The organism is Falsochrobactrum shanghaiense, assembly GCF_003149535.1.
Taxonomy (GTDB): domain Bacteria; phylum Pseudomonadota; class Alphaproteobacteria; order Rhizobiales; family Rhizobiaceae; genus Brucella; species Brucella shanghaiense.
In genome coordinates, this window is the sequence record NZ_QGDB01000002.1 from 1 (window position 1) to 57127 (window position 57127).

Below are 57127 nucleotides of genomic sequence, written 5' to 3' on the forward strand. Positions count from 1 at the left end.
CCAGCCGCCTGCTGAACTGGAAAGAGGCAGGGCATTATTCCGAAAGCTGCTGATGGAAGCGGGAAGGCGGTTATCGCCTTCCCTGACAAAGTGCTTTCGGCATGGAAGATTGATTTTAAAGATTATATTGCTCGCGCGCGATGTCGCCCAGTCCGGCTTTATCCAGATTTGACAGCGGAGCCAGGAACGTGACCTGAATAACCCCCGGATCACGCCCGATTTCGATTGCGCCATTGATCGTCGCGCGGTTGCGAACCTCGGGCACACTCATATCAAGCAGTTTCGCCGCTCTTTCGAGACCATTGACAATTGCAGCATTCATACCGGCGGCTGTACCAATCACCGAAATCGGCGCGACTTCCTCGACGGTTTCAAGGCCCCATTGCTGCGCCAGCTTGGCCGCGCGTTTCTTTTCCCCGGTGCTGAACGGTTTTGCCAAAGGCGGCAAGTCTTCCAACAGCGGAAACAGCACAGGGCCATCATTGTTATAGTTTTTCAGGACTTCAACCTGTAGTGTGACACTCCCTGCCACATCCATTGTATGTCCCGCGATTTCACCATCGCCCTGAGACGCATGCATGTCGCCCATATAGACGCCTGCGCCCTTCACCTTGACAGGACATACCAGAACGGCTCCCGGCCTGACGGCATCGATGTCCATATGACCGTCGGTCTTATGCTGTTGCAATTCTTCTTCGGTTAAAGCGTAAGGATGGGGTGCGCCTACCAGAAATGCACCAAAGTCGCCCGCATTATGGGAATCGGGCATGGCTTTCGATGGTGTCGTACCAAGTTGCCCAAGAAATGGTCGCATTCGCACCATGGCACCAACCAGATCGGCTGGCGCGTAATTCAGAATTGAATGTTGCACTGATTGATCGGGCAATGATGCATAATGATCGGCGTTCTCGGCGAGACGTTCCGCAGCGGCCTTGTTCAGTGTCAGGCCGATTTCTTGCGCATCATCGAAAACCACCGTGTATCCATGGGCGATCGCAAAGGGTTTGACCGGATTCCCGCATTTGTTGCACCGCACGGAATCCTGGCCCACGCCTTCGATGTGGGTTTCGGGCCATGTCTCATCGCAGACGGGACAACGCGCCGCCACAAAAGGATCGCCAAGGCAATATTGGTTGGAAACACTGTCATGACCAGAAGCCGTGGCCATTGACGTAACGGAAATATCCCGGATACGGACGACAACCCCATCACCAATTTCGGCACCTTCGATATAGACAGGCCGGGTGACTTCATGGCCGCCGCGCAGCTGCGGCGTAATCATTGGCCCCCAGCAGCCCGGTGCCGTGTTTGCAATGATCGTCCCTCCGCTTTGAAGCGGGCCAAGCATCGGCTCGTTCGGGTCGAGTACGCTGTTTGTGAAACCATCAACGACTACGCTGCGTTTAGCTACATTAACAAGTGTGTCGGCCATGTCGCTCTCCTGCTGATTGAAGCTTTCGGGGGATCATAGCTATTATGACCGGTCCCGCAAACAGACAAACCAGTGCGTGGCGAGTGATTACCGGTTTTGAAGGCGGGGGTTGAGAAAAGACTTCGAATGAGAGCGCATCCCGAAAAGTGTGAAACTATTTTCGGGACGCGCTCTAATCCGGCTTGATCTCGCCATCAAGAACGGCACGGGTAACGCGCCATCCGCTGCGGTGATGGGCACGCAGGACCTCACGAAGCAGCGGCCCCTGACGCTGCTTTAGTGCGTCCAGTATCTGTTCATGTTCAAGAACCGCACGCGCCCAGCGCTCCTTAACCTGATTTCCAGTGTAACGGTAGCGGCGGACGCGGGCGCTCTCGGCCTTGTAGATGCGTGAGAGATTCGGATTGCATGCACAATCGATGATTTTCTCGTGAATGGTCTGGTTGATATGGAAATAGTGCATCAAGGCCCCATCCTTGTAGGCCTGCACCATTTCCATATGCAGTTTTTCAATCTCCGCGATCATTGCATCGCTTGCCCTGATACAGGCCTGTTCGGCACCGACGCTTTCCAGACCGATCAGAACTTCAATTGCGGATTCAACGTCTTCGGGCGAGATATGGTTGACCGTCGCTCCGCGATTAGGCTCGATCATGACCAGTCCTTCGCCTTCGAGAATCTTGAAAGCCTCACGCAAAGGCGTTCTGGAAACACCAAGCTGCTCGGCGAGAATCCGCTCGTTGACCCGGCTCCCTTCAGGAATTTCTCCCGTAACAATCATATCGCGTATGTGATTGGCGATATAGATTGAACGCTGGCCCCGCGGCCATTCCGATAGCGACATTGAATTCACTGCTCCTATCTTCAGGCCGATAATTGCATGCAAAAGATTATTATAATGCAACATTATAAGCAAGCTTCTTGACAATATTGGCATATTGCATGCAATCATTCGTGATCAGTGTGACACGCACAGGCGACGCAACCGGAAATCTGTCTGTATGCTGTCTTTTCATCCCAGCGAGAGTTGAGGCGCAATCCAATGAACTATCATCTCTATTTTAATAATGCGCATAAGCCGGTTGAGACCTGCGTTATCGGCACGGGTGGATTTGGCAGAAGTTTTCTGGCGCAAGGATTGCGCGTCCCCTTGATGAAATCACGCGTTGCTGTCGATCTCGATGTCGAACGTGTCGTTGCAGCCATGCGCGACGTCGGCATTCCTGCTGATCAAATCCGCATCTGCACTACGGCGGCAGAGGCTCGGCAGGCTTGGGATGAGGGGCTGTATATTGCAGCGACCGATTATGCCATCCTGACAGACCTGCCCATTGATGTTCTGGTCGAGGCGACCGGTCAGCCGGAGGCTGGCGCCCGCCACGCCCGGCTCGCATTGGAAGCAGGCCATCATATCGCGCTGGTTTCCAAGGAAGTCGACAGCGTGGTCGGGCCGGGTCTGGCCGCGTTTGCGGCCCAGAATGGCAAGACCGTTACGCCGGTCGATGGTGATCAGCCCAGCCTCCTGATCGATCTCATCACCTGGGCTGAAGTTCTCGGCTTTGAGATCATCGCGGCGGGCAAATCCAGCGAATATGATTTCATCTGGGATGCGGATAAAGGCACCTTGTATAGCAATGGAATAACCATAACTGCGCCTGAATTTGGCGATTATGACCGCCTCGGCGACAGGGATTGCCTTGAAACTATCAAAGGCCGTTCGCAGGCTGCATCTGCGCTGCCGCAGCGTGCGGTGCCTGATCTATGCGAGTTATCGGTCGTGGCCAACGCCACCGGAATGATGCCAGATGTAGCACAACTCCATGCCCCCATTGCCCGCATTACGGAAGTTCCAACCATTCTCTGCGAAAAGAAGGATGGCGGCATTTTATCCGGCAAAGGCAGGCTTGATGTCTTCCATTGCCTGCGCAATCCGGGCGAAGTCAGCTTTGCCGGTGGCGTTTTTGTCATCATTCGCTGCGAAGACGCGGTGACGTGGAAGCTGCTTGAAGAAAAAGGCCATATACTTAGCCGTAATGGCAAAGTTGCGATGGTCTACCTTCCGCGCCATCTTCTGGGGCTGGAGGCGGCAACCAGTATTTTATCGGCGGGAATTCACAATGTGAGCACTGGCGGAATGACACCCGCACATCATGTCGATCTCGTCGCCCATGCGGATCGTGATTTTGCAGCGGGTGAAATCCTGACGATGGGCGGCCATCACCATAGTATAGAGGGCGTCTCTGCTCGAATTATTGCCGGAAGCGCTTTAAGCGAAGATAGTCCCGCACCGTTTTATATTGCTTCTAACCAGAAGCTGAAGCGGCCACTAAAAGCCGGGAACCTCATACTTATGGGCGACCTCGAACATGTCACAAATGCGGAACTGAAAAGCCTGCGCGAAAAGCAGGACCGTCATTTTTATACAAATTAAGTGGTCCGAAGCATCAATCAAAACATGCGTCCTGTTGAGAGGGGTTTGCAGCGTAACACCATTCCTGATTTCGCAAGTGTTGCTTTTGCTGCTCTTGTTGCTATCCCCCCAAATTGTAATAGTGCCCGCAAAGTGGCTTGATTGACGCAAGAGGAAGAGGAAACACCATGCTGCTCGGTTCTATTGCCGACGATTTGACCGGCGCGACGGATCTGGCTCTTATTCTCTCTCGTGAGGGGATGAAAGTGATCCAGGTGGTTGGCGTGCCACAGGATAAGGCTGACTTCGGTGATGCCGATGCGGTCGTGGTGGCGCTGAAATCACGCACCATCGCACCGCAGGCGGCTATCGAGCAGACGCTGGCCGCCGCAGAAGTTCTGCGCGCGGCTGGCGCCGGGCAGATATATTTTAAATATTGCTCGACTTTCGATTCGACGTCGGAAGGCAATATCGGCCCGGTGACGCAGGCCCTGATGGCATATCTGGAGGCGGAGCATACGGTTGCATGCCCCGCTTTCCCCGAAAACAAGCGCACCGTCTATAAAGGGCATCTGTTCGTCGGCGACCAACTTCTCTCTGAAAGCCCGATGAAGGACCATCCGCTGACGCCAATGCGCGATGCCAATCTCGTGCGTGTTTTGCAACAGCAGACCAGCAGACCGGTTCGTCTGGTCAATCTGGAAACGGTTCATCAGGGGCCAGCCAGACTTCGCGACGACCTTTTCGCGCAACCGGGCATCGCTATCGTTGATGCCATCACCGATCAGGATTTGCGCATAATCGGTGAAGCCATGGCCGAACTGAAACTGATTACCGGCGGTTCGGCCCTGGCGCAGGGCTTGCCGGATAATTATCGCCGTCAGGGGAAAATGCCCGCAAAGGCGTCCAAAACCGAATTTGCCGCTCCGAAGGGCAAAGGTGTGATGCTGGCCGGGTCATGCTCGGCTGCCACGCGACGGCAAATCGCGCATGCGCAAAATGCCGGTGTTCCAAGCTTCAGGCTGGATGCGTTGCAAATAGCAAATGGCGAACTCACGGCAGAAAAAGTTCTGGCATTCATTGCGGGACAGGACGGCTCCACCTATCCGGCGCTGATCTATTCATCGACCGATCCCGATCAGGTGAAGATCGCACAAGAAAAGCTTGGCCGCTTTGAAGCCGGTGAAATGATCGAGAATTTCCTGTCTTCACTTGCCGTATCGCTGGCGGGACAGGGCTATCAGCGTTTCATCGTTGCGGGCGGCGAAACCTCTGGCGCTGTTGTCAATGCGCTGAATGCGCAGGCCGTGCAGATCGGCCCTGAAATCGATCCCGGCGTGCCATGGGTCTTCACACTGGACGAAAACAATCCCGTCTGCCTTGCACTGAAATCCGGCAATTTCGGCAGCGACGACTTCTTTACCAAAGCCTGGGAGATGGTGCGATGAGCGCTATCCTGTCGGAAGAAACGCGCATGCGCGACACGATCGCATCGGTCGGAAAATCATTCTTCGATCGCGGGCTGACGGCGGGATCGACTGGCAATATCAGCGTGCGTCTTTCAGACGGGCGCATGCTCATGACACCGACAAATGCCTCGCTCGGCTCACTTGATCCGGCGCGGCTTTCGCGCTTTTCTGCCGAAGGCGTGCATGAGGACGGCGACAAGCCGACCAAGGAAGCGTTTCTTCATACATGCATGTATTGCATGCGCTCATCCGCCAATGCGGTGGTGCATCTGCATTCGACCTATTCGGTGGCGGTCAGCATTCTGGCTGACACCAATCCCGAAGATGCGCTGCCGCCACTCACCGCCTATTATATCATGAGGGTCGGCAATCTGCCTCTCGTTCCCTATTACAAGCCCGGCGATGAAGCACTGGCCCTGGCGGTGCGAGAAAAAGCCACCCATTCCCATGCAGTTTTGCTCGCCAACCACGGGCCTGTGGTTGCAGGAAAAACGCTTCTGGATGCGCAATATGCGAGCGAAGAACTCGAAGAAACAGCGAAGCTGCATCTGTTGCTGCGCGGACAGGCAATCCGCCCGCTGACGCCACAACAGGTCGCCGGTTTGAAAGACTAGAAAGAGCGTTGATCCAGTCCCTTCCATGCACTGGAAAAGGGGCGATCATCCCATCGCAACCAAAGAGGCTTGAATATCGGGGTCAGCCGCGCCAGGTGAGAAAACGCTTTTCGATCTGCGCGATGACGAAATTGACAACCAGCCCCATCACCGACAGGATAGTGACGCCTGCAAACAGTTTTTCGAGATCGTAAAGCGATCCGGCTTCGAGGATATAGGAACCGACGCCGAACTGGGCACCCAGCATTTCAGCTGCCACCAGCAAAATGATGGCGATGGAGATCGACACGCGCAATCCTGACAGGATTGCAGGAAAGGCACCGGGCAGGATGATCTTTCGCACGATCGACCACCATCCGAGGCCGAAACTCTGGCCCATGCGCACGAGCGAACGGTCGACATTATCCACCGCGCCATAAGTGGCGACGACCGTGGGCGTGAAGGTGCCGAAAGCTATGAGCATATATTTCGACATTTCATCGATGCCGAACCATATCACGAAGAGCGGCAAAAGTGCGATCTTCGGGATGGGGAAGAGAGCCGCGACCAGCGGCACCAGACCCGCCCGCACATAGCTGAACAACCCGATCAGGACACCGAGACTGACGCCGACCGCGATGCCAAGGCTGGCACCGACGACAAGCCGCCGCAGCGATGGCAGCAGATGTTGCCACAGAAGGCCGGTTTGCCAGAGCCGGACGAATGTTTCGAGCACAGCAGACGGGCGCGGCAATGTCAGATTGGATATGAAACCGCTGCGGGTTCCGATTTCCGCCAACGCCAGCAATGCGACGAACAGGATCAAGGCAATATGGCGAACGGGTTGCGGCGCGAAGCCGCCGCCACGGAAAGGGACAGTGCGGACATCCCGGCCCGACTGCTTTGTCTCTGCGATCTCAACCATTGATCAACTCCTGATCCGCTGCCTGCGCTTCCGCCCGCATCAACTCCCAGAGCTGCTTTTGCTTTTCTTCAAGGAGGGGATCGCCAAGATGACGCTCGGAAAGGGGAATATCGATGTCAACGACTTCCCTGATCCGCCCCGGCCTGCGCGACAGCACGACCACCCGATGGCCGAGTCGCACGGCCTCGTTGAGGTTATGCGTGACATAGACCGATGTGAATGGCTGGCGCGTCCATAATGCAATCAGGTCGTCCATGAGTAATTCCCGTGTCTGGCTATCGAGCGCTGACAAGGGCTCATCCATCAGCATGACGGCGGGGCGCACCGACAAGGCGCGCGCGATCGCCACGCGCTGGCGCATCCCGCCCGAAAGCTGCTTCGGCAAAGCCTGCCGGAAATCCGAGAGCCGGGTACGCTCCAGAACATTGGAGACGATCCTGTCCATTTCCGCCCGGCCAAGGCCGTGATCTTCCAGCACCAGCTTGATATTTCCTTCGACAGTGCGCCAGGGCAGGAGCGCAAAATGCTGGAAAACATAGGTGAGGGGATTGAGTGAGTCCTTGGGCGGCGAACCGATTTGCAGCACCTCGCCCGATGATGGCCGTTCAAGACCACCAAGAAAACGCAGGAGAGTGGATTTTCCGCAACCCGAAGGCCCGATCAGGCACACAATCTGTCCTTGCGGAATGGTGAGCGAAATATCCTTGAGAACTTCGACTGGACCATAAAAATGGCTGATGTTTTTTAGTTGCAGATCCATTTCAACTCCGGTCGGAAAGACCGCTCTCCGACAGTGGCACTCCGGTCTGGAATGCCTGTCTTCGGGCTTTGCGCCCGACGAAACGCGCCGGGCACCGAATATTCAGTCTCAGATTGTTTTGACGTAGGATGTGTCGAACAATTTTTCCTGCGTGACAGCTTCCTTGACCATGCCTTCGGACCGGAACCAGTCCAATTGTTCCACACAGCTATCGAGCGAAAGGGCCAGTCCCTTGTTGATGCGCATCGCGCCATCGATCAGGTTCTGCTTGGCAGTCTCGAAAGGACTGTCGCTTTCGACGTATTTGTGCACGATCTTTGCGATGTCGTCGCGCGCCGTATCATCTGCCGTGTTATCGACGAAGGCCGCGTTATAGTCATCGATAGCCTTGGAATAGGCTTTCACGAAGGCTTCCGTCATGGCGCGCTCTTCGCTTGCATTTCTGGTGGAGGTGAATGCCGTCGTGACCTGATAATCCGGCGCATAATCAGAGACGAGGCCAATCTGCTTTGCAGCCCCTTCGCGAATGAGCTTTCTCGCAATATTGGGCTGGATCGCCCAGGCGTCGATCTGTCCGGTCGACAAGGCGCCCACGACGGCACCGAGCTTCTGCAATGGACGGAGCTGGATTTCGGAAAGCGGAATATTGTTGGCTTTGGCGATCTTGTACGCCATGAAATGGAATGAGGATCCCGCGGTGGTAATGCCGAAGCTATGTCCGGCCAGTCTGGACGGTTCCGTGAGCCCGCCTTCATAGGCCTTGTTGGAGGCCAGAATAATGTTGCCCGTGATGCCTTTTTCTTCGGCAAGCGCACCGCCGATCACCTTGATCGCACCCTTGTCGGCCAGGCTGATCAGACCGCCGCTCATTGCCGTCACACCAAAATCGGCATCGCCGGATGCAATGGCGACTGCCATAGGCTGTGCAGCTTCGAAAAATTTCAATTCTATATCGAGACCGGCATCTTTGAAATAACCGCGCTCATGCGCGATATAGCTTGGCGCATGGCTCGCCAGATGGAGAACGGCCAGATTTCGTGTGGCAGCGCGTGCGGGGAAGCCGAAAGCCGTGCTGATGCCCAACGCACCAAGTCCCATCAATGTCTGACGGCGTGTCAGGGTGAAATCCATTCTGGCTCTCCTTCGATGCGGGTGTCGGTCGATCGCCGGAAATTTACGGCTAAACCCGGCAAACAATATTTCATTTCGTCTCTGCCATGGAAAACATGGAAGACTGCTTTTGCATAAAGCCCCGTAGCGGGATTATCAATAAGTTTAACGGCCTAGTTCCGGGCCGGGCTATCCAGCATGACAAAGAGGCGTGGGTTGCGGGAAATAAATTCTCCGGCAGCATGCGGACCGCATGCTGATCAGTCAGTTCATGTATTCGGGTACTTGCAGCTTTCAAACTTGTATACTAGAATACCTTTATCGCCAGAGGAGTGCTGGCAGAGAACGGTGAGGAGCGATTTACAATGAAAAAGCTTTTGCATGCGGTCGTGGCTATGACCGCTGTGGGCATGTTATCCATTACAGGGGCAGCGCTGGCACAGGAAGTGCCCGCGCCGGGCGTAAGCGCACGTATCGACGCGATCAAGAAAGCGGGCGAATTGCGCGTGGGCGTTCTGGCCAATCCGCCATGGCTGGTCGAAGACACGACCGGTTCGGGCGAACGCTGGCGGGGTCCGGCATGGTCGCTGGCGCAAACCTATGCCGATGATCTCGGCGTAAAGCTGGTGCCGATTCTCGTTTCGCATGAAACCAAGGTTCCGGTTCTCGCAGCCAATCAGGTCGATATGACCATTTCGCCGCTTTCCATGACCAAGCAGCGGCAGGAAGTCGTCGATTTCGTTACCTATTCGCGCACTTCCTTGTGCGTTTTCGGCAAGGCTTCCAATCCCAAGGTTTCCGAGGCCAAGTCGGTTGACGATTTTAATAAGCCGGAAGTCACGATCGCTTATTTCACGGGCGGCGGCGAGGAAAACTGGGTCAAGGAACGCTTTCCAAACGCCACGCTGCGCGGTGTGACAAGTGCGGGTACTGCCGCGCCGATGGAAGAAATCATGGCGGGCCGGGCCGATGTGGCGCCGATCAACCGCATTCCGTTCATCGCCCTGAGCAAGAACGTAAAGGGGCTGGAAGCGCTGCCGCGTGAAAATAATTGTCAGGACAGCACCGAAGCCGTGAATGAAATCGGGCTCGCCATCGACAAGAACCAGCCTGAATATCTCGAATGGCTGAAGGCGGTGGCGGAGCCGAAACTTCCTGAACTTCTCAAGCTCGAAGAAGCTGAAGTCGCCAAAATGTAATTGGCGTCGCTATTCCATACGCGGCTTTGCAGTCGCGTATGGGGCTATCCTGTTTCGTGCCTGAACTTTCGGGATCATTGATAATGGAATTCAATTTCAGCGTAATATTAGACAGTTGGCAGTTTCTGCTTGAAGGATTGGTGGTTACCATCCTGCTTGCAGCAGGTGTAAGCATATTAAGCTTCCTTTTTGGGCTTCTGCTTGCTTTTGCCCGTCTCTATGGGCCAGCCTGGCTCAAGAAGATTACCGTGTTCTATATCGATTCCATGCGCGCCATTCCGGTGCTTGTGGTTCTGGTATGGGTCTATTTCGCCCTGCCGATTGCGACGGGAATAAATCTGCCGCCATTCTGGTCGGCCCTGTTCTCGCTGTCGCTGCATCTTGGTGCCTATGTCGCTGAAGTCGTGCGCGCCGGCATCCAGTCGGTTCGCCCCGGTCAGGTGCGCGCGGGGCTGGCGCTGGGCATGTCGCAAAGTCAGGTCATGCGCAAAATCGTGCTGCCGCAGGCTTTCGTGCGAATGCTGCCCTCTTTTGGCTCCCTGTTGTCGCTGGCCGTCAAGGATACAGCCATCGCCAGTGTGATTGCCGTGCCTGAACTCATGCGCCGTGCGGAAGCGATCGCGGGCCAGAAATATGCGCCCGTGGAAGCCTATACTGTCGTCATGATCCTGTTTTTCCTTATCATCTTCCCGCTTACCCGAGGCGTCGACATGCTCTACCGCCGCATTTCTTTCCTGGGGCGCTCATGACATTCGATTGGTTCATTATCTGGAAAAGCCTGCCTGCATTGGGTTATGGCGCGATCATCACCATCGTGCTGACCGTATTGACGATGCTGATCGCAACGCCGCTGGGCATCCTGATTGCGATGATGCGCGAATCGCGTTTCAAATTCGTTGCATCGATTGCGACTTGCTATGTCGAACTGATGCGCAATCTGCCCATCATTCTCGTCGTGTACTGGGCCTTTTATGTGATGCCGATTATGACCGGCATTTCATTTTCGCCCTTTATGACGGGGCTTATAGCGCTGGTCGCCAACAATGCCGCCTATAATTCCGAGACGTTTCGTTCCGGCATACGCTCCATCCGCAAGGGGCAGACCGAGGCCGGACTGGCGCTTGGCATGAGCGAATGGACGGCATTTCGCAAGATCGTGCTGCCGCAGGCATCGCGCCGCGTGCTGCCGGTGCTGGCCACCACATGGGTCACGCTTTTCAAGGATACCTCGCTTGTATCCGTGATTGCTGTCGGCGATCTGGCTCACACGGCCATGCAGATACGCTCGCAGACTTTCCGCGTGATCGAACTTCTGACCGCAATGGCCGCGATTTACTGGCTGCTGGGTTACCCGCAGGCCAAAATCGTCGACTGGATTCATCGCAAATACGGGGTTACCGAATGACATCTCCCAAGACCGCAACCGCAAAAACCGGCGATGTCGTCATTGAATATCGCGATGTGCGCAAATCCTACGGCGATTTCGTCGCCCTCAATGGGGTCAGCCTGAAAGTGCACAAGGGGCAGGTCGTCTGCCTTATCGGGCCTTCGGGTTCAGGAAAATCGACCCTGCTGCGCTGCACCAACGGTCTTGAAGCCATGAGTGGCGGCGAGATCCTGATCGACGGCGAGCCCCTGACACAAGACCCCAGACAGGCGCGGGCCATGCGCCAGCGCATGGGCATGGTGTTTCAGAATTTTGAACTTTTCCCGCACAAGAATGCGCTCGGCAATATCATGATGGGGCCAACGACTGTTCTCGGATTGTCGGAAAAGCAGGCGCGCGAGCGCGCCGTCGCCTTGCTGGCCAAGGTCGGGCTGTCCGATAAGGCGGATAATTACCCGTCCAATCTTTCCGGCGGTCAGCAGCAGCGCGTCGCCATCGCCAGAGCGCTTGCGATGGAGCCGGAAGTCATGCTCTTTGATGAGCCGACCTCGGCGCTCGATCCCGAAACCATCGGTGAAGTGCTCAACGTCATGAAAAGACTGGCGGATGACGGAATGACCATGATTGTCGTGACCCATGAAATGACCTTTGCGCGCCGCGTGGCCGATCATGTCGTGGTTTTTGCCAATGGCCAGATCATCGAGCAGGGGCCGCCGGAGCAGATTTTCGACAATCCGCATACGACCCGCACGAGGGATTTCCTCAGTCACCTTGGCTGGGATGGTTGAGGCATGAGTGAGGTTCCGGCCGGCCCGATCCAGCTTCAGGAAAAATCAGCGCATGGCGGCGGGGTTCCGCCGGCGGTCGGAACCATTCTCGAAGCCATTCGCAACGACATCATCAGCTTGCGGCTGATGCCGGGAAAGCGCGTCTCGGAAAATGAGCTGGCACGGCATTTCGGCACCAGCCGGACGCCGGTGCGCGAGGCGCTGCTGCGGCTTGTCGATCAGGGTCTGGTCGAAGTCTGGCCGCAGCGCGGCACCTTCATCATGCCGATTTCGCTTTCTGCCGTGCGGCGGGCGCGTTTTGTGCGCAATGCCGTTGAAATCGCGGTATTCCGGCGCGCAGCGGAAGAGGGGCTTGACGAGGACGTGCTGGCCGAACTCGATGCGATCATCGCCGCGCAGGAAAACTCAAAGGATTCGCCCGAAGACTTCACGATGGCCGACGATGCCTTCCATCGCACCATCGCCAACAGCATCCGTATGGGTGATATATGGGGCCTGCTCGAACGCGAAAAAGCCCAGTTCGACCGGCTGCGCTTTCTAAGCCTGCCCAATGTCACGCCGGTTGAACTGCTTATCGAGCAGCATAAGGCCATGCTCGCGGCCATACGCCAGCGCGATCCCGCTGCCGCCGAAGCTGCCGTGCGCGTGCATCTATCGGAAGTGCTCAAAGTCACCGACCGTCTGGTGCAACGCTATCCCGATCTCATTCTCAACGATGTCTGATAGCTGATCAGGCGGCACCAGTTCCGGCAATCCGGCATTGGCTGCGATATGCGCGCGTAAAAGCCCCCGGTCCGAGATGCAGAATGCCTGCATCTCGGACCGGGGGCTTTGTGCAGATAGTCTCATCAGGCATCTCTTGCGAAAGAAGGATGTTCGAGTGCCGTCATGATGCCGCGCAGTTCCGCCAGACCCTTGAGGCGACCGATGGACGGATAGCCGGGCTGGCCCTTGCGGCCCAGATCATCGAGAATATCCTGACCGTGATCGGGACGGATCGGCAATTGCCAGTCCTTGCGGCCTGCGGCCTTGCGGCGGCGCTCTTCCGCCAGAATGGCTGCGATCATGGCGACCATATCGGTCCCGCCTTCCAGATGGCCCGCTTCATAAAAGGAGCCGTAATTACCGGGTTCCTCGATCACGACATTGCGCAGATGCAGGAAATGGACACGATCCCCCAGACGCTGCATCATGCCGGGCAGGTCATTGTCACGCCGCGTCCCGAGCGAGCCGGTGCAGAGCGTGATACCGCTTGCCGGAATGTTCACGGCCTCGATCATCTGCCGGTAATCGCTTTCCGTCGACATGATGCGGGGCAGGCCAAGCAGCGGGAACGGCGGATCGTCGGGGTGGCAGCAGATGCGCACGCCCAGTTCTTCGGCCAGCGGAGCGACTTCCGAAAGAAAATCGAACAGATGGCTGCGCAGTTTTTCCGCGCTGATATTGTCATATTGCGCCAGATGCTGGCGCACATCGGCAAGGCTGAAAGTCTCGGCAGTGCCGGGCAGGCCAAAGACCACATTTGCCGCCAGTTGCTCACGCCGCTCCTCGCTCATGCTGTCAAAACGCTCCCGCGCAGCCTCGACCACATCGTCGGGGAAGCTTTGGGCCGCATCGGCGCGCTGGAGGATATAAATGTCGAAAGCCGCGAAATCGATCAGGTCGAAGCGCATGCATGTCGCACCGCTATCCAGTCGCCAGGCCAGATCGGTGCGTGTCCAGTCCAGCACCGGCATGAAATTATAGCAAACGACCTCTATCCCGGCGCGCGACAGATTGGTCAGGCTGGTTTTCCAGTGGTTGATATGGGTTTTCCAATCGCCGGTCTGCCGCTTGATGTCTTCGGAAACAGGCAGGCTTTCCACAACTTCCCATTTGAGATGCGACGGCGCGCCATCTTTCATACGCCCGATCTGCGCCTGCCGCAGCGCGATCTCCTCAGGCGTCCATACAGTGCCGGTGGCCACATGATGCAGGGCCGAAACAACGCCCTCTACGCCCGCCTGCCGCATATCGTCAATCGAAGTCAGGTCCTGTGGTCCGAACCACCGCCATGTCTGCCGCATTCCATTCCTCCATGAATCTGATCCTGTCTTTAGCATATGGTAGACTAGTATGGAAGTTAATTGCGCAAATGAATGCGATCCGTGGCAATCACGCCGCAGCAAAGGTGCGGATGCTCTTTTTCGGCACCAACTTCCGGCAGGATGATCTTGTATGAGCGGTGTCTGGTTTCTTGTGCGCCGCCGCACTCGGGCGTATCGAACTGGTTTACGTGTTGCGTAAGGAACCGTCGTCTTTGCGTCGCTGATGATTGCCTTCGATATTGTGCCTTCCAGAAATCGATTCCGATTCTCGGGTCGTTATTGTAGGGTGTAGCAGGCATAAGGTGGGATTCCAGGGGAGGAGCTATGAAATCGGCTCGGAATTCTCACATATAAGAGGGGAGGAGAATTGGGATTATGGTCGATGTCCTGATGGTGGAGGATGAGCCGGCGATCCTTGAATCGCTGCATTTTATTCTGACAAGAGACGGCTGGTCCGTCGATGCGGTGCGCGATGGCGAAGCTGCGATTCAGGCGGTTTGGCGGTTGAAGCCAAGAATGGTGCTGCTCGACATCATGCTGCCGAAGATGGGCGGTCTCGATGTTCTCAAGACTATTCGATCTCAATCGGCGACTGCTAAAATTCCGGTCGTCGTCCTGACGGCACGAGGCCAGCAATATGACCGCCAGCTTGCGATTGAATTGAAAGCGGATGGTTTCATCACCAAACCCTATGCGAACAGCGACGTGATTGCCGAGGTTCGCCGGATGCTTGTCGTCAATCATGCATAAGCGGCGCTTTGGTTCGGATGATCGCGGCAAGCGCGAGGATTTCGCAGCCCTGATCCCTGTTTTCGGAGCCATCCTCCTGATGCCGCTGCTGGCCAATCTGTTCCTGACGCGGACCCGGCTGTTCGGCCTGCCATTGGATATGCTTTATCTCTTTGCCGTCTGGGGTCTGTTGATCTGCGGAGCCATTGGCCTGTCTTACTGGCTCCCGAATATAGGCGCCTCCGGTGAGGAGGATGAGCATGGCAAGAACAGACTTCCCCAATCCGGAAACGAATGATGCTGTCGCCAGATTTTGTCATCCTTACGGCTGTTGGTTATGTGGGGCTTCTGTTCCTGATTGCTTATGCTTCGGATTCACTGGCCAGCCGGGGCAAGGAAGGTTTCCTTCGTTCTCCCGCCATTTATACGCTCTCGATTTCCGTTTATTGCACCAGCTGGACATTCTACGGTGCCGTGGGCACCGCTGCTCGGAACGGCCTGGAATTTACCGCCATTTATATCGGGCCGACCCTGGTTTTTGTCGGCTGGTGGTTTCTCCTGCGCAAGCTCATTCTTATCAGCCATTCCCAGCGCATAACGTCGATTGCCGACTTTCTTTCTTCGCGGTTTGGAAAGTCGAGCAAGCTTGCCGTGCTCGTCACCGTTATCGCGGTGATCAGCGTCACGCCCTATATCGCGCTGCAATTGAAGGCCATTACCTCGTCCATTCAGGCGGTTTCGGTCGCCAAGGGCGGCGCCGATCACCTCGCGGCTCTGGACGAACTTACGCTTGCATTGGGCGCTGCCGTGGGCATGGCCCTGTTCACGATCCTCTTTGGCACCCGCAACGTCGATGCGCGCGAACAGCATCCCGGCGTTGTGGCCGCAATTGCCTTTGAAGCCGTGGTAAAGCTGCTGGCGCTTCTCGCGGTCGGCCTGTTTGTCGTCTATGGCCTTGGCGGCGACATGGGACAAATATATGAGAATGCCGCTGCGGCAGGACTGGACATTTACGAAAAATCCCCCTTGGGAAGCCGCTGGGTCGCGCTGGTCGTTCTGTCGGGTGCGGCAGTCATCTGCCTGCCGCGCCAGTTCCAGATCGCAATTGTCGAAAATTCCAACGAAAACTATCTGCGCACCGCGGGCTGGGCATTTCCTGCCTATCTCCTGCTCATGAGTCTCTTTACCGCCCCCATCGCGTTTTATGGGCTTGCGACCATGCCCGCAGGTTCAAACCCGGATATGTTTGTGCTGACGCTGCCCATGTCGGCAGGCTACGACAGTCTTGCGCTTTTCGCTTTTATCGGCGGCTTTTCCAGTGCCACTTCCATGATTATCGTGGCCTCGATCGCCCTGTCGATCATGGTCTCCAATCACATCATCCTGCCTCTGGCTTTGCGGGGTTCAAGAGGATCGGAAGAAGGAAGCGACCGGGATATTGCCCGGCTGCTGCTGCGAAGCAGACGCCTTTCCATTGCCGGGCTTTTATTCCTCGGCTTTCTCTATTTCTGGTTTACCAAGGATTCCGATGCCCTTGCCCCCATCGGCTTGATCTCCTTTGCCGGTGTGGCGCAGTTTTTGCCCGGAATTCTCGCCGCACTTTACTGGCGCACGGCAAATGTAAAGGGAGCCTTCGCCGGCACACTGGTCGGTTTTTGTATCTGGGGATGGACGATGTTTCTCCCAAGCTTTGAAGCATCGAGCTCTCTGGTGGCGTCGCTGATGCGAGACGGCCCCTGGGGTATTGCTATGCTGCGGCCAGAGGCTCTTTTCGGCATGAGCGATATTGATCCTCTGGTCCATGCCGTGTTCTGGAGCCTTCTCCTGAATTCCTCCGTTCTTGCCATTGTGTCGGTATTTACGTCGCAAAATGCGCTTGAACGCATTCAGTCCACCCTGTTTGTCGATGTCTTGCGCCGCAATTCCTCGTTCCAGCCCCATACGATCAGGGGGTCGGCCACCACCAGCGAGCTTTTCTTCGTCGCGGAGCGGGTTCTTGGCTGGAAACAGGCCGATGATCTGTTTGCGGCAGCGGGCGTGGCGCGCGGCGGCTCAGCCGCCAACCGGGACGTGCCGCCCGAATTCATCGCGGAACTGGAAAAGGAACTGGCGGGTTCGATCGGATCGGCGTCTGCCCATATTTTGCTGACCAGTGTTGTGGCAGGCGATACGATTTCGCTGGAGGAAGCGATGCGCATTGCCGATGAAACCCAGCAGGCGATCGAATATTCGCATGAAATGGAGCTGAAGTCGCAGGAACTTCGCACCACGGCGCAGCAGCTTCAGATTGCCAATGCCAAGCTGCAGGAACTGCATCGCCAGAAAGATGATTTTCTTTCGCATGTGAGCCATGAAATCCGCACGCCGATGACCTCGATCCGATCCTTCTCCGAAATATTGATGGCGGAAAAAGATCTGCCCATGGAGCAGACGGAACGCTTTGTCTCGACCATTCATAATGAAAGCGTCCGCTTGACAAAACTGATCGAGGAAATACTGGACCTGAGCGCGCTCGAACAAGGCGAGCGGCCATGGGTCAATGTTCCGGTCGATGGCGAGGAAGTGCTCCAGCAGGCCATTGCAGTTTGCGAGGCGCTGGCGCGCAAGCGCTGCGTCATCATCGAACCGGGGCCACGCGTGCCGAATGCTCCGCTGCTCGCCAATGCCGGGCGTCTCAGTCAGGTGTTCATCAATATTATCGCTAATGCGATTTCGCACAACGAATCCGAAAATCCACGGGTGCATGTCACCTCACGTATTGAAGGCGCGCATTATGTGGTCGATATTTCCGATAATGGCCGGGGTATTCCGGATTTATACCGGAATACGATTTTCGATAAATTCGTGCGGGCGGGCACAGGCGGACCGGAAGGGGGCTATGTCGGTCTCGGACTTGGCCTGAATATCAGCCATACCATCGTGGAAAAGCTGGACGGTACGCTTAAACTGGCCAAAGGCCATCTGCCCGGCGCCTGCTTTCGCGTGACCCTCCCGCTCGATCAGGAATCCAGAGCCCTGGAGGATGAGGCTTCCTGACGATGGCTGCAATCCTGTCGGGGACATAACAGGCAGGATGGCCCGACCGGGACGGCCTCATGCGACAGATCAAGTCCCTGCCCATAGACAGTGCGGTCCGCATGGACGAGATCAAGTGCGAGCATGATGGAGTAAACGAGCGGCTGCTCGTGATAGGTCGATGCTCTTTTTGATACGGTCTTGGCGATCAGAAGAAACCGTCCTCCGCCGGGGAAAACCGCGACCTGACGCACGATCCCCTCGGAGCCGAAAGCCTGATAGATCGGCCATAAAGTGCAGCCATATCCGGAGACGGGAAGCGTGAGGCCGCTTATCGGCAGCCGTTTCGTCAGCCGTCCGGTGCGATCCGCCCGCAGGAAGCCGAATGGAAGTCCTTCCGCACCCTTGCGGCGCAAGGTGACGAGCCGGTGCGCGATCTGTTCGAAACTGGAATTATAAAGCTGCGCCAGCAGATCGATGTCATAGCGCCACATATTCGCATCGTTGAGAAATGGCTCATAGGGCATCATCATCGCGCCTGCGACGTAGGAAGCCAAAGCGCCATGGGCAAGCTGGCGCGCTTCATCCGATGTCAGCGCCAGCGCATCGATTGACCGCTCCAGCACATTGGGAGCAGCCTTTAGTGCGTAAAGTCTCGCCATCTGGAACAGCCGCGTTGCAGCGGTGGCCGATGTCCTGATGCGAAACTCTCCCGTGGCGGGATCATATTTGTGCTGTTCCGGCATCGAGGCGCTCTGGGGCACTCTTAGACAGTGCACCGCAAACCGCTCCTGCAAGGCTTTGATCAGCGCAGGTTCATCCCATCTGCCCGCACTTGTGGTCTCATTCCTGAGCCTGTCTGCCAGATCTTCAAGCTGCGGAAAATGGTCTTGTTGCGCTATGATTGCTTCGTCGAGTTCCGCCATGGGCGAGACGGCTTTTTGCTGCGCCACCGTCCGCTCGAAATAGGCGACGAGATTTCGCACAGTCTGGGTCAGGTCAGCGCTTTCGTTGTTGATAGTGCCGATGAAACGCTTTTGTTCATCGTCCGTCAGATCGGGAATGCTTGTGAGAATTTCCGCGCCTGATTTGATGGCTGCGATCCGATTGAGCACAAGATGCAGCATTTCCGATAGCAAAGGATCGGACCGCAGCCGATGGACATAGGCCTCGATGCTGGACATCGCATCCATATAGGAGCGGTAGAGGCGCGTAAGAGCAATTCCGGCTTCGGGAAAACGTGCAACAAGTTCGCGGATCGCATTCTGATCCATAGCGATTCCCTTCATCAAGGGATCGGCCAGCAATTCCTCGATCACCTGTATCGATCGGGCCTCATATGCGCCGGAGAGTTCCGCAAGGTTTAATTGCAGCCGTTCTCCGATACGTAAAAGCAGCTTGCCGCCTATGGCGCGCTTGTTGTTTTCGATGAGGTTCAGATAGGTGGGAGAAATACCGACTTCTTTGGCCAGACCAGCCTGAGACAGCCCGGTTTCCAGCCTTCGTCGTCTGATCCTTATGCCGATCGGCGCTCGCATGCTGGCATCCTCCCCGTACAAGTGTTTACAAAATTATCTCTTCCTGAGTTTGTAAATTTACAAAAAAACTCAATACAAGCAATCTCCTGTTGAATTCATTTCATTTAGCCCGTCTCCTGAGTAACGCTATCTTGGGAGGAGATACCATGACGAAGTTTCGTATGAACAGGCGCGGCATTTTAAAGAGTGCTGGCGCCGGGCTTGTGACATTGGCCACGCCGCATATTTTTACCAAAGGCGCCTGGGCACAGAATTTCTGTAATGATCCCGCCAAAGGCAAGATCGTCTTTGGCTTCAATGTTCCGCAAACGGGTTCATATGCGGAGGAAGGCCTCGATCAGCTGAAGGCCTATGAACTTGCAGTCAAACATATCAACGGCGAGGGGGATGGCGGCATCCTGAAAACCCTCAAGCCTCTGGCCCTCAAGGGCAATGGTGTCCTGGGCAAGAAGGTGGAATATGTCACCGGCGACACCCAGACCAATACCGACGCCGCCCGCGATGGCGCCCGCCGCATGATCGAGCGCGACGGCGCCATCATGGTAACAGGCTCCGTTACGTCGGGTGAAGCGATTGCCCAGCAGTCGCTTTGTCAGGAAATGGGCGTGATCTATATGTCGGGCCTTACCCACTCCAATGATACGACGGGCAAGGACAAGCGCCGTTACGGCTTCCGCCATTTCTTCAACGCCTATCAATCGGGTGTGGCCATCGCGCCGTTCCTCGCCGAAGAATATGGCAAGGATCGTCGCGCCTATCACCTGACCGCCGACTATACCTGGGGCTGGACGCAGGAAGAATCCATCAAGGCGGCGACCGAAGCGCTCGGCTGGGAGACCGTTGCCGCTGTTCGCACGCCGCTTGGCCTTGGCGACTACTCGCAATATCTGACCCCGATCATGAATTCGGGCGCTGATGTTCTCATTCTCAACCATTATGGCCACGACATGGTCAATTCGCTGCCTCAGGCGGTTCAGTTCGGACTGCGTGACCGGCAGGCAAACGGCAAGAACTTTGAGATCGTCGTGCCGATGTTCTCCGAACTCATGGCGGTTGGTGCAGGCGATGCGGTGAAAGGCATCATCGGAACATCGAACTGGCATTGGGCGCTGGATGATGAAGGCACCAAGGCCTTCACCAAATCCTATGGCGAAGCCTATGGCTCGCCGCCATCGCAGTCGGCTCATACGGGTTATGTTCAGGCCATTCTCTATGCCGATGCAGTCGAGCGTGCCGGCACTTTCTATCCGCCGGAAGTCATCAAGGCTCTGGAAGGCTTCGAGTTCGATGGCGCAGGAAACGGGCCGACAATGTACCGCGACTCGGACCACCAGTGTTTCAAGGAAGTGCTGGTCGTGCGCGGCAACGAAAACCCGACCAGCAAATTCGACGTGCTGAATGTGATCGGCAAAACGACGCGTGATGCCGTCACCTATGATCCGACCATCTTTGGCGGCGAACTGGGGCCGTATGAGCCCAACGCCTGCTGATTTTTCAAAAACCGCCCGGCGTTTGAAACGGCGCCGGGCGCACCCAACCGGGTAGCGGCTGGGTCCGGAAACGATCATAATCCACGGGGACACGGATGAACGCGTTCTTTGCACAATTACTTAACGGGCTGGACAAGGGCGGTGCTTATGCGCTGATTGCCCTTGGTCTGACGCTCGTTTTCGGCACGCTCGGCGTTGTCAACTTCGCCCATGGCGCCTTGTTCATGCTCGGCTGCTTCTGCGCGGTTGCCTTCCGCTATCTCATAACCATGGAAACCGTCACCGTCGATCCGAGCCAGCTTTCCCCATGGGGCACGCCGCTTGAGGTCCGCACCCCGCTAGTGCAAAGCTGGTTTGGTGATTTTGGCGCTGTGCTGGTGGATTATTCCGTACCGGTTTCGATCCTGCTGGCTGTTCCGGTCATGCTTTTCATCGGCATTGCGCTGGAGCGCGGGCTGATCAAGCATTTTTACAAACGATCCCATGCCGAACAGATATTGGTCACGTTCGGCATTGCGATTGTGTTGCAGGAAATCGTCAAGAGTTTTTTCGGCCCCAATCCCATTCCGCAGCCGATTCCATCCGATCTTCGCAGTGCTGCCGATCTGGGCGTCCTGATCGGCATGGACCCCCATATGCTCACATATCCATGGTGGCGTCTGGTCTATCTTGCCTTCTCCCTTCTCACCATCGGAGCCGTGTTTGCGTTCCTGCAATTCACAACCTTCGGCATGGTGGTCCGTGCGGGCATGGCCGACCGGGAGACGGTGGGGTTGATGGGGATCGACATCGACCGGCGCTTTACCATCGTATTCGGCATTGCCGCCGTGGTGGCCGGGGTTGCGGGCGTCATGTACACGCCGTTGCTCGCACCCAATTACCAGCTTGGGATGGACTTTCTCGTCCTGAGTTTCGTCGTGGTGGTGGTGGGCGGCATGGGTTCTCTTGCCGGTGCCGTCACCGCGGGCTTCCTGCTGGGGATTCTTCAGTCATTCGCATCCATGACCGAGGTCAAGTCCCTGATCCCCGGCATTGACCAAGTCATCATCTATCTCGTTGCCGTTGTCATCCTGCTCGTGCGTCCGCGTGGGCTGATGGGGCGGCGTGGCATTATGGAGACCTGAGCGGCCATGTTATCACTTTCTCGCAAGGATCTCGTTTCACTGGTGATTTTCGGCGCAATCGTGCTGTGCATGCCGCTCTGGCTTTCGCCTTTTGGCGCGGCCTATCCGGGCCTCATGCAGAAATTCGCGATTTACGCGATCTTCGCCATTGGCTTCAACATCCTGTTCGGCCTGACCGGCTATCTGAGCTTTGGTCACGCAGCCTTTCTTGGGGTCGGCTCCTATACGGCGGTCTGGTCATTCAAGCTCATGACCATGGATATTGTGCCTGCAATCATTTGCGCAGTCATCATGGCAGGGCTATTCGCGCTTGTTATCGGCTATTTCAGTCTGCGCCGTTCCGGCATCTATTTCTCCATCCTCACGCTCGCTTTCGCGCAGATGAGCTACAGTCTCGCCTATTCTGTGCTGACCCCGATTACCAATGGAGAAACAGGTCTGCTTCTGGCGCGCACCGATCCACGCTATATTGATGCGCTTTTCGGAGCACGACAGGGTCTTTCCGGGCTCCCGCAGCCAACATTGCTGGGTACCAGCGTCAACGGATATACCGGCTTTTATATCTGCGCGGCGCTCTTGATCATCGCCTTTTATATCTCGCAGAAGATCTTCGCTTCGCCTTTTGGCATGGCATTGCGCGGAATTAAGTCCAATCAGACACGCATGAATTATACCGGCTTCAATACGCGTCCCTATACGCTGACGGCGTTCGTGATCTCGGGCATGTTTGCCGGGCTTGCCGGCGCGCTCCTGTCCGTCACCGATCCGATCGCCGGTGCCGAACGCATGCGGTGGACTGAATCCGGCAATGTTGTGCTGATGACCATTCTGGGCGGCGCCGGGACGCTGTTCGGGCCGGTGGTCGGCGCCTGGCTGATCAAATATTTCGAGAATATTTTCTCGGCGATCAATATCAATATGCTCAATAATTTCTTCTCATTCCTCCCCGACGGGCTTCAAAGCATTGTCGTTACAATCGTTTCGAAATTCGTGGGCGAGGGCTGGCACCTGACGCTGGGTCTGATGTTCGTGCTTATCGTCGTGTTCCTGCCCGGTGGGCTTGTCGAAGGCTGGCAGCGCATCATGCGAAGAATAAAGCCGCGGCGGCAGGCTGAAGCTTCCGACAGATCACTTTCAACACAGGCTGCGGAGTAGGAACATGAGCGAGGCTGTACCCAATATCGTGCTTCACGCCGCCGATGTGCACAAGAACTTTGGCGGCTTGAGGGCTCTTTCAGACATTGACCTGCAAATCGAGGAAGGGAAGACCCATGCCATTATCGGCCCGAACGGCGCGGGCAAATCGACCCTGCTCAATGTCATTATCGGACGTATTGCGCCAACCACGGGGGCGGTGGTATTTGACGGCACCGTCCTGACCGGCAAGTCGCCATACCAGATCAATCAGCTCGGCATCTCGCGCGTCTTTCAGACCCCGGAGATTTTTCCGGAACTGACCGTGTTGCAAAACGTCATGGCGCCCGCTTTTGCCCGCCGCGACGGGGCGTTCAGGATCAGTATATTTCGCAGTGTCGACACTGAACATGAAATCCGCGAAGAGGCCGAGCATCTTATAGAGGAGATCGGCCTGCATGCGCGGCGCGAGGATATAGCCGGGGCACTTTCGCGCGGCGACAAGCGCAGGCTGGAACTGGCCATGTGCCTCATCCAGCGTCCTCGCCTGCTGCTGCTCGACGAGCCGACGGCCGGCATGAGCCGCCACGACACCAACACCACCATCGAACTTCTGAAAAAGATCAAGTCGCGCGGAATGACCAAGGTGATTATCGAGCATGACATGCATGTCGTGTTTTCACTGGCCGACACGATCTCGGTGCTGGCGCAGGGGCGCATCATAGCGTCCGGCCTGCCCCAGCAGATCAAGGAAGACCCGCGTGTGCAGGAAGCCTATCTTGGAGGAGTTGCAGAATGAATGTCATCGCTGCAAAGCGTGAGGCAATTTCCGCAGTGAGCGAAGCGGACCCCTCCAAAGCCTTTTTTGCCATGCGCAATGCGCATGCCTATTACGGCGAAAGCTATATCGTACAGGACGTGTCGCTCGATGTGCGTCAAGGCGAGATCGTTGCCCTTTTAGGCCGTAATGGCGCGGGCAAGACATCCACTTTGCGCACCATTGCCCGTATGGATGATCCTGAACTGCGTCAGGGCGAAATCTGGCTTGAGGGCCGACCGCTCCATACCGCAAAATCCTGGCAGGCGTCGCGGGCTGGCATTCAGCTTGTGCCCGAGGACCGGCGTATCATTTCCGGCATGACTGTAGAGGAAAATCTGATTCTTGCGCAGGTCGCACCGGGACATGGCTGGTCGCTCGAGGAGGTTTATGAGCATTTCCCGCGTCTGGCGGACCGTCGCAAGCAGGAGGGCGTGACACTTTCGGGCGGCGAACAGCAGATGCTGGCCGTAGCGCGCGCACTTTCCCGCGAAGTAAAGCTTCTTCTGCTCGACGAGCCTTATGAGGGGCTTGCCCCCGTCATCGTCAAGGAAATCGAGAACATCGTCTACGACATCAAGAAACGCGGCATCACGACCATCATTGTCGAGCAGAACGCGGTTGCAGCATTGCGTCTCGCTGATCGTGCGGTCATCCTCGATACCGGCGAGCTTGTCTTCTCGGGAAGCGCCAGGGAATTGCTGGAGGACGAAGGGCTTCGAAACGAGTATCTTGCAATCTGACGAATGAGGATGACAGGGTCTTTTCAGGCCGCTCACATTTATATGCCCGCGCCGCGAAGCAGATGGAGTCGCGGGCGCGGTTTCTTGGGGGGAGGCGATTGCTGATACCTTAGCTCCCACGCCAGCGCATTCAGCAGATCGGTTTGGGAAACCAGACCCAGAACATGATCATTTTCGTCGGTAATGATAACGGCATGGGTGTGCCCCTCTGCAAATTGCGGAAGCATGATAATGGCGGGATCATCTGCTGAAGCTGTCGGCGCTTTTACCATACGTGCAGCGATTTTGGCGGTCTCGATTGTTTCAAGCTCGCGCAATCCCACGACGCCCAACAGCCGACCGTCCTCACTTGCCACCGGCAATGTTCGTATATTATGCGCCAATAACAAACGCCGCGCCGCGCCAACCGTATCATCGGCACCGATCTGGATCACGTCGCGCGACATGATATGCCCGGCCAGAATATCCCCATGGCGGCGTTGTAAAGCCTGCATTTCAACCTGATGGAGAAGTCGGGTCAGGTCGCCCGGATCAATATCGAATGTCTCATCAATCGCCATAAGTGCTGCGTTGACATCATCGGCGTTGAAGCCGACACGAAGCTGGGGCGGCAGATCTTTGGTTTGATGCGGACTGGCCGGTATCGCCGCAGGGATGTGCGGATATTTTCGCCCTGAAGCTTTGTGAAATGCAATGCCCATCCCGACCAGAATAATGGAATTCAATGCCACGGGGACAAAGGCGAAAGAATAGCCGGCATCCGTTATGGAAGCTCCATCGATAACAGACATAAGCGCCACGGCCCCGCCCGGCGGGTGAAGACAGCGGCAAAATGACATGGCTGCAATGGCCAGTGCCACGCCCGCACCTATCGCAAGTATTTGAGTGTCGATGGACTGAGCAATCGAAATCCCGACCAGAGCGGAAATCACATTGCCGCCAACGACAGACCATGGCTGTGCAAGCGGGCTGTTCGGCACGGCGAAAACAAGGACTGCCGATGCGCCGATTGGTGCAATTATCAAAGATAATTGTTCCCCATTACCAAGAAAGAGAGCCGTCACATATCCTGTCAGCCCGACACCAATCAATGCGCCCAGACAGGCCAGCAATCGTTCGCGTAAAGTAGCGCCAGCAAGGATCGGTTTAAAAAGGCGCATGTTTTTCAAGACGAAAGACCTTTTCAGGTTTCTGTTTGCAAAGGCTATGAGACGTGTTCAGGAAATAGCCGCTCCGACATGCTCTGTCGTGCATATCGGTTCTGATTTCATGGAGATTGGAGAAAACTTATTTCTTAATGATGAGCCCGATGCGCCTTATAAACAGAGCGAGTCACTGGTAACTAACCGGGTATCAATATAACAACGGCAGAGAGACGAAATTGTCCAAGAATTCTCCTCGCAATCAGCTTGGTTTCGCAACGCGCGCAATCCATATCGGTCAACAGCCCGATCCTCTGACCGGAGCCGTAATCCCTCCAGTCTACCATGCCACGACCTATGTGCAGGATGGCATAGGCGTGAGCAAGGGATATGATTATACGCGCAGCGGCAATCCAACCAGAAATGGTCTGGAACAATGCCTCGCGGATCTGGAAGGCGCGCAAGCCGCGTTTACATTTCCCAGCGGCCTTGCGGCAGCGGCAACCTTGCTGGAAGCGCTGCCGGCCGGGTCATCGATACTGGCGCATAATGATCTTTACGGGGGTGTCTATCGACTGCTTGCCGATGTCAGGCCCGTTACGGCGGCTCATAATGTGAACTTTGTGGATTTTTCTGATGAAGGCGCGCTTCGGCAGGCCATCCTGGACCACAAGCCTGCCCTGTTGTGGTTTGAGACGCCTTCCAATCCAACACTTCGCATTGTCGATCTGTCGCTCGTTGCACAATTGGGCAACAAGGCTGGCGCGATTACCGTTTGCGACAGCACCTTTTCATCTCCGGCCGGACAGCGCCCGATAGATTATGGCATTCATGTCGTCGTGCATTCGGCCACGAAGATGCTCAATGGGCACTCGGATCTTCTGGGCGGAGTGATTGCCGTATCGGCAAACGCACCAGACAATCTTGCAGAGCGGGTGAAATATCTGCAAAACGCGCTTGGCTCCGTCATGTCGCCGACCGACTGCGCTCTTTTGCACCGTTCCCTGAAAACCCTGGAAATCCGTAGCGTCCGGCAATCACAAACTGCATTGGCATTGGCGCGCAATCTCGAACAAAATGCGAAAGAACTGGGGCTTGCCCGGGTTATCTATCCCGGTCTGGCAAGCCATCCCCAGCATGCACTGGCCGCCGATCAAATGATCAATTTCGGCTGTGTTATTTCCGTCGAGGTCGAAGGGAGCCTGCAACGTGTCGAACGCATTTTGACTTCAACCCGGTATTTCCATTTTGCAGTCAGTCTGGGAAGTGTGGAAAGTCTCATTCAGCATCCCTATTCCCTTACCCATGCGGTTGTACCGGAAGATCAGAAAAGCCATCTGGGCATTGGCGCTCAACTCATCCGCATCTCTATCGGTCTGGAAGATCGGGAAGATCTTGAAGCAGACCTTGTGCAAGCATTGATGAACAACCGGGCTTAGAGCATTTCCAACGATTCCGTTTAAACAGGAACCGCTCTAGCCGCCTTGATTCAGGTCGACATCGGCAACCACTGACATGCCCGGAATAAGCCGTTCGCTGAAAGGCTGTTGCGGGTCAATCCTGACCCGCACAGGAATACGCTGGGCGACTTTCGTGAAATTGCCGGTGGCGTTGTCTGCTTTGACGACAGAGAATTCCGAACCCGTTGCCGGTGCGAAATGCTCGATGCGGCCTGTAAACCTTCTATGCCCGAGAGCATCGACGGTGAATGTGATTGCATAGCCCGGCTCCATATGTTCAAGCTGGCTTTCCTTGAAGTTGGCCACCACCCATATATCATCAGGCACGATCGATCCGATCTGCGAGCCGACAGAAAGATATTGGCCCACACGACCTGTTATTTCGCCCAGCGTGCCATCCTGAGGGGCGAGAATGCGCGTATTCTGCAGGTCTATCTCTGCCAGCCGGACTGCGGCCTCCGCGTTGCTGATATTTGCTTCAAGCGAGCGACGCCCGACGATTATACTTCTCAACTCCTGTTCCGTGACTTTTTCCGCAGCCTCGGCCTGATGTACCGCCGCACGGGCTTGGTTGAATGTTGCCTGGTTTTTTTCGGCGTCGCTCTTGGTGGCGATCTTTTTTCCCAGCAGGTTCAATGTCCGTTCATTCGCACTTTTGGCGGCATCCAACGCTGCATCGGCACTTTCTATTTCTGCCTTGGCTGATTCAATTTTCGCCTCTGCGGATTTTTGGTTCTGCTCGGAAACAGCAAGCTGTGCCTTGGCAGTCTCAAGTGCGGCCTGGGCTTGTTCCAGTTTCTGGGCATAGATCCGGTCATCGATCCTGACGATCAGATCGCCTCGTTTGACTTGCTGATAATCCTGTACCGGTATTTCAACGATATATCCGGCGAGTTGCGGACTCAGGATCGTCACCTTGCCGCGGATATAGGCGTCATTCGTCGTTTCGACAGAGCTTTTAAAGGGCGGCAGATTCCACACATAGAGGACAATCACCACGCCGGTTATACCGACAATGATTGCAATATAGGTAGCAATGGAACGAAAGATACTGGACATAATGGATGACTTGTCTTTGGGTCTAATATTGTTGTGCAATAGAGCGAGAGGATATTCCGGAAGACCAAAGGCGCTGCCGGTTCTGCCAGGCGACATGGATAAGCAAACACCCCAGTGCTGCGAAGGAGAGGCAGGAAATCAGGAGAAATGCCTCATTATAAGCGAGCGCATAGGCCTGCTGGGTCACTTGTCTGGCAAAGAGGGCTTTGGCCTGCACGGCCTGCTGGCCGGGGTCGGTCAGGAATTTATTATAGGCTCCACCAAGCTGATTAAGGCGGAGCGTTACAAGCGGGTCTGTAATCTGGAGACGCGAGGTCAGATAAAACGAATGGACGTGCTCGCGCCAGGTTACAAAAGTTCCGTAAAGCGCGCTGCCCAGATAGCCGCCCACTTTCTGGGTTGCAAGAAACACCACGACGAATGAAAGAATATAGTTTGGGCCGCGCTTCATCGCAGCGCCCATGCCCACCGCAAGGGCCGGGGGCAAGAACAGGCCGCTTGCAAAGCTGACCAATGCCTGGCTGACATACATCTGCTCTGGACGGGTCAGCGTCGTTGACTGGCTATCCATATAGCTTCCAACCCCCAGCAGCAGCAATGCCACGGCATGGATGAAGGGTTCCCGACCCGGCTTCATGATCAGGGCACAAACAGCGCCGGAGATGATGGCAGCAATCAGCATGACCCAGTAAAGCCCGGCCATTTGCGCATTGAGCATCCCGGCATTTCGCAGAAAATTGATGGCGCCGCTCGACTGCTCCGAAAGGGCAATGCGGAAAACGAGCAAGGCTCCGGCAAAATGCAGTATTTCTCTGGATGTCAGCCAGCGTATGTCTACCAGATGTTCCTTGCGGTTCAATTCTATGACAACGAAGATTGCGGACGAGACGATACCTGTGATGAACAGCCAGGCCAGCCAGTTGGCCTCGGTCCACCAGTAGAGCCGGCCTACGGTCAGTGCGACAGCAAAAGAACCCAGCCCGACCGCCAGGAAAATATAGCTGACAACATCCAGCTTTCGTATTGCCTTGACACGCGGCGGCGAGGCAAGCGGCAACAGGTAGACAAGTCCCAGCGCTACCATCGCCGCGCCAATTTCAAAGGTATAGAACATTCTTACTCCGCCCAGATCCAGCAGGAACGGCGAAAGAATACCGGTGAGCGGTGTCGGAATGGCCAGCGCCAACAGCGCCATGCAAAGGCCGATGTTCATTTTCCGGGCGGGCTGAAAGGCTTCAAGAATGTAGAGAAACGCAAGGGACGATATGGGTGCCGCTGCTGCGCCCGCTACAAAACGGAAAAGAAGCGCGGTTCCAAAATCATTGACCCATAAATGTGCGAGGCAGACAAACACGTAAACGACGATGGCCGCTTCGGAGAAGTTTCTTATGCCATATTGTGCCCGAACCTTGAAAAGCAGCAAGGTGAGGCTGACATTCGGAAAAACATATGCCGCCATGAGCCACACGGTTTCATTTTGTGTGAGTCCCATCGGGCCTGCTATTTCCTGAAGGTTGCTCGCAATGAAGCTCAGGCCGAGTCCCTGTATTGCTGCGAATATGAAACCCGCAATAATGTAGGCGGCTGACAATAATGGCGGCTTGGTCAGGATTTTGGTGCTTTCGGGTGACGCGGTTCCCGGAGAATCCGGGGTTGCGCCTGTTGCATCTGCCTGCTTACTGGTTCCGGGGCCGGTTTTTGATGTCGAACTAGCCGCGGACATTCATATGTTCCATCGAGGAAATATTGTCAGAGATTTGCTCGATCAGGTGAAGCGCGATCTCAATTTTATCCGGCTCGATCCCCGCGACAATCTGGCGGCGCATCGCGTCGGCTATTGCATGCACCAACCGCGCCTGTTCCACCCCGTAAGGGGTCAGGTACAGGCGCTTCACCCGCCGGTCTGTGGCATCCGGACGCCGCTCGATAAAACCATGCTCCTCCATGCGGTCCAGCAAGCGGACAACCGTTGCTTGCTGAAGATTGAGACTGAGGGCCAGTTCCGCCTGCGTCATGCTTTCCTTGTTTGCAAGCCTGAACAAGACGCGGGCGCGCGGGTAAGTAAGCCCATGCATGCTGACCTGCTGGTCAAAGGCCATGCGCAGCTTGAGGCTTAATCTGGTGATGGCATCCAAAAAATCAGAATACTGGTTACGCTTTCCCATCGGGCACCAATCATTAGTGTGCTATTGATATTTGTATATTTAGCACGCCAACTATTTGGCATCAATAAAAACACAAAAAATTGACAATTCGCGCAGCCTGCATGCGCGTGGCGCGCAACCGTCTCCAACCCTGAGCAATCGCCAGATAATCAACGGCATGTTGCCGATCTGGTCATGAAAGGCCGCTGACTATATGAGCAGTTCAGCGGCGGTCGCCTCATCGGTAATCACAATATTGCAATGCCCGCCCTGAAGGATGGCCCGCAGGCTTTCAACCTTGCGCTTCCCTGCCGCTGCAACAATTCGTTTCGGAATACGCCTGAACTTATCCAGCTCCAACCCGACCGTTCGGTCCGCCAGCGGATGGGAAATCGTATTTCCCTCCAGGCCCAATGCCTCCCCCTGAAGAATGCAGACAGCACCGGCACGCATGAGTTCGGCAACATCGTCATCCGAAAATTGCCCAACCAGACGCAACGTACTTGCATTGCTTAAATCATCCACGCCGACCAATACGATGTCGGCCTCGGCGGCAATGCCGATCGCTTCGCGAATGTGCGCACTTTTTCGCAATTGCACCGACTCGGCGATCGTTTCGGTGATGCGCGGGGCAATCAGATAGCAGCATTCTGCGCTCAATATGCGTGCATAACGTGAGGCAATATCGAAAGAACTCAGCCCGTTGCCCCGCACCATGCTACCCAATAACGTCACGACCCGGTTGCCCTCTGGCCGTCTGGGCTGCAATCCCGCAACCGAGGCATCAAGCGTCTTCCCCCAGCCAACAGCCAGCGTCTGATTGGCCTCAAGGCTGCTCATCACATAGGCTCCGGCCGCAATTCCGACGCTGCGAACGACGCCACTTTCGGTCTCCGATTGCGGCACAACCCATGCATCTGCCAGCCCGAAGCGCTGTTTCAATGCATTTTCTTCACGCAAGGCAACGCGTGCATTCGGCGCGATTACATAATGGATCAGACCGGCTTCCCTGCATTCTGCAATAAGCCGGTTAACCTTCGCGCGCGTAAGGCCCAGCGATTGAGCAATCGAATCCTGTGTACGGCCTTCGACCAGATGGGCCCAGGATGCGCGCAGCATCAGATCACGTTCAGTTTGCATCGATCCCCTCGATCTGAAATTTTGTCATTTCCTCGTTACAATATTTCATTAGCTAAAGGCACCGAGTAACGCAACCTCCCTTAGGTCGAATAGGAAGCCCAATGCTAAAAACACATATTAGTGCTCTCGCGCTAGCCACGGTGGTTACATTAACGGCGCTGTCGCCTTCGCAGGCGATTGAGCTGGAGATGCCAACATATCAGCTCGAAGAGGGCTTTGGCGACTGGTGGAAGGCTGCTGCCGAAGCTTTCACGAAAGAAAATCCCGGCCATTCGGTCAAACTCATCAGTGTGCCATTTGGCGATCATCACGATCAGATGACCACACGGCTTGCAGCAGGCACGCCTCCCGATATTGCGCATATTTCGGCTCGTTTCGTATTCGGATTTGCCGATAACGGACTTCTTGAGCCTCTCGACGAGCGGTTGAAAAATATTGGCTGGAAGGAAGAAGATTTCATCAGTGCGCAAGCCTCGATGCGCCGCGAAGGCAAGGTTTATGCGCAGGCTCTTCTCGGCTATGCGTGGGGCCTGTTCTACAATAAGGAAATGCTGGATGTAGCCAACATCGCTGTACCGACGACACCGGACGAGTTTGTTGCCGCAGCCAAAGCGTTGACGCTCGACAGTGACGGCGACGGTCGCGTCGATCAATACGGTTTTGCCTTCGTTACCGATCAGAGCAGCCAGTCTTACTTTAACCTGACCTATTTGCTTGCCGGCCTTGGTCATAACTGGGTGGAAGACGGAAAACTCATCTCCAAGGACGATTTGCGCAAGGCTGTCGCCATGACGGATGAGTTATTGAAGGCCGGTACAACGCCCACAGGCATTGGCAATAACGATATGCGCCAGCTGTTCTGGCAGGGCCGTGCAGCCATGTATATCGATGGGAGCTGGGCGCCCGCTTACAAAAAGGATGCCACGCCGCAGGTCGCAGAATCCTATCGCGTTGCCGCTTTGCCTTTCCCTGACGAAGCCGGTGGCCCAAGCAATGTCCTGGCGGTCCCGGCAGCTCTCGATGACGAACGCAAGGAGCTTGCCTTCAAGTTCCTCGAACTGGTCAGCCGTCCCGAATGGCAGCAGAAATATGGTGAAATCAGCGGCAATCCACCCGCACGCTTGGGCATGCTGACCGATAAGGCCCGTGCTGATTGGCCTGAAATCCCGGTTTTTGAAGCAAGCGCCAAACGGGCAACGAAATCCTATCTGCCGACCGGTCTGGAGGGCGAATATAACAAGTTCTCCGCAATTGTTGCCGAAGGCATATCGGCATTGGCAAGTGGCGCACTGGATGCCGATGGGGCTACCGATCAGATCCATGACGAACTGACCAATGAGTTCTTCTGATATTCCCGCATCCATAAATGCAGATCGTTCCCCGCGTCGCCAAACGGCGCGGGGGCTTCGCCATGCGCGCGAACGGGCCTATCTGTTGATGCTTTTACCTGCGGCAATCCTGATCGTGGTACTGATAGGCTATCCGATCCTCACGATGATCCATCTCGCATTTCAGGATGTTAAGCTGGTGAATGTGAATGCCGCCGTTGCGCCTGAATATACATTGCGCAATTTCCAGCGCCTGTTGACCGACCGTCGCTTGCCGCAAACGTTCCAGATCACGGCGATCTTTGTATTCGGATCAACGGCATTGGCTTTTTTGTGGGGGCTGGCTACGGCCCTGTTGCTTGACCGGGCCTTTCCCGGCCGCACCGCAATCCGCATGCTGATCGTGAGCCCGTGGGCAGTGGCCGCAGTCGTTGCCAGCCTTGCGTGGATGTTTTTGCTAAACTCCGAATCCGGCCTCATGAACTACATGCTTCTTGCCGCCGGCATTATTGACAAGCCCATCAACTTCCTTGGCAGTTCGATATGGGCCTTGCCGACAGTCGTGTTTGTCTCCGCATGGAAGAGCTACCCCTTTTTCACCGTCATGCTGATGGCGGGTTTGAAGGCAGTGCCAAAAGACGCGCTGGATGCGGCCAAGATCGATGGCGCCGGTCCTTTGGTCCGCTTCTTCTGGGTTACCCTCCCTGCATTGCGTCCGGTGATTGCCGTTTCACTGCCCTTGTCGCTTCTCTCGGCTTTTCGCGAAATTGAAACCATACTTGTATTGACAGGCGGCGGTCCCGGTCGCGCTACCGAAACCCTGGCGCTCGGGATCTACAACCGGGCATTCCAGTATTTCGAGGTGGGCCGCGCCTCGGCGCTTGGCGTCGTGGTGTTTCTGCTCTGCTTCGTGTTGGTGGTAGGAACGCTCTGGCTTATCCAGGATAGGAAGCGCGCGCAATGAACCGTTTTTATTCAGCCGCACGCGTGATTGTGCTCGGTCTGTTTTCGCTGATCGCGCTGTTGCCCATCTATTGGATGGTGCTCAGCGCATTTCGCTCCAATCGCGTTGTCATGCAATGGCCGCCCAATATCTGGCCCTCTCCATCCGGCTTCAGCCTGGAAGCCATGCAGGCACTGTTTACGGGGACGCCGGTCCTGTCATGGCTGGGCATGTCCGCCATTATCGCCATAGGCACCACATTGCTTACAGTAAGCATTGCCACATTGGCAGGATATGCGCTCTCACGCAGCCGCTCCCGTCTAACAGGGATTGCGGGCTATGTGATCCTCATTGCCAAGATGCTGCCGGGCACATTGCTCATAATACCACTCTATATCATGTTCTTTCAGGCCGGATTGCTCAAGGGGCCGCAATCCTCCATTGCAGTCATACTCGCCAATTGCAGCTTCGCCGCACCCTTCGCCACATGGATGATGAAGGCATATTTCGATGGTATTCCCAAAGAAATAGAGGAAGCTGCCATGATCGATGGCTGTGGTCCGCTTGGAGCAATGCTCAAAACGATATTGCCAGCGGCCGCGCCAGCATTGGCTGCCGTCACCATCTACGTTTTCATCGTCGCCTGGAACGATTTCATGTTCGCCCGGACGTTTCTGCCGGGTGGAGAAGTCATGACTATTTCTGCGGCATCCACACAGTTTCTCGGCGAAGTCGAAATGGCGTGGAACAAGGTAATGGCGGTTGCAGTTCTCGCGGCGGCACCTGTCTTTATCGTCTTTCTTCTACTGGAACGTCACTTTTCGTCCGGCCTCACCGGCGGACATCACTAACCGAAAGCCTCTCCCATGACCCGCATTCTTCAATTCACCGATCTTCATTTCAGGCAGGCATTGCCCGGACACAGCGGCCATTCCGAGCGTTTGTCCCGCCATGGCCCGGAACTCCTTCAAATGCTCAAGGAATGCGTGGAAGCTGAAGCCCCCGACCTCGTCGCCTTCACGGGCGATATTATCGATGCGCCGCACGACCTGCTCCACAATACCGGCGACAGCAATGATCGGAACGAACTGATCGAGGCGGTCCGGGCGGATTATCGTACGATGCGTAAATGGCTCGATGAGCTGGGCTGCCCTTGGATGATCGCGCCCGGCAATCATGATTTCCGCCCGGTCTTTCTTGAAATATTTGCCGATGCTCCACGAAGGCTCGAACTGGCCGACCTGACAGCTATCAGCTATTACGACTGGGAGGTTCATGAGAATATTGCCGAACGGTTAGGCGAGGAACGCGCCCGCTTCGATGCGGCCCTTATGGAAAATCGCCCAGAGGGCTGGCCAGAACGCTGGATTGTCCATCTCCAGCATTTTCTGATCTGGCCAGACGTCCCTCATGGCTATCCAATGCGCTATAGAGAAGCCGACGAATTACGTGACTTGCTGCATTCAGCCAGTAGCCGTCACGTGGTGCTTTCTGGTCATTTTCATGCCGGAACGGAAATCGTCAATCACGGCAATGGCTATTATGCGGTTTGTAAATCCATCACCGAAGCGCCCCACCACTATCGGCTGTTTGATTTTACGGCAGAAGGCTGCCAGATGCGCACCGAACAATTGCTGCGCGGGCCGCTCGCGGACCAACGGATAGTTCTTATCGACCGGACGGATATTCTGACCGACGAGCCATCGGAAGCAAGCCCCGAATATGTCTTGAAGAAAGAAGCCGATGCATTGTTTGAACAGGCGCTCGAAGCAGGGTTTCAGCCGGTCCTCGTATCTGCGTGGAATGATCCGCACTCGCAGTCGCTGGCCTGGTCCGAAATACTCAAACGGCATGACCGGCTGTTTCTCGCTCTCTCCCGCCGGGGATTGCCGCAAGGTGCCGGGCTTGTAATCGCCATCGATGAAAATCGCCCGCTGCCGCCGCAATTACCTTTTGAGCCGCTGCCACGCTACGCTGAATTAGCTCCGCGCATTGCCAGTCAATATGGAATAAAGCCTGAAGAACTTCTCTTTTTAAGCCGTGACAGTTCGCGCCGCAAGAGATTTGGGCTTGATCGGTCGATGTCAAACATCGAGGAACTGCTTTCGCGGTCGCTGGTGAAGGCATGAACGCACTTGAAGTAAATCAGGTGAAAAAAGCCTATGGAACGACAAGGATATTGGAGAATATCTCACTCTCCGTTGAAAGCGGTGCCTTCGTCGTGATTGTCGGCCCCAGCGGTTGCGGTAAAACGACGTTGCTGCGTATCCTCGCTGGCCTCGAAGATGTGGATGAAGGCTCGCTTCGGCTGGGGTCGCGTGACATTACCGCAGTTGCGCCCGCAGCACGCAATGTCGCAATGGTTTTCCAGAATTACGCACTCTATCCAACCAAAACAGTCCGGCAGAACCTGTCTTTCGGGCTGCGTCAGCGCAAAACTCCTGCTCGTGAAATAGCGCGCCGCGTCGGCGCAACTGCAAAAATGCTGCGGATTGAGCAGTTGATGGAGCGACGGCCCTCCCAGCTTTCAGGAGGACAGCGCCAACGCGTCGCTATCGGACGCGCGATGGTCCGCGAGCCGTCTCTATTCCTGTTTGACGAGCCGCTTTCCAATCTGGATGCGGCTTTGCGCAGCGACCTGCGTCTTGAGATCAAGCGCATACATAATCTGATGGGCGCGACTTCGGTTTACGTCACGCACGACCAGCTTGAGGCGATGAGTCTCGCAGACATATTGGTGGTCATGCGCGACGGACGTATTGAGCAGGTCGGCTCACCCTCTGAAATATTTCGAAAGCCGGCTTCGCGTTTTGTAGCAAGCTTCATTGGTAATCCATTGATGGACTTCCTGCCCGCCAAAGTGGCAGGCGGCATGCTGCTGCTGCCTGATGGCTCCTCAATTGCGGCGGACGCCGCAGCCGCTCTGGCTGATCTTGCAAAAGTGGATATGGGCTTTCGTGCCGATGATCTGACGATCGTGCCCCTTGGAGAAGCGGGCTCGATACCGGCGCGGGTGGACATTGTGCAGGAGCTGGGGACGACGCGCATCGTCTATGTCATCACTGATGCAGGGCCGTTCAGTATCAGTCAATCATCGGATATTGCCCCGCCATCGGGGCAAGTGGGCGTTCGGTTCCGGCCCGACCGGATCATGTTGTTCGATCCGGCCACGGGCGGCGTAATTGGTGGTGGCGACTGAACGACAGGCTATGACTGTCTGGTGTGGCCGCGCCCGAAGGAGGCATTGGCCGCAATCTGCGCCTCAAAATCGTCCTGCAAGAAGTGGTTTTCCGGCAGGATGCGGTTCTGCGCGCGAATGACGCCGACAGGCCGGGCAGGCAAGGCTGACAGACCTCCCGCACTCCCGGTCATTCAGAAACAAGACTGGTTGAGACGGCTTATGAAGCTGACGACAGGTAAATCATGAACACACTGTTCAGGGTCATTTTCTTGCAACGACTGTCTGCGATGCATAGCTTGAATTGAGTTACCTGCTTCTTGACGGTCGTTCCATGCCACCGGCAGCACCAGCTTTGACTTCGCGTATAAAAGGAGAACCAAATATGAATTCCGATTCTAATATTTCAGACACCAAAGACGTTGAAGTCGCATCCCACCCAAAGGATGCTTCCCGCCGCAATCTGCTTAAATTCGCCGGTGCAGGGCTTGCCGCAACCGCTTTGGCTTCTCCGGTGACATCGGCTATGGCTCAGGTTCCTGAAGAAGCGAATACCGAACCGCTCAATATTGTGCGCAAGGGCATCGACAAGTCATTTGAAGTTTTCAACATCGATATTCTGGAAGAAGAAGCCAAGCGCTTTTACAACAAGGGCACTTATGTTTTCGTGAAGAATGGCTCTGGCCGGCAATGGACGCTGGCTGAAAACCAGAGAGCCTGGGACGATTACGTCATGACGCCTAACCGGATGCAGGGAATTGTACGTGAGGAGATTGATCTTTCCGTCAACCTGCTGGGCACACAGCTTCCACACCCTCTCATCATTACGCCTTTTGGCAGCCACGGCCTGCATCACCCGGCAGCCGAACTGGCGACGGCCAAAGGTGCCGCGAAAACCGGCGGTCTCCTGAGCGTTTCGAGTGCATCGACCGCAAGCCTTGAGGATATAGCCAAGGCATCGGATGGTCCTAAATGGTTTCAGATTTATCTGGACGTGGATGAAGGCTTCTCCCGCGAATTGCTGCAAAGGGCCAAAGCGGCAGGCTATAAAGCGATCATCCTCACCGTAGACTCCATTGGTCAGGGATCTTCGGATGAATATGAATATTTGGGCAAGCTTCGGCCATGGCTCCCTTACGGGAATTTCCCGGCAGGACGCTCAACCAGGTTCAAGACCAACCTGTCCTGGAGCGACGTCGAAATGATCCGTAAGGAGACGGGATTGCCCGTGATAGTCAAAGGCCTGACCCGCCCTGAAGATGCCCGCGCAGCTATTTCTGCGGGTGCCGGAGCCATACAGGTTTCCAACCATGGCGGTCGTGCACTGGATGGAACGCCTGCATCCATTACCGTTCTTCCTTCCATTGCGGAAGAAGTGAAGGGAGAGGTGCCGATAATTCTGGATAGTGGCATTCGTCGCGGGACCGATGTTGTGAAATCATTGGCGCTTGGCGCAGACGCCGTAGCCATTGGTCGTCCAGTCATGTTCGGCCTTGCCACTGGTGGAGCCAGCGGTGTCGACAGTGTCATCCGCTATTTCCATCAGGAAACGGTTGATGCGGTTTTGCATAGTGGCGTCGACAGCATCGCAAAGCTTGGCAAGGAGCACGTTCGGCGTATCTAGAGCATTTCCAGCAAAAGTGTGAAACGGTTTTGCGTCCGGATAATGCGTAAAAACAAATAGATAGAGCGGTTCCAACGATTCCGTTTAAACAAGAACCGCTCTAGCCCCGCAGAACGAGCCTCATCACATATTGCTGAAAATCTTGTCGCAGTATTTACGGCGAGGGTTGGACTTGTGCCTAAAAAACATTCTTCCAATCAACGGCAATAGAGCAAAAGTAACATCAAGATCTTATATAACTGGAGTATTACAATGAAAAAACTCGCACTCTCTATGGCATGTGTTGTTATGTCTGTCGCGGCGGCGCAGGCAGCGGACTATAAAATCGACCCGGCACATACCAATGCCAGATTTTATATTGATCACTTTAACACCTCTACCAATAGCGGTGGTTTCTACGGCATCAATGGTGACATTACGTTCGTGGAAGAAGAAATGTCGGGCGATATTTCCGTATCGATCCCGGTAAACACCCTCAATACCGGATTTAAGGCGTTCGACGAGCATATGCTGAGTTCCGACATTCTGGACGTCGAAAAACACCCTACGATTGATTTCAAATCGACAAAACTGAACTTTGACGACAAGAAACTGACCTCCGTTGAGGGCAACCTCACCATGAAGGGGCAGACCCATCCGGTTGAACTCAAGGCAACAAAATTCAACTGCTATGAAAGCCCGATGGTTAATGCCGAAGTTTGCGGTGGCGATTTTGAAACGACGATCGATCGCACCCAGTGGGGCGTTGACTACCTCGTGAAAGAGGGAATGGAAAAAATGGTTACCCTGAAAATCCAGGTGGAAGCGGTTAAACAGTAATCTCAGACAGATGCATCACGTAGGCAGCAGGCTTTTGATACCGATAATCGCTACAGAATGAGCAGCGATTATCGGTCTGGCAAAGCCTGTTGCCGTCCCGGTGGCGCTGGCGGTGTGCAGCGCCGAGCGACACTTGTTCAAAGCCTGCTTGAAGATAGGCTTGCAACATGCACTGTCTGGCGGATAGATTGTCATGATTGTTTTGATGATTGGTAGGATCAATTCATGTCTTGTCATGACGGTGCAGATGGAAATTCCTGGCAGCCCAGGCTGGAAATGCGCAAGGGAATAACCAAGCATCGGCTTTTGACGGAAAAAATAGTCGAGGATGTCGACCGGGGAATTCTCCAGCCTTCAATGCGCATGCCGACGCATCGTGATCTTGCCCACCAGCTTGGCCTTTCCGTGCAGACGGTGAGCATCAGCTATAAGGAAGCGGAGCGCCGCGGTTATCTGCGCGGTGAAGTCGGGCGGGGAACCTATGTCTGCAATCGTGTGACGGAGCGCGCCGATAGTTTCATGCTGGACCGCGATCCAAGCGGTGCTGCCGATCTGTCGATCATTCGCGCGGTCTATACGCAAGCGCATGAAAATGCGTCGCGCCAGCTATTCGCCGAACTCAGCCAGAGCGAGAATGCCAACTTCATGCGGCCCTGCCGCCCCATCGCCGGACTTGACCGTCATCGAGGTATTGCGCGCGACTGGTTGCAGGGGCTTTCCGTCGACGTCGATCCGGGGCGCATCGTCATTACCAACGGAGCGGCCCATGGGCTGTTTCTCGCTGTGGCGGCCGTTGTGCAGCCGGGCGAGGTCGTGCTGACCGAAAGCCTGACCGATCACGGCATTATAGGATTGGCGAATGTGCTCGGCTTTACCCTGCGCGGCCTGCCGACCGATGAGCAGGGCATTCTGCCCGATGCATTTGAAGCGGCTTGCGCAGCAGGAGATGTCAGGGCGCTGGTCCATATCCCGACCCTCGGCAACCCGACCGGCCATTTGATGGGGGTCCAAAGGCGTATCGCCATTGCGCAAATTGCCCGGCGCTTTGGTGTCTGCGTGATAGAGGATGAGGTCTACAAGCCCATTCTGGAAGAGAAACTGCCCTCTATCGTCGAACTTTTGCCGGAACTGGGCTTCTTCGTCACCAGCTTCACCAAGACCGTCATGACCGGCTTGCGGACCGGCTATCTCGTCGTTCCCACGCATTATTCCATCCGGGTATCATCCATCCTGCGGGTGACGAGCTGGAGCGGTGTCAATCTGGTTGCCGAAATGGCGAGCCGCTGGATTGAGGATGGAACCACCACTGAACTTCTGGAAATCCAGCGCAGTGAATTGCGCTCCCGGCAGGCGCTGGTGAGTGATATTCTCGGTGCGCATATTCTTGGCAGCAATCCGCTGTCACTCTGTGCCTGGCTGGGAATTCCGCGCAACTGGTCGGAAGACGGGCTGGTTCGTGCGCTGGCCAGCAAGGGGGTGGCGGTCACGCCTTCCGATCCCTTCGTGGCTGGCGGCGACCGCAATCATGGTGGAATCCGCATATGCCTGGGTGGAAGACTGTCACGTCAGGCTTTGCGAAACGCGCTTGAAACCATCCGCGAAACCTTCACGCAATTGCCGCCCGTCTATGACGTAAGCTCGATTGCGTGAGGCTTGATTGATCAAAGAACCGATTGCAGGAACTCCTTGGTGCGTTCCTGTGTGGGCGCATGGAATATCTGGTCGGGTGTTCCCTGTTCGCAGATGCGTCCCTTGTCAAAAAAGCAGACCCGATCGGAAACCTCGCGCGCAAAGCGCATTTCATGGGTGACAAGCAGCATGGTGAGATCGTGCTCCTTTGCCAGACTGCGTATGACGGCCAGAACCTCGCCCACCAGTTGCGGATCAAGCGCCGATGTCGGTTCATCGAACAGAAGCACGCGCGGGCGCATGGCGAGCGCACGCGCAATGGCTACGCGCTGTTGCTGCCCGCCGGAAAGTTGTGACGGATAATGATCCTTCTTATCGGTCAGGCCAACCAGCGAGAGCAGGTCGAGTGCGCGGGCTTCCGCCTCGTCGCGCTTCATGCCCAGTACATGGATCGGCGCTTCGACGATATTGCGCAGCACCGACATATGCGGAAACAGGTTGAAGCTCTGAAACACCATGCCGACATGGGTGCGTATCTTGCGCAAATGTGCTTCGCTGGCCTGAAACCGGCCTTTTCCATTGGGTTCATGATAGGACGTTCCGACCAGTTCAAGCGTGCCTTCCTGAAAGGGTTCCAGCGTCATGAGAATGCGCAGAACCGTCGATTTTCCCGATCCTGAAGGGCCGATCAGCGTTACTTTCTCGCCCGTCGTGACCGAGAAATTGAAGCGATCCAGCACCGTCAGCGCCCCGAAGCGCTTGGTCACGTCCTGAAAGCGGATAATTTCGTCGGTCATTTGAGAGCGATCCCGTTTTTTGGAAGAGTGCGTTCGAGCAGGCGGATGAACGCCGAGCAGATAAGTGTGAGAATGAGGAAGATCAGGCCGACCATCGATAGCGGCACCAGATATTCAAAGGTGCGGTCGCCGATGAGATTGGCGAGGTTGAGCATATCGACAATGCTGACAACGGAAAGCACCGGTGTTTCCTTGAGCATGGAAACCAGATAATTGCCCATGGCCGGAATGATGCGGGGTATGGCCTGCGGAATGACAATATCGCGATAGGTGCGCCATGGCGTCAGATTGAGTGCCCGCGCCGCTTCCCATTGCCCGCGTGCGATAGCGTCGATGCCGCCGCGATAGACTTCGGACGTATAAGCCGAATATTGCAGCCCCAGCGCCAGTGCGCCGGTGAGAAAGGCGGGCAATATGATGCCATAGACCGGCAGCACGTAATAAAGGAAGAAAAGCTGCACCAGCAGCGGTGTGTCGCGCAGGAATTCGACGACCACCACAGTCGGCCAGGATATGAAGACAAAACGGCTGCGGCGCAAAAGCGCAAACACAAGGCCGAGAACCAGCGCGATGGCGAAGCCAGCGGCAGCGGCTTTCAATGTTACGGTAAGCCCGATTGCCAGAATTGGCAGGATCGATATGGCGAAGGAAAGCGAGGACGTGGTGTCCCAGGCGTAACCATAGATCATGCGAAGCCCCCTAGCATCATTTGCCGTTTCAAACGCCGCTCCAGCCAGCGGATAGCCGCGGACAGAACGAGCGCCATGGCGAAATAACCGAGCAATGTGAGGGAATAGATCGTCACGCTATCGAGCGTGAGATTGCGAAGCCGCTGTGCCTGAAAGGTCAGGTCGCTGATCGCAATCAGTGAAGCGAGTGCTGTGTCCTTGAGGTTGTGAATGGCAAGATTTCCGAAAGCTGGCATCATTTCCACCACCGCCTGCGGTAGAATGACATGAAACAGCGTGTGCCCCCTGCTGAAATTGAGCGCCCGCGCGGCCTCGTGCTGGGCTTCGGGCACGGCCTGCAAGGCTCCGCGCACGACCTCCGCGCCATAAGCGCCGATATTGAGGCCAAGCCCCACGATCCCTGTGGTGATCGGGTCGAAGGAAACGCCCATCAGGGGCAGGGCATAGTAAAGCCAGAACAGCTGCACCAGAAGCGAGGTGCCGCGAAAGATTTCGATATAGGCGATTGCAATCGCGGAAAGGATCGGTCCGCCGGCAAAACGGGCAATGCCTGCGGCAAATGCCATGATTGCGCCCAGCGTCATCGAACTCAAAGCGAGAACGATGGTGATTTTTGCGCCTTCAAAAAGGGCAGGAAGATACTCCGTCCAGTTCATTTGGGCGTCTCCCGGCAGGAACAAAATCTGCCGCCCCGGATAAACGGAGCGGCAGGCTCGATAGCGATTATTTTCCGGCGCAAAGGCTTTCGGTATCCGCCGCGCGCGCCGCTTCCACGCTCTCTTCGCTCAGGCCATAGGTCATGAGGATCTTCGCGTAGTCGTCGGTCTTCTTGAACTCGACCAGCTCCTTGTTGAAGGCGTCGAAAAACTCCTTGTCGTCGGGGCGGAAGCTGAAAGCGCCAAAACTTCGTGCGGGCTTGCCGTCAATGACAGGATCGGTGAAAGGATGGGCCTGCTCAAGTTCGGGCGAGTTTTCGACCAGCTTTGCCACGGTCAGTTCCGTTGCCGCATAAGCATCCGCGCGCCCGGTCTGCACGGTGGAGGGCGCATCGGCATTGCCCTGAAGCATCACGATCTGCGAGTCCTCGATGCCCATGGCGTGCAGGAAGTCGATCTGGTCGGCACCCGAAACGATGGCGACCTTTATCGAGGGGTCTTTCTTGATGTCGTCATAGGAGTGAATGTTCTTCGGATTGCCCTTGGGGACCAGAAGTCCTTCACCGTAGCTTGAATTGGGTACACTGAACTGTACCTGCTTGCAGCGTTCGGGCAGGATGGCCTGTTCGGCTGCTACGAACTCAAAGCGCTTGGCTTTCAGTCCGGGGATAAGCGAGCCGAAAGGCGTGACGGTCCAGTCTATTTCTTCCAGACCGAGTTTCTTGAAGATCGCGGCTGCTACGTCCGGGCCGATACCCTTGGCCGCGCCGCTTGCATCCATATAGCCGTAAGGCACTTCGTTGGCGGTGGCGCCGCGAACGAAACCAGCACTTTTGAGCTCGTCCAGAGTTACTGCCTGCGAAGGGATCGTCAAGGCAATGACGGCTGCCGCGGAAAGAAGGGCGGAGATTGTACGAAGTTTCATGCGCATTGTGTTCACTCCTCTGTATGAATGCCGGTTGGTTGTTGCCCCGGCTTTTGCTTCAGGTATTTACGGTTCCTCGCTGATCGTCGCGATCACGGAAAGGCAATCGCCCATTTTGACAAGCCCCGGAAAGTGGCGGGCCGCGAGAATGCCATCGAGTGCCGCGCGATATTCCTGCGGCGCAGCACCGGTGCGGATCACATCATGCACGCGTGCGATCACGTTACCTTTGCGAACCGCTGCGCCCAGATCGACAAGCGGCTCCAGAAGTCCGTCATTTTCGGCAAAGCCGAAACAATCCTGTGAGGGCATATCGAGCCATGTAGTGGGCGAATGCTCGACCCCGCCTTCCAGAATGCCCGCATGGCGCAGAACATTGCTGATCCCACGTTTCGCAATTGCCGCCGTGCGCGCTGAAATCGTGCCGCCGCCCGAAAGTTCGGTGGTGACAAATAATTTGCCCGCTTCTTCTGCGGTCGTATCATACATGCCAACGGCGTCGATTTCGATCATCCGCATGGAAAAAGGCGCCGAAAAAGCCTTTACAGCGGCAAAGCAACGGGCCTCCTGCGCTTTATCCGGCAAGGCATGCGCTGCCGCATAGGGCAGGAAATCGAGCGTGCGGCCGCCGGAATGAAAATCCATGACGATGTCGGCTGCGGGCAGAAGATAGCGTGTGAAATAGTCCGCAATCTTTTCCGTGACCGTTCCGTCCGGGCGACCGGGAAAGCTGCGGTTGAGATTGCCCTTGTCGATGGGCGAGGTGCGTGTTCCGGCCATGAAGGCGGGAAAATTCATCGCAGGCACGATGATGACGCGTCCGTTTATCCGTTCGGGTTTCAGATTGACGGCAAGATCGTAAAGGGCCACCGGGCCTTCATATTCGTCGCCATGATTGCCGCCCGTCAGGAGCGCGGTCGGTCCGTCACCATTGCGAATGACGCAGATCGGCAGCATCAGCGACCCCCACGCAGAATCGTCGCGCGACCATGGCAGGCGCAAATGCCCGTGCTGCACGCCGTCGCGCTCAAGATCGATGGTCGGCGTGATGGGAGAGGGGCGGGGTGGCGTCGTATGCATCATCGCCTAATCCTTGACGACCAGTTTGCGCGGCACGCTGGAAAGGCATTCGACACCCGTATCCGTAATGACGATGCTTTCGGTGATTTCCAGTCCCATGGTTTCAAGCCACAGGCCGGACATGAAATGGAAGGTCATGCCCGGTTGCAGCTCGGTGCGATCACCGGAACGAAGGCTCATGGTGCGCTCGCCCCAATCGGGCGGATAGGAAAGCCCGATCGAATAGCCGGTGCGGTTGTCCTTGACGATACCGTATTTTTTCAGCACGGCGAAAAAGCCATTGGCAATATCTTCGCATGTATTGCCGGGGCGGGCGGCTGCAAGCCCGGCCTCCATTCCTTCAAGCGTCGCCTTTTCCGCGTCCAGAAATGCCTGTGTCGGCTTGCCGAGAAAGACCGTGCGCGAGAGCGGGCAATGATAGCGCTTATAGCAACCGGCGATTTCGAAAAACGTGCCTTCGCCGGTTTTCATCGGCAGGTCGTTCCATGTGAGATGCGGCGCCGAAGCGTCGATGCCGGAGGGCAATAGCGGCACGATGGCCGGATAATCACCGCCAAACCCATCGACGCCGCGAATGCCCGCATCGTAGATTTCAGCGACGAGATCGCATTTTCTCATGCCCGGCTCGATCTTTTCGACAATGCGCTGGTGCATGGCTTCAACGATACGTCCGGCCTTGCGCATATAATCGATTTCGGTAGGGCTTTTGACTGCGCGCTGCCAGTTGACGAGGCCCTGCGCATCCTTGAAGCGCGCATTGGGAAGGTGCTTCTGCAAGGCGTGGTGGGCAGCAGCCGTATACCAGTAATTATCGAATTCAACGGCGATGGTGCTTTTGCCCCAGCCGCGTTCTTCTATGGTCGCGGCCAGCAAATCCATCGGATGCCGCTCGGTGGACTGCACGTAATGATCGGGATAGCCGATGATATTGTCGTGGCTCAGCCATGCCGTGCGCTTTGCGCCATTGCCGTCCTGCCCGCGTCCGTACCAGATCGGCTCTCCGTCCATCGCCAGCACGACGCATTGATGCACATAGAAGGACCATCCGTCATAACCGGTCAGCCAATGCATGTTCGACGGATCGGTGACGATGATCAGATCGATGCCTGCCTTTTCCATGGCATGCCGGGTTTTTGCGATCCGCTGATCATATTCCGCGCGGGTAAAGTTGAGTTCCGCACTCATTGGCTGGCTCCTGCAATTTTGCTTGAATCGATTTTCATCCCGGCGCTGTGCGCAGCGGCGCGCTGTGTGGCAAGGCGCGCGATGGCCGTGTCCTGAACGCCGGTGCCGGTGAGGTCGCATAATGTGATGTCGTCCGGCCTGCGTTGAAGCGTTCTGGCATCAAGAATGATCTGGCCGAGTTCCGGAAAGCTGGCATTCGCATCGACAATTCCGGCGGCTATCGCATGATGCAATTCGCCAAGTCTGCGTGTCTGCTTGAGATTGTCGGCGACATAGATGACAGAGCGGCGAAAGACCGCCGGATCGATCTCGTTTTTATGTTCGGCATCCGAACCCATGGCGGTTATATGCTGGCCGGGTTCCAGCCAGTCGGCCTGAAGAAGCGGTTTTTCCGATGGTGTCGTGGTGATGAGAATATCGCTGCCCCGGCAGGCTTCGCGCGGATCGGCGACGGCTCTGACATCAATGCCGAGTTTTTCGGCCAGCGCCTTCGCGGTGCTTTCGGCTTTCGCCCTGTCCCGCGCCCAGATCCGCGCTTGCGTGATGGGGCGCACGAGCATCAAAGCTTGCAATTGCAGCCCCGCTTGCATGCCTGCGCCGAAAACAGTCGCGATGCCTGCATTTTCGCGCGCAAGATATTTTGCGGCAACAGCACCGGCTGCGGCAGTGCGCACGTCGGTCAGATAGCCATTATCAAGCAATAATGCCTCAATAAGCCCGGTTTTCGCCGAAAACTGGATCATCAAGCCATTGGTTGAAGGAAGGCCGATTGAAGGATTGTTGAAAAAACCGGGGCTGATCTTGATAGCAAAGCTGTCCAGCCCCGGAATATAAGCGGTTTTCACATCGACTTCGCCGCGTTCGGCGGGAATATCGAGGCGCAGGATTGGCGGCATCTGCACACCACCGCTGGCAAGTGCCCGAAATGCATCTTCAATGCAGGCAATGCTTTCGCGATCCAGCGTCACAAACTGCCGGAGATCGCTTTCAGTCAGAATAGTCATTGTTGCCATCAGCCTGCCCTCAGATAGCTTTGTTCCATGATTGCGCGGTGCTGTTCGGGGTCGATATTGCCGCCCGATATGATGATCGCCGTTGGCCCTTCGGGCCGGATTTTTCCTGCAAGCATGACTGCGATACCCACAGCCGCAGCCCCTTCGATGATTTCGCCCTCCGTCATCGCCGCATGCCGGATACCGGCGGCGATTTCTTCCTCATCAAGCAGGATCACATCATCGAGCAAGGCCCGGCACATATTGAAAGTCCAGCGATTGTGCAGGCCGATGCCCCCGCCCAAAGAATCGGCCAATGTGTCGAGTTCTTCAACCTCCACCGGCTTTCCCGCTGCAAGGCTGGCTTGCATGGCGGCCCCCCGCCGCATGGAAACACCGATTACTTTCGCTTCTGGTCGTTTGGCCTTGATCGCTGCCGCAATTCCGGCGGCTAGCCCGCCTCCAGATAAAGGCACGAGCACCGTTGCCACATCGGCAAGTGCGTCGACGATCTCCAGTCCGATGGTTCCCTGACCGGCGATGATGCGCGGATCGTCAAAGGGCGGGATCTCGTTCATGCCCTTTTCGCGCACGAACCGCTCCGCTTCCGCCATCGCTTCATCCTGCGATTTGCCGATAATGCACACTTGCGCGCCAAGCTTGCGAATGGCTTCGACCTTGTTATGCGGCACAAGTCTTGAAAGGCAGATCGTGGCCCTTAGCCCCAGCGCGGATGCGGCATGTGCCAGCGCGCGCCCATGATTGCCGGTGGAGGCGGTCACAAGCCCTTTACGTTGCTCTTCTTCAGACAGGCACAAAAGCGCATTGGTCGCGCCGCGCAGCTTGAAGCTGCCGGTGGGCTGATAATTTTCAAGTTTGAGAAAGACCGGCACACCCATTTGCCCGCTCAGGCTTTCAGAACGGACAAGCGGCGTGGTTGCGACATGGGGCTTCAGCCTTTCACGCGCCGCCTCTATTTCTGCAATGCCAACCATCCCCGTCACGACGCCTGCCACTCCAAGCAAAGGATTGAAGGGTAACGAAGCGTTGTCAGGGCGCGACGGCAGATGAGTATATTTCGGGCGCAATAAAGCCCCCTTGCGAAACCGTAAGGCCGCATCCTCGTTCCCCATATATTTATTACTTATTGTTGGCACTATGTTTGGAAGAGCATATAGATCATGTCAATGATTATATTGGATCATTACAATTTTGACCTGTAGCGGTTTTTGGCTTGCCCGATCTTGTCTCCGGGAAGCGGCCATGCCAATGAGAAGGGCACAAGATGCAATCTCGTCTCGCCGACACTGGAACCGTGCAATGAAAACTGCTCCCAAGCTTGATGCCGTCGATCTGCGTATTCTCCAGGCAGTGCAGGAAAATGCGCGGATTACCAGATCGGCGCTTGCGGAAAAGGCCGGTCTTTCACCCACGCCCTGCTGGCTGCGGCTGCGTAAGCTTGAAGAAGCGGGCATCATTACCGGCTATCATGCGCATATCGCTTCGCGCAAGGTTGCATCCATCGCGCATGTCATCGTGCAGATCACGCTCGGAAATCATCGCCAGAGCGATTTCGACCGCTTTGAGCGCGCGGTTTGCGCTATTCCTGAAATTGTGTCCTGCTGGTCGGTCGGCGGTGGCGTCGATTATTTCCTGATGATTGCGGCGCACGATATAGACAGCTATCAGCGTCTGATCGATCGTATGCTAGACCAGAATATCGGGATCGAGCGCTATTTCACCTATATCGTGACCAAGCTGGTCAAGGACGAGAAGACCAGTCTGCCCTTATCCTTGCTGGCAGAGCAATCCGAATAGACCGATCTGCCTGTCCGGCGGGGCAAGAATAGTCCAATTCATTCGTCCGGCATCGCTCTTTAGTCCGATTGTCGCTCCAGATCGTGTCATGCTTTTCCGTAGAAACGGGAGAAGCATAATGAACGCCATTCTGGATCATCCGATAGGGCATGACGGCCTTGGCAGGCTTCAGGACAAACATCTTTTCCGCGAATTGGCCTATATTGACGGGCGCTGGGTGGCGGGTAAAAACGCAGAGACCTTTGCCGTCACCGATCCGGCGACAGGCAGGCGGCTTGCCCGCGTCGCAAGCCTTGATGAAGCGCAGGCGGTGCTTGCCATCGATGCGGCAGAAAAAGCCTTTCCTGCGTGGCGCAGTCGGTTGCCGCAGGAGCGTGCGGCAATATTGCGCCGCTGGTATGAGCTTGTCCTTGCGAACCGTGAGGATCTCGCGGTGCTCATGACGCTGGAACAAGGCAAGCCGCTTGGCGAATCCCGTGGTGAAATCGATTATGGCGCCTCCTTCATCGAATGGTTCGCGGAAGAAGCGAAGCGCCTTAATGGCGAGACCATAGCAAGCCATCTGCCCGATGCGGAAATGCTGGTGCGCCGTGAAGCGCTTGGTGTTGTTGCGCTGGTAACACCGTGGAATTTTCCCAATGCCATGATTACGCGCAAGGCCGCAGCAGCCATCGCAGCGGGCTGTCCCGTCGTTATCCATCCCTCATCGGAAACACCGCTTTCCGCCCTGGCGCTGGTCGAACTTGCAGAACGGGCGGGCATGCCGGCGGGCGTCTTCAATATCGTCACAGGGAAAGCCGCTCCGATTGTCGATGCGTTTTGCCGTGACGAACGTGTGCGCGCACTCAGTTTTACGGGTTCCACCGAGATCGGCAAGATGATCGCCGGCAAATGTGCTGCAACCGTAAAGCGGCTTGTCATGGAACTGGGCGGACATGCGCCGCTGATTATCTTCGACGATGCTGACATCGACCGCGCTGCGGATATTGCGATGGCTGCAAAATTTGCCACTTCCGGGCAGGATTGCCTCGCCGCGAACCGCATATTCGTGCAGCGCGGTATTTATGAAGCCTTTGCGGACGCTTTCGCATCGCGCATCGCCGCGTTGAAGGTCGGAAACGGGCTTGATCCCGCGACCGAAATCGGCCCGTTAATGCATGGTCGCGCCGTCGATAAAGTAGAAGAACATGTACATGACGCTTGCGAGCGCGGCGCGAAAATTCGCGTCGGCGGCAATCGCGTCGAGAGTGACACGCTGTTCTTCGAGCCGACATTGCTTGTCGATGTGCCTCACGACGCGGCGCTCATGCATGAAGAAACATTCGGTCCGGTGGCGGCGATCAGCGTTTTCGATAGCGAAGAAGAGGTGATCGCACGCGCCAATGCCACGCAATATGGCCTCGTCGCCTATGTGGTGACGGCCAATGGTGCAAGGCAGCTTCGTATGGGCCGGGCGCTCGAATATGGCATGGTCGCCATCAACCGCGCCAAAATCACCGGCGCGCCCATTCCTTTTGGCGGCTGGAAACAGTCGGGGCTGGGGCGCGAAGGCGCGCATCAGGGCATCGAGGCTTTCACCGAACTCAAATATCTGTGCATCGATACCGTCGCTTGAATGCGTCGTGACAGGAAAGGACATGACAATGTTGAATAAAAGCAATGAACTTACCGCTTGGGATCGCGACCATTTCTTCCACCCTTCCACGCATATGGGTATGCATGCGCGCGGCGAAACGCCAACGCGCGTGCTGGGCGGCGGTGAAGGGGTCTTTATTACCGATGTGAACGGGCGCAAGAGCCTCGATGCCTTTGCCGGGCTTTATTGCGTCAATGTCGGCTATGGCCGCAAGGAAATCGCCGATGCAATCGCCAAACAGGCGCATGAACTTGCCTATTACCACGCCTATGTCGGGCATGGGACCGAAGCGTCGATTACGCTTTCCAAAATGATTATCGACCGCGCGCCGGACCATATGAGCCGGGTCTATTTTGGCCTGTCCGGTTCCGATGCCAATGAGACCAACATCAAGCTGATCTGGTATTACAATAATATTCTGGGTCGCCCGGAAAAGAAGAAAATCATTTCGCGCTGGCGCGGCTATCACGGCTCCGGCGTCATGACCGGCAGTCTGACGGGGCTTGGCGCTTTCCACAATGCGTTCGATCTGCCGCGCGCGCCCATTCTTCATACCGAATCTCCCTATTATTTCCGCCGCCCGGATCGCTCCATGAATGAAGAGCAGTTTGCGCAATATTGTGCGGACAAGCTGGAAGAAATGATCCTTGCCGAAGGGCCGGATACGATTGCCGCCTTTATCGGCGAGCCGGTGTTGGGGACTGGCGGAATCGTGCCGCCGCCTGCCGGTTACTGGCAAAAAATTCAGGCCGTTCTCGACCGCTACGATATTCTGCTTGTGGCTGATGAAGTCGTGACCGGCTTTGGCCGTCTGGGCAGCATGTTCGGCTCGGAGCATTATGGCATGAAGCCTGATCTGATTACCATCGCCAAGGGACTCACTTCCGCTTATGCGCCATTATCAGGCTCAATCGTGTCCGAGCGCATGTGGAAGGTGCTCGTACAGGGTTCGGACCAGATGGGGCCGATCGGTCACGGCTGGACCTATTCCGCGCATCCGATTTGTGCGGCGGCGGGGGTTGCCAATCTGCAACTCATCGATGAACTGAAGCTGGTAGAAAATGCCGGTTCTACCGGCGCTTATTTCCGTAAAACCTTGCAGGATGCGCTTGCCGATCACAAACATGTGGGCGAAATTCGCGGCGAAGGTCTGATGGCGGCAATCGAATTTGTCGAAGATCGCGATGATCGCAAGTTTTTTGATGCGTCGCAGAAGATCGGCCCGCAAGTATCGGCGGCACTTCTTGCCAATGGCGTCATCGGACGCGCCATGCCGGAGGGCGATATTCTGGGGTTTGCGCCGCCCCTTTGCCTGACCCGTGACGAAGCAGATCAGATTGTCGCAGCAACGAAGAAAGCCGTTGTAACAGTATTTGGATAGCGCATTCTGGCTTGCTGCCGATCCGGCCGCAAGGGCTAGTAATGCGATTCAGACCGAGGCGACATCACGCACGCGCAGCCACGCCTCGGTCAGATGGCGACCGATCACCTCCTTGAGCCGTTTGGCGTCACGCATTTCCAGTGCTTCCATCATCTCGACATGTTCGCCCACCGCCGCCGCCCATTTGACCGGACCTTCATGGCCGACGAAGCGGATGCGCTTCAGACGGGTCTGCAAGATCGCATGCACATCCGACAAGGCGGCATTGTCCGCCAGCGCGACGATTGCAAGATGTATGCTCTGGTTGAGCTTGTAATAGGTCAGGCGATCGCCGTGCTCATAGGCGGCAACCATTTCATCATGCATGTGGCGGATATTGGCGATGCCTGCATCGGAAGCGACCTCGCAGGCACGCTCCGCAGCCAGTTGCTCAAGTGATTTGATCACCTCAAGCATATCGCGCGTTTCCTTGGAGGTGAACTTTTTGACCACAGCGCCCCGGCGCGGGACCAGTTCGACCAGACCTTCGCTGGCGAGATATTTGAGCGCCTCGCGCAATGGCGTGCGCGATACTCCGAGCCGCGCGCACACCTGTGCCTCGTTGATCTTGTTTCCCGGCTGCAACTCGCCCGTAATAATCATGTCGCGCAGGCGATTGAGGATCGCTTCGTGAAGTGAAAACCTGCCGATCTGATCAGCCGGTAATGGCTGCGTCGCGGTATCGAGCTCTGTGGCTTCCAAGCGCATTCCTCCCTTTTCTTCTGGCTAAGCAGTTCCAAATCACTTGTCAATTTAAACAAAAGTATTTTGTATGCAAAATAATTGATACATAATTGTTAAAACGCTATGCTTGATGAAATGCCTGATTCGGAGGATCGGACATTTCAACGAGTTGGTGAGGGAGATACCCCAGCCATCGAGTTGGCTGAGTACTCTGTGGAGGAGTTGAGTACATGTGGGATGCAAAGAGCTGGCCCATTGCGGCAGCGATGATTCCTTTTCCCGGCAAGCGTGCCGACGGCAGCCTGGTGCAGGATTCGGGGCCGGATGTGTGGGCGGAAAGCCTCACGGACGTGGCCGATGCTGGTTTTAACGCCGTTGATCCGACAGATTCCTGGTTGCGTATTGCTGATCTTGATGCGGCGCGGCGTGCCGATTTCATGGCGCTTTGCGGCGATCTCAGCCTGTCTGTCCCGGCTATTTCCACCTCACGCCGCAGCGTGATCGATCCCGTGCTTGGTGCCGAGCACCTTGCCTATGGCCATCGCGTTATCGATTGCGCCGCCGAAATCGGCGCAGGCTATGTCAGCTTCGGCTTCTTTGGCCCTCTCACGCCTGCCCAGCAAAAAGCATTATGGTTCTGGACCGAGCCGGGCGAGAAAAACCCCGACGATGCCGCCACTTACAAGCTGGCCCTTGAGCGCATTCGCGAGCTTGGCCGCCATGCCGATGAAGTTGGCGTGCAGGTCTCGCTGGAGATGTATGAAGACACCTATATCGGGACGGCAAAAGACGCCGTGCGTTTTGCCACCGATCTCGACATGCCTTCGGTCAAGCTCAATCTGGACATCGGCAACCTCATCCGGCTTCACCGGCCCGTCGAGCCATGGCAGGAAATGATGGCCCTTTGTGCGCCATTTGCCGGTTACTGGCACGTCAAGAACTACTATCGGATGGAAGACACGGCCACCGGGCAAATCCTCACCCATCCCGCACCGCTGCTTGGCGGCACGATCAACTGGCGTGCGGCCATTCGCGAAGCCCTGAAACATGGCTTCAACAGTCCGTTCCTTGTTGAACATTATGGCGGTGACGGTCTGGGCATTTGTGCTCTGAACCGCGAATATATCCGTCAGGTTCTTGCCAGCGGAACGGATAAAAAATGACGCATATATTCGATGCTCCTGAAGATTTCGCCGCAACGGCCCTTGCGGGTTTTTGCCATGCATATCGCAATCATGTCCGCGCCGTGCCTCATGGTGCCCTGCGCGCGGCGGCTTCGCCCAAAGGCAAGGTCGCGCTCGTCGTTGGTGGAGGGTCAGGCCATTATCCGGCGTTTCTTGGCTATGTGGGGCAGGGCTTTGCCGATGGCGCGGTAGCCGGTGATGTTTTTGCCTCGCCATCCACCAGTGCTGTGGCGCAGGTCGCACGCCTTGCCAATAAGGGGGGCGGCGTCATTCTCGGTTTTGGCAATTATGCCGGGGACGTGCTTAATTTTGGCGCTGCTGCGGAACGGCTGCGGGCCGATGGCATTGATGTGCGCATTCTTGCAGTCACTGACGATGTGGCCAGCGCGAAGCTTGAAGAAGCCCATAAACGCCGCGGTATTGCCGGTGATTTTCTGGTCTTCAAGATTGCGGGCAGTGCTGCCGAAGCAGGGCTGGACATCGATGAAGTTGAGGTGATTGCCCAGCGTGCAAACAAAAACACCGTTTCCTTTGGTGTAGCCTTTGATGGCTGCACACTCCCCGGACAGGGCGCTCCGCTCTTTACTGTCGATAAGGGAACCGTCGCTCTTGGCCTTGGTATCCACGGCGAACCCGGCATTCGCAATGAGCCGATGGTCAGCGCGCGTGAAATGGCCGACATGCTGCTCGCGCCATTATTGAACGAGCGTCCCGCAGGGCACAATGGCCGCATTGCGGTTGTGCTCAACGGGCTGGGCCGGACCAAATATGAAGAGCTTTTCGTTCTTTGGCACCATGTCGCCGCACGGCTTGAAAATGAGGGCATGACCATCATCGAGCCGGAAGTGGGCGAACTTGTAACCAGCCTCGACATGGCCGGCTGCTCGGTTTCTCTCACCTGGCTTGATGAAGAGCTGGAGAAATTCTGGTGCGCCCCTGCGGATGCTCCCGCTTTGCGTCGCGGCATCGTGGCCGTGCCTGCCGGGACCAGCGATGAAATTATTGTCGATGAAACCACAAGCCCTATAGAGGCCGCTTCCGAGGAGGGCCGCAAGTCTGGTGCCTGTGTCGCGCAACTGCTTGCGCGCATGGCAGCAACGCTGGCTGATGCAGAAGAGGAACTGGGCCGGATTGATGCGCAAGCAGGCGATGGCGATCATGGACAGGGCATGGCACGCGGATCACGCGCTGCTGCGCAAGCCGCTGCTCACGCTGTAAAGGAAGGCGCAGGCCCTGCAACCGTGCTTGCCCTTGCGGGCGATGCCTGGGCGGATCGCGCAGGCGGCACCTCCGGCGCCCTTTGGGGTGTGGCTCTGCGTGCGCTCGGCACCACGCTCGATAATGATGCTGTAATCAGTGCGGCCAATCTGGCCGCAGCGGTGCAATCCGCATTGGACGCGGTGGTTCGTCTTGGCGGCGCAAAACCCGGCGACAAGACCCTCGTTGATGCCTTCATCCCCTTCAGCGAGGCTTTTTCAGCCGAAGTCGAAAAAGGCCGATCCTTGCCACAAGCATGGAAGCTGGCAGCGGAGAAAGCAACCGAGGCTGCTAAGGCAACCGCAAAGCTTACGCCAAAACTTGGCCGCGCCCGCCCGCTGGCCGAGCGCAGCATCGGCCATCCCGATGCAGGCGCAATTTCGCTGGCCCTTTGCGCCCGCACAATCGCAGACGAATTGGCCAAAAGCCGGTGAGTGACGGCAGGCACATGACAAACCAGACGTGCTTTCGGGCATCTGCTGATTTCAGGAAATGAATGTCGTTTCCCCCGATGAACGACAAAGGATAAAGGAACAAACAATGCGGACTGCACTTGCGATTGGTGATGCCAACGGCGTGGGCCCGGAACTTGCCGCAAAGCTTCTTGCTCATTCCGACATGGCGGACCGCGACGTTATCATCGTGGGCGACGCCAGAGTTTTCAAAATGGGTCAGGACCATGCGGGGGTGACGCTTGATATTCCGGTGCTGCAGGCCGACGAACTGGTCAATGGCCTTCCCTCCGGCAAGGTCTTTGTCGATCTGGCAAATTTTGATCCGGCAAAGCTGACGCTGGGCCAATCCAGCGCTGAAGCGGGCAAGGCTTCGCTGCAAAATTTTGCTGCCGTTCTCCGCCTTGCCGATGCGGGACTGGCCGATGTGGCCATGTTCACCCCGTTCAACAAGCACTCGATGCGCTTGTCCCGCCCGTCTTATATCGATGAAATCGGCTTTATCGACTCGGCCATCAATGCCGCACGCAGCGGCCGTGAATTCAACGTGCTTGATGAAGTCTGGAACGCGCGCGTGACCTCGCATATTCCACTGCGCGAAGTGGCGTCCAGGCTCAGCGTCGAGCGTATTCTAGACAGCCTGCGGCTGACCGATGAAGTGCTGACCGGCGCGGGCAAACCCAATCCGCGTATTGGCGTGGCAGCGCTCAACCCCCATGCCGGCGATGGCCGCAATTTCGGCCATGAAGACGACGATATTATCGCTCCCGCAGTCGAACAGGCGGTCGCTGAAGGCATCAACGCCAAGGGGCCTATTCCGTCCGATACGGTTTTCGTTCGCGCCATTCGCGGTGAATTCGATGCCGTCATGACCATGTATCATGATCAGGGCCAGATCGCGATGAAGCTGATCGGCTTTGACCGCGGTGTCACGCTGATTGCCGGCTATGGCTTCCCGCTGGTCACGCCTGCACATGGCACGGCTTTTGACATTGCCGGTCAGGGCAAGGCAGATCTCGGCGCAACGCTTGCCGCCGCCAATCTGGGGGTGTCGCTCGCAAAACTCAACCCGGTTCGTGAAAAACGCAAATTACAGGCCGACTGGGCATTAAATTCAGTTCACTAATGCATATTGC

54 protein-coding genes are annotated in these 57127 nt (G+C 56.2%); 31 read left to right on the plus strand and 23 right to left on the minus strand.

The features are described 5' to 3' along the window. Positions 1-115: 115 nt before the first annotated feature. Both DKP76_RS03995 and DKP76_RS04000 read right to left on the minus strand, forming a co-directional pair. Positions 116-1432: an acetamidase/formamidase family protein gene (locus tag DKP76_RS03995; protein WP_109705175.1), complete on the minus strand. Its 1317-nt coding sequence runs from the start codon at positions 1430-1432 to the stop codon at positions 116-118. A gap of 172 nt (positions 1433-1604) precedes the next feature. Beyond that, positions 1605-2276, minus strand: coding sequence for a GntR family transcriptional regulator (locus DKP76_RS04000; protein WP_109705825.1), 672 nt, complete (start codon positions 2274-2276; stop codon positions 1605-1607). A 198-nt stretch (positions 2277-2474) separates the two neighbouring features. Between DKP76_RS04000 and DKP76_RS04005 the strand changes: the two genes are divergently transcribed. From DKP76_RS04005 to otnC, 3 genes are all read left to right on the plus strand, one after another. Beyond that, positions 2475-3863 (plus strand): NAD(P)H-dependent oxidoreductase, encoded by a 1389-nt coding sequence (locus tag DKP76_RS04005; RefSeq protein ID WP_109705176.1) that lies wholly within the window; start codon positions 2475-2477, stop codon positions 3861-3863. 167 nt (positions 3864-4030) lie between these two features. After that, positions 4031-5290 (plus strand): 3-oxo-tetronate kinase, encoded by a 1260-nt coding sequence (gene otnK / locus DKP76_RS04010; RefSeq protein ID WP_109705177.1) that lies wholly within the window; start codon positions 4031-4033, stop codon positions 5288-5290. Next, on the plus strand, positions 5287-5925 hold the full coding sequence (otnC, locus tag DKP76_RS04015; RefSeq protein WP_109705178.1) for a 3-oxo-tetronate 4-phosphate decarboxylase: 639 nt from the start codon (positions 5287-5289) through the stop codon (positions 5923-5925). Before otnK ends, otnC begins: the two co-directional genes overlap by 4 nt. An 82-nt stretch (positions 5926-6007) precedes the next feature. Here otnC and DKP76_RS04020 read toward each other — a convergent pair whose 3' ends face one another. From DKP76_RS04020 to DKP76_RS04030, 3 genes are all read right to left on the minus strand, one after another. After that, on the minus strand, positions 6008-6829 hold the full coding sequence (locus DKP76_RS04020; protein ID WP_109705179.1) for an ABC transporter permease: 822 nt from the start codon (positions 6827-6829) through the stop codon (positions 6008-6010). Next, positions 6822-7589: an ABC transporter ATP-binding protein gene (locus DKP76_RS04025; RefSeq protein ID WP_109705180.1), complete on the minus strand. Its 768-nt coding sequence runs from the start codon at positions 7587-7589 to the stop codon at positions 6822-6824. Before DKP76_RS04025 ends, DKP76_RS04020 begins: the two co-directional genes overlap by 8 nt. Positions 7590-7697: 108 nt before the next feature. Next, positions 7698-8720 carry an ABC transporter substrate-binding protein gene (locus DKP76_RS04030; protein WP_109705181.1) on the minus strand — a complete coding sequence of 341 codons (1023 nt, stop codon included), beginning with the start codon at positions 8718-8720 and terminating at the stop codon, positions 7698-7700. 344 nt (positions 8721-9064) lie between these two features. Here DKP76_RS04030 and DKP76_RS04035 point away from each other — a divergent pair, with 344 nt between their 5' ends. From DKP76_RS04035 to DKP76_RS04055, 5 genes are all read left to right on the plus strand, one after another. Further along, positions 9065-9898: a substrate-binding periplasmic protein gene (locus DKP76_RS04035; protein ID WP_199224748.1), complete on the plus strand. Its 834-nt coding sequence runs from the start codon at positions 9065-9067 to the stop codon at positions 9896-9898. Positions 9899-9981: 83 nt separating this feature from the next. Next, on the plus strand, positions 9982-10647 hold the full coding sequence (locus DKP76_RS04040) for an amino acid ABC transporter permease (protein ID WP_109705182.1): 666 nt from the start codon (positions 9982-9984) through the stop codon (positions 10645-10647). Beyond that, positions 10644-11303, plus strand: coding sequence for an amino acid ABC transporter permease (locus DKP76_RS04045; RefSeq protein ID WP_109705183.1), 660 nt, complete (start codon positions 10644-10646; stop codon positions 11301-11303). The genes DKP76_RS04040 and DKP76_RS04045 overlap by 4 nt, the downstream gene beginning before the upstream one ends. Continuing rightward, positions 11300-12073, plus strand: coding sequence for an amino acid ABC transporter ATP-binding protein (locus DKP76_RS04050; protein WP_109705184.1), 774 nt, complete (start codon positions 11300-11302; stop codon positions 12071-12073). Before DKP76_RS04045 ends, DKP76_RS04050 begins: the two co-directional genes overlap by 4 nt. Positions 12074-12076: 3 nt before the next feature. After that, on the plus strand, positions 12077-12796 hold the full coding sequence (locus tag DKP76_RS04055) for a GntR family transcriptional regulator (RefSeq protein ID WP_109705185.1): 720 nt from the start codon (positions 12077-12079) through the stop codon (positions 12794-12796). Positions 12797-12921: 125 nt separating this feature from the next. On the opposite strand, the gene uxuA is transcribed toward DKP76_RS04055, so the two are convergent. Continuing rightward, positions 12922-14139 carry a mannonate dehydratase gene (gene uxuA / locus DKP76_RS04060; RefSeq protein ID WP_109705186.1) on the minus strand — a complete coding sequence of 406 codons (1218 nt, stop codon included), beginning with the start codon at positions 14137-14139 and terminating at the stop codon, positions 12922-12924. Between the two features lie 56 nt (positions 14140-14195). Next, a complete protein-coding gene (locus DKP76_RS18975) occupies positions 14196-14459 on the minus strand; it encodes a hypothetical protein (RefSeq protein ID WP_146198898.1) in 264 nt (87 codons plus the stop codon). 76 nt (positions 14460-14535) lie between these two features. Here DKP76_RS18975 and DKP76_RS04065 point away from each other — a divergent pair, with 76 nt between their 5' ends. The 3 genes from DKP76_RS04065 to DKP76_RS04075 are packed head-to-tail and all read left to right on the plus strand — an operon-like array spanning position 14536 to position 17925. Continuing rightward, positions 14536-14910, plus strand: coding sequence for a response regulator (locus DKP76_RS04065; RefSeq protein WP_109705187.1), 375 nt, complete (start codon positions 14536-14538; stop codon positions 14908-14910). Next, a complete protein-coding gene (locus tag DKP76_RS04070; RefSeq protein WP_199224749.1) occupies positions 14903-15187 on the plus strand; it encodes a hypothetical protein in 285 nt (94 codons plus the stop codon). The genes DKP76_RS04065 and DKP76_RS04070 overlap by 8 nt, the downstream gene beginning before the upstream one ends. Next, positions 15184-17925 (plus strand): ATP-binding protein, encoded by a 2742-nt coding sequence (locus DKP76_RS04075; protein WP_245410139.1) that lies wholly within the window; start codon positions 15184-15186, stop codon positions 17923-17925. Before DKP76_RS04070 ends, DKP76_RS04075 begins: the two co-directional genes overlap by 4 nt. Here DKP76_RS04075 and DKP76_RS04080 read toward each other — a convergent pair. Further along, entirely contained in the window at positions 17889-19442 is a 1554-nt protein-coding gene (locus DKP76_RS04080; protein WP_109705189.1) for a helix-turn-helix domain-containing protein, read from the minus strand. The genes DKP76_RS04075 and DKP76_RS04080 overlap by 37 nt on opposite strands. Before the next feature lie 146 nt (positions 19443-19588). On the opposite strand from DKP76_RS04080, the gene DKP76_RS04085 reads away from it, so the two are divergent. From DKP76_RS04085 to DKP76_RS04105, 5 genes are all read left to right on the plus strand, one after another. Then, the gene (locus DKP76_RS04085) at positions 19589-20932 is read left to right on the plus strand and encodes a substrate-binding protein (RefSeq protein WP_109705190.1); all 1344 of its coding nucleotides are present in this window, start codon (positions 19589-19591) and stop codon (positions 20930-20932) included. A gap of 95 nt (positions 20933-21027) precedes the next feature. Next, positions 21028-22056, plus strand: a complete 1029-nt coding sequence (locus tag DKP76_RS04090; protein ID WP_109705191.1) for a branched-chain amino acid ABC transporter permease — start codon at positions 21028-21030, stop codon at positions 22054-22056. Positions 22057-22062: 6 nt separating this feature from the next. Next, entirely contained in the window at positions 22063-23211 is a 1149-nt protein-coding gene (locus tag DKP76_RS04095) for a branched-chain amino acid ABC transporter permease (protein WP_109705192.1), read from the plus strand. Positions 23212-23215: 4 nt separating this feature from the next. After that, on the plus strand, positions 23216-23989 hold the full coding sequence (locus tag DKP76_RS04100; protein WP_109705193.1) for an ABC transporter ATP-binding protein: 774 nt from the start codon (positions 23216-23218) through the stop codon (positions 23987-23989). Further along, a complete protein-coding gene (locus DKP76_RS04105; protein WP_109705194.1) occupies positions 23986-24750 on the plus strand; it encodes an ABC transporter ATP-binding protein in 765 nt (254 codons plus the stop codon). The genes DKP76_RS04100 and DKP76_RS04105 overlap by 4 nt, the downstream gene beginning before the upstream one ends. 38 nt (positions 24751-24788) lie before the next feature. On the opposite strand, the gene DKP76_RS04110 is transcribed toward DKP76_RS04105, so the two are convergent. Continuing rightward, positions 24789-25910, minus strand: coding sequence for an HPP family protein (locus DKP76_RS04110; protein WP_109705195.1), 1122 nt, complete (start codon positions 25908-25910; stop codon positions 24789-24791). 221 nt (positions 25911-26131) lie between these two features. Between DKP76_RS04110 and DKP76_RS04120 the strand changes: the two genes are divergently transcribed. Further along, positions 26132-27331 (plus strand): trans-sulfuration enzyme family protein, encoded by a 1200-nt coding sequence (locus DKP76_RS04120; protein ID WP_109705197.1) that lies wholly within the window; start codon positions 26132-26134, stop codon positions 27329-27331. Positions 27332-27367: 36 nt separating this feature from the next. On the opposite strand, the gene DKP76_RS04125 is transcribed toward DKP76_RS04120, so the two are convergent. The 4 genes from DKP76_RS04125 to DKP76_RS04140 all read right to left on the minus strand — a co-directional run bounded on the left by DKP76_RS04125 (position 27368) and on the right by DKP76_RS04140 (position 31695). Then, on the minus strand, positions 27368-28411 hold the full coding sequence (locus DKP76_RS04125; RefSeq protein ID WP_109705198.1) for an HlyD family secretion protein: 1044 nt from the start codon (positions 28409-28411) through the stop codon (positions 27368-27370). A gap of 22 nt (positions 28412-28433) precedes the next feature. Further along, positions 28434-30134 (minus strand): MFS transporter, encoded by a 1701-nt coding sequence (locus DKP76_RS04130; RefSeq protein WP_109705199.1) that lies wholly within the window; start codon positions 30132-30134, stop codon positions 28434-28436. Next, complete coding sequence (locus DKP76_RS04135) at positions 30121-30576, minus strand: MarR family winged helix-turn-helix transcriptional regulator (RefSeq protein WP_109705200.1); 456 nt, start codon at positions 30574-30576, stop codon at positions 30121-30123. The genes DKP76_RS04130 and DKP76_RS04135 overlap by 14 nt, the downstream gene beginning before the upstream one ends. A 189-nt stretch (positions 30577-30765) precedes the next feature. Further along, positions 30766-31695, minus strand: coding sequence for a sugar-binding transcriptional regulator (locus DKP76_RS04140; RefSeq protein ID WP_109705201.1), 930 nt, complete (start codon positions 31693-31695; stop codon positions 30766-30768). 188 nt (positions 31696-31883) lie between these two features. Here DKP76_RS04140 and DKP76_RS04145 point away from each other — a divergent pair, with 188 nt between their 5' ends. Genes DKP76_RS04145 through DKP76_RS04165 form a run of 5 tightly spaced genes read left to right on the plus strand, consistent with a single transcriptional unit; the run spans position 31884 to position 37165 of the window. Beyond that, positions 31884-33044 carry an ABC transporter substrate-binding protein gene (locus DKP76_RS04145; protein WP_158279404.1) on the plus strand — a complete coding sequence of 387 codons (1161 nt, stop codon included), beginning with the start codon at positions 31884-31886 and terminating at the stop codon, positions 33042-33044. Next, positions 33031-33987 carry a carbohydrate ABC transporter permease gene (locus DKP76_RS04150; protein WP_109705203.1) on the plus strand — a complete coding sequence of 319 codons (957 nt, stop codon included), beginning with the start codon at positions 33031-33033 and terminating at the stop codon, positions 33985-33987. The genes DKP76_RS04145 and DKP76_RS04150 overlap by 14 nt, the downstream gene beginning before the upstream one ends. Beyond that, on the plus strand, positions 33984-34817 hold the full coding sequence (locus DKP76_RS04155; RefSeq protein ID WP_109705204.1) for a carbohydrate ABC transporter permease: 834 nt from the start codon (positions 33984-33986) through the stop codon (positions 34815-34817). The genes DKP76_RS04150 and DKP76_RS04155 overlap by 4 nt, the downstream gene beginning before the upstream one ends. Positions 34818-34832: 15 nt before the next feature. Next, entirely contained in the window at positions 34833-36095 is a 1263-nt protein-coding gene (locus DKP76_RS04160; RefSeq protein ID WP_109705205.1) for a metallophosphoesterase family protein, read from the plus strand. Beyond that, positions 36092-37165 (plus strand): ABC transporter ATP-binding protein, encoded by a 1074-nt coding sequence (locus DKP76_RS04165; protein WP_109705206.1) that lies wholly within the window; start codon positions 36092-36094, stop codon positions 37163-37165. Before DKP76_RS04160 ends, DKP76_RS04165 begins: the two co-directional genes overlap by 4 nt. A gap of 8 nt (positions 37166-37173) precedes the next feature. On the opposite strand, the gene DKP76_RS19745 is transcribed toward DKP76_RS04165, so the two are convergent. Next, positions 37174-37308 (minus strand): hypothetical protein, encoded by a 135-nt coding sequence (locus DKP76_RS19745; protein ID WP_280953521.1) that lies wholly within the window; start codon positions 37306-37308, stop codon positions 37174-37176. A gap of 221 nt (positions 37309-37529) precedes the next feature. Between DKP76_RS19745 and DKP76_RS04170 the strand changes: the two genes are divergently transcribed. The 3 genes from DKP76_RS04170 to ehuR all read left to right on the plus strand — a co-directional run bounded on the left by DKP76_RS04170 (position 37530) and on the right by ehuR (position 41237). Then, the gene (locus DKP76_RS04170; RefSeq protein ID WP_158279405.1) at positions 37530-38768 is read left to right on the plus strand and encodes an alpha-hydroxy-acid oxidizing protein; all 1239 of its coding nucleotides are present in this window, start codon (positions 37530-37532) and stop codon (positions 38766-38768) included. 252 nt (positions 38769-39020) lie between these two features. After that, complete coding sequence (locus DKP76_RS04175) at positions 39021-39587, plus strand: YceI family protein (protein WP_109705208.1); 567 nt, start codon at positions 39021-39023, stop codon at positions 39585-39587. A 225-nt stretch (positions 39588-39812) separates the two neighbouring features. After that, positions 39813-41237 carry a MocR-like ectoine utilization transcription factor EhuR gene (ehuR, locus tag DKP76_RS04180; protein ID WP_109705209.1) on the plus strand — a complete coding sequence of 475 codons (1425 nt, stop codon included), beginning with the start codon at positions 39813-39815 and terminating at the stop codon, positions 41235-41237. A gap of 11 nt (positions 41238-41248) precedes the next feature. Here the strand turns inward: ehuR and ehuA are convergent, their stop codons facing one another. The 8 genes from ehuA to eutB all read right to left on the minus strand — a co-directional run bounded on the left by ehuA (position 41249) and on the right by eutB (position 48535). Beyond that, on the minus strand, positions 41249-42013 hold the full coding sequence (gene ehuA / locus DKP76_RS04185) for an ectoine/hydroxyectoine ABC transporter ATP-binding protein EhuA (RefSeq protein WP_109705210.1): 765 nt from the start codon (positions 42011-42013) through the stop codon (positions 41249-41251). Next, the gene (ehuD, locus tag DKP76_RS04190) at positions 42010-42702 is read right to left on the minus strand and encodes an ectoine/hydroxyectoine ABC transporter permease subunit EhuD (RefSeq protein ID WP_109705211.1); all 693 of its coding nucleotides are present in this window, start codon (positions 42700-42702) and stop codon (positions 42010-42012) included. Before ehuD ends, ehuA begins: the two co-directional genes overlap by 4 nt. Then, positions 42699-43358: an ectoine/hydroxyectoine ABC transporter permease subunit EhuC gene (gene ehuC / locus DKP76_RS04195; RefSeq protein ID WP_109705212.1), complete on the minus strand. Its 660-nt coding sequence runs from the start codon at positions 43356-43358 to the stop codon at positions 42699-42701. The genes ehuD and ehuC overlap by 4 nt, the downstream gene beginning before the upstream one ends. Positions 43359-43425: 67 nt before the next feature. Continuing rightward, on the minus strand, positions 43426-44289 hold the full coding sequence (ehuB, locus tag DKP76_RS04200; protein ID WP_109705213.1) for an ectoine/hydroxyectoine ABC transporter substrate-binding protein EhuB: 864 nt from the start codon (positions 44287-44289) through the stop codon (positions 43426-43428). A gap of 60 nt (positions 44290-44349) precedes the next feature. Next, positions 44350-45366 (minus strand): N(2)-acetyl-L-2,4-diaminobutanoate deacetylase DoeB, encoded by a 1017-nt coding sequence (gene doeB, locus DKP76_RS04205; protein WP_109705214.1) that lies wholly within the window; start codon positions 45364-45366, stop codon positions 44350-44352. Positions 45367-45369: 3 nt separating this feature from the next. After that, a complete protein-coding gene (gene doeA / locus DKP76_RS04210; protein WP_109705215.1) occupies positions 45370-46548 on the minus strand; it encodes an ectoine hydrolase DoeA in 1179 nt (392 codons plus the stop codon). Continuing rightward, entirely contained in the window at positions 46545-47561 is a 1017-nt protein-coding gene (locus DKP76_RS04215; RefSeq protein ID WP_109705216.1) for a cyclodeaminase, read from the minus strand. The genes doeA and DKP76_RS04215 overlap by 4 nt, the downstream gene beginning before the upstream one ends. After that, the gene (gene eutB, locus DKP76_RS04220; RefSeq protein ID WP_109705217.1) at positions 47561-48535 is read right to left on the minus strand and encodes a hydroxyectoine utilization dehydratase EutB; all 975 of its coding nucleotides are present in this window, start codon (positions 48533-48535) and stop codon (positions 47561-47563) included. The genes DKP76_RS04215 and eutB overlap by 1 nt, the downstream gene beginning before the upstream one ends. Positions 48536-48860: 325 nt before the next feature. On the opposite strand from eutB, the gene DKP76_RS04225 reads away from it, so the two are divergent. The 3 genes from DKP76_RS04225 to DKP76_RS04235 all read left to right on the plus strand — a co-directional run bounded on the left by DKP76_RS04225 (position 48861) and on the right by DKP76_RS04235 (position 52375). Beyond that, complete coding sequence (locus DKP76_RS04225; protein WP_109705218.1) at positions 48861-49358, plus strand: Lrp/AsnC family transcriptional regulator; 498 nt, start codon at positions 48861-48863, stop codon at positions 49356-49358. Between the two features lie 118 nt (positions 49359-49476). Beyond that, complete coding sequence (locus DKP76_RS04230; protein WP_109705219.1) at positions 49477-50973, plus strand: NAD-dependent succinate-semialdehyde dehydrogenase; 1497 nt, start codon at positions 49477-49479, stop codon at positions 50971-50973. Positions 50974-51001: 28 nt separating this feature from the next. Beyond that, positions 51002-52375 (plus strand): aspartate aminotransferase family protein, encoded by a 1374-nt coding sequence (locus DKP76_RS04235; RefSeq protein ID WP_109705827.1) that lies wholly within the window; start codon positions 51002-51004, stop codon positions 52373-52375. Between the two features lie 48 nt (positions 52376-52423). Here DKP76_RS04235 and DKP76_RS04240 read toward each other — a convergent pair whose 3' ends face one another. Beyond that, entirely contained in the window at positions 52424-53116 is a 693-nt protein-coding gene (locus DKP76_RS04240; RefSeq protein ID WP_245410140.1) for a GntR family transcriptional regulator, read from the minus strand. 212 nt (positions 53117-53328) lie between these two features. On the opposite strand from DKP76_RS04240, the gene DKP76_RS04245 reads away from it, so the two are divergent. The 3 genes from DKP76_RS04245 (at position 53329) to DKP76_RS04255 (ending at position 57117) form a co-directional block, all read left to right on the plus strand. Then, the gene (locus tag DKP76_RS04245; RefSeq protein ID WP_109705221.1) at positions 53329-54261 is read left to right on the plus strand and encodes a sugar phosphate isomerase/epimerase family protein; all 933 of its coding nucleotides are present in this window, start codon (positions 53329-53331) and stop codon (positions 54259-54261) included. Further along, entirely contained in the window at positions 54258-55973 is a 1716-nt protein-coding gene (locus tag DKP76_RS04250) for a dihydroxyacetone kinase family protein (protein ID WP_109705222.1), read from the plus strand. The genes DKP76_RS04245 and DKP76_RS04250 overlap by 4 nt, the downstream gene beginning before the upstream one ends. A gap of 106 nt (positions 55974-56079) precedes the next feature. Beyond that, positions 56080-57117 carry a 4-hydroxythreonine-4-phosphate dehydrogenase PdxA gene (locus tag DKP76_RS04255; RefSeq protein ID WP_109705223.1) on the plus strand — a complete coding sequence of 346 codons (1038 nt, stop codon included), beginning with the start codon at positions 56080-56082 and terminating at the stop codon, positions 57115-57117. Positions 57118-57127 lie beyond the last annotated feature (10 nt).

Bases quoted from the DNA above. Each gene is read 5' to 3' on its own strand.
- DKP76_RS03995 (WP_109705175.1), bottom strand. From the start codon at position 1,432: ATGGCCGACACACTTGTTAATGTAGCTAAACGCAGCGTAGTCGTTGAT.
- DKP76_RS04000 (WP_109705825.1), bottom strand. From the start codon at position 2,276: ATGTCGCTATCGGAATGGCCGCGGGGCCAGCGTTCAATCTATATCGCC.
- DKP76_RS04005 (WP_109705176.1), top strand. From the start codon at position 2,475: ATGAACTATCATCTCTATTTTAATAATGCGCATAAGCCGGTTGAGACC.
- otnK (WP_109705177.1), top strand. From the start codon at position 4,031: ATGCTGCTCGGTTCTATTGCCGACGATTTGACCGGCGCGACGGATCTG.
- otnC (WP_109705178.1), top strand. From the start codon at position 5,287: ATGAGCGCTATCCTGTCGGAAGAAACGCGCATGCGCGACACGATCGCA.
- DKP76_RS04020 (WP_109705179.1), bottom strand. From the start codon at position 6,829: ATGGTTGAGATCGCAGAGACAAAGCAGTCGGGCCGGGATGTCCGCACT.
- DKP76_RS04025 (WP_109705180.1), bottom strand. From the start codon at position 7,589: ATGGATCTGCAACTAAAAAACATCAGCCATTTTTATGGTCCAGTCGAA.
- DKP76_RS04030 (WP_109705181.1), bottom strand. From the start codon at position 8,720: ATGGATTTCACCCTGACACGCCGTCAGACATTGATGGGACTTGGTGCG.
- DKP76_RS04035 (WP_199224748.1), top strand. From the start codon at position 9,065: ATGAAAAAGCTTTTGCATGCGGTCGTGGCTATGACCGCTGTGGGCATG.
- DKP76_RS04040 (WP_109705182.1), top strand. From the start codon at position 9,982: ATGGAATTCAATTTCAGCGTAATATTAGACAGTTGGCAGTTTCTGCTT.
- DKP76_RS04045 (WP_109705183.1), top strand. From the start codon at position 10,644: ATGACATTCGATTGGTTCATTATCTGGAAAAGCCTGCCTGCATTGGGT.
- DKP76_RS04050 (WP_109705184.1), top strand. From the start codon at position 11,300: ATGACATCTCCCAAGACCGCAACCGCAAAAACCGGCGATGTCGTCATT.
- DKP76_RS04055 (WP_109705185.1), top strand. From the start codon at position 12,077: ATGAGTGAGGTTCCGGCCGGCCCGATCCAGCTTCAGGAAAAATCAGCG.
- uxuA (WP_109705186.1), bottom strand. From the start codon at position 14,139: ATGCGGCAGACATGGCGGTGGTTCGGACCACAGGACCTGACTTCGATT.
- DKP76_RS18975 (WP_146198898.1), bottom strand. From the start codon at position 14,459: ATGCCTGCTACACCCTACAATAACGACCCGAGAATCGGAATCGATTTC.
- DKP76_RS04065 (WP_109705187.1), top strand. From the start codon at position 14,536: ATGGTCGATGTCCTGATGGTGGAGGATGAGCCGGCGATCCTTGAATCG.
- DKP76_RS04070 (WP_199224749.1), top strand. From the start codon at position 14,903: ATGCATAAGCGGCGCTTTGGTTCGGATGATCGCGGCAAGCGCGAGGAT.
- DKP76_RS04075 (WP_245410139.1), top strand. From the start codon at position 15,184: ATGATGCTGTCGCCAGATTTTGTCATCCTTACGGCTGTTGGTTATGTG.
- DKP76_RS04080 (WP_109705189.1), bottom strand. From the start codon at position 19,442: ATGCGAGCGCCGATCGGCATAAGGATCAGACGACGAAGGCTGGAAACC.
- DKP76_RS04085 (WP_109705190.1), top strand. From the start codon at position 19,589: ATGACGAAGTTTCGTATGAACAGGCGCGGCATTTTAAAGAGTGCTGGC.
- DKP76_RS04090 (WP_109705191.1), top strand. From the start codon at position 21,028: ATGAACGCGTTCTTTGCACAATTACTTAACGGGCTGGACAAGGGCGGT.
- DKP76_RS04095 (WP_109705192.1), top strand. From the start codon at position 22,063: ATGTTATCACTTTCTCGCAAGGATCTCGTTTCACTGGTGATTTTCGGC.
- DKP76_RS04100 (WP_109705193.1), top strand. From the start codon at position 23,216: ATGAGCGAGGCTGTACCCAATATCGTGCTTCACGCCGCCGATGTGCAC.
- DKP76_RS04105 (WP_109705194.1), top strand. From the start codon at position 23,986: ATGAATGTCATCGCTGCAAAGCGTGAGGCAATTTCCGCAGTGAGCGAA.
- DKP76_RS04110 (WP_109705195.1), bottom strand. From the start codon at position 25,910: ATGCGCCTTTTTAAACCGATCCTTGCTGGCGCTACTTTACGCGAACGA.
- DKP76_RS04125 (WP_109705198.1), bottom strand. From the start codon at position 28,411: ATGTCCAGTATCTTTCGTTCCATTGCTACCTATATTGCAATCATTGTC.
- DKP76_RS04130 (WP_109705199.1), bottom strand. From the start codon at position 30,134: ATGTCCGCGGCTAGTTCGACATCAAAAACCGGCCCCGGAACCAGTAAG.
- DKP76_RS04135 (WP_109705200.1), bottom strand. From the start codon at position 30,576: ATGGGAAAGCGTAACCAGTATTCTGATTTTTTGGATGCCATCACCAGA.
- DKP76_RS04140 (WP_109705201.1), bottom strand. From the start codon at position 31,695: ATGCAAACTGAACGTGATCTGATGCTGCGCGCATCCTGGGCCCATCTG.
- DKP76_RS04145 (WP_158279404.1), top strand. From the start codon at position 31,884: ATGCCAACATATCAGCTCGAAGAGGGCTTTGGCGACTGGTGGAAGGCT.
- DKP76_RS04150 (WP_109705203.1), top strand. From the start codon at position 33,031: ATGAGTTCTTCTGATATTCCCGCATCCATAAATGCAGATCGTTCCCCG.
- DKP76_RS04155 (WP_109705204.1), top strand. From the start codon at position 33,984: ATGAACCGTTTTTATTCAGCCGCACGCGTGATTGTGCTCGGTCTGTTT.
- DKP76_RS04160 (WP_109705205.1), top strand. From the start codon at position 34,833: ATGACCCGCATTCTTCAATTCACCGATCTTCATTTCAGGCAGGCATTG.
- DKP76_RS04165 (WP_109705206.1), top strand. From the start codon at position 36,092: ATGAACGCACTTGAAGTAAATCAGGTGAAAAAAGCCTATGGAACGACA.
- DKP76_RS04170 (WP_158279405.1), top strand. From the start codon at position 37,530: ATGAATTCCGATTCTAATATTTCAGACACCAAAGACGTTGAAGTCGCA.
- DKP76_RS04175 (WP_109705208.1), top strand. From the start codon at position 39,021: ATGAAAAAACTCGCACTCTCTATGGCATGTGTTGTTATGTCTGTCGCG.
- ehuR (WP_109705209.1), top strand. From the start codon at position 39,813: ATGTCTTGTCATGACGGTGCAGATGGAAATTCCTGGCAGCCCAGGCTG.
- ehuA (WP_109705210.1), bottom strand. From the start codon at position 42,013: ATGACCGACGAAATTATCCGCTTTCAGGACGTGACCAAGCGCTTCGGG.
- ehuD (WP_109705211.1), bottom strand. From the start codon at position 42,702: ATGATCTATGGTTACGCCTGGGACACCACGTCCTCGCTTTCCTTCGCC.
- ehuC (WP_109705212.1), bottom strand. From the start codon at position 43,358: ATGAACTGGACGGAGTATCTTCCTGCCCTTTTTGAAGGCGCAAAAATC.
- ehuB (WP_109705213.1), bottom strand. From the start codon at position 44,289: ATGCGCATGAAACTTCGTACAATCTCCGCCCTTCTTTCCGCGGCAGCC.
- doeB (WP_109705214.1), bottom strand. From the start codon at position 45,366: ATGATGCATACGACGCCACCCCGCCCCTCTCCCATCACGCCGACCATC.
- doeA (WP_109705215.1), bottom strand. From the start codon at position 46,548: ATGAGTGCGGAACTCAACTTTACCCGCGCGGAATATGATCAGCGGATC.
- DKP76_RS04215 (WP_109705216.1), bottom strand. From the start codon at position 47,561: ATGGCAACAATGACTATTCTGACTGAAAGCGATCTCCGGCAGTTTGTG.
- eutB (WP_109705217.1), bottom strand. From the start codon at position 48,535: ATGGTTGGCATTGCAGAAATAGAGGCGGCGCGTGAAAGGCTGAAGCCC.
- DKP76_RS04225 (WP_109705218.1), top strand. From the start codon at position 48,861: ATGAAAACTGCTCCCAAGCTTGATGCCGTCGATCTGCGTATTCTCCAG.
- DKP76_RS04230 (WP_109705219.1), top strand. From the start codon at position 49,477: ATGAACGCCATTCTGGATCATCCGATAGGGCATGACGGCCTTGGCAGG.
- DKP76_RS04235 (WP_109705827.1), top strand. From the start codon at position 51,002: ATGTTGAATAAAAGCAATGAACTTACCGCTTGGGATCGCGACCATTTC.
- DKP76_RS04245 (WP_109705221.1), top strand. From the start codon at position 53,329: ATGTGGGATGCAAAGAGCTGGCCCATTGCGGCAGCGATGATTCCTTTT.
- DKP76_RS04250 (WP_109705222.1), top strand. From the start codon at position 54,258: ATGACGCATATATTCGATGCTCCTGAAGATTTCGCCGCAACGGCCCTT.
- DKP76_RS04255 (WP_109705223.1), top strand. From the start codon at position 56,080: ATGCGGACTGCACTTGCGATTGGTGATGCCAACGGCGTGGGCCCGGAA.